This window comes from Hominimerdicola alba, assembly GCF_900112155.1.
In the GTDB taxonomy this organism is placed as follows: domain Bacteria; phylum Bacillota; class Clostridia; order Oscillospirales; family Ruminococcaceae; genus Hominimerdicola; species Hominimerdicola alba_D.
The window spans coordinates 1-55,603 of record NZ_FOKQ01000029.1 but is presented as its reverse complement, the minus strand read 5'-3'; the positions used below and the strand labels follow the sequence as shown (position 1 = coordinate 55,603).

General features: G+C 47.5%; 52 protein-coding genes and 1 pseudogene. 41 read left to right on the top strand and 12 right to left on the bottom strand.

Annotated features, from left to right (window positions below; translation table 11 throughout):
- A partial coding sequence (locus tag BM265_RS14510) for a hypothetical protein (RefSeq protein ID WP_143098738.1) occupies positions 1 to 188 on the bottom strand: 188 nt, incomplete at its 3' end.
- Between the two features lie 170 nt (positions 189 to 358).
- Here BM265_RS14510 and tnpB point away from each other — a divergent pair.
- A pseudogene (gene tnpB / locus BM265_RS21105) lies at positions 359 to 520 on the top strand (IS66 family insertion sequence element accessory protein TnpB); the annotation flags it as partial.
- 336 nt (positions 521 to 856) lie between these two features.
- Here the strand turns inward: tnpB and BM265_RS14500 are convergent.
- On the bottom strand, positions 857 to 2,812 hold the full coding sequence (locus tag BM265_RS14500) for a YgiQ family radical SAM protein (protein ID WP_074962664.1): 1,956 nt from the start codon (positions 2,810 to 2,812) through the stop codon (positions 857 to 859).
- Positions 2,813 to 3,158: 346 nt separating this feature from the next.
- Here BM265_RS14500 and BM265_RS14495 point away from each other — a divergent pair, with 346 nt between their 5' ends.
- From BM265_RS14495 to BM265_RS14480, 4 genes are all read left to right on the top strand, one after another.
- Positions 3,159 to 4,892, top strand: coding sequence for a recombinase family protein (locus BM265_RS14495; protein ID WP_074962662.1), 1,734 nt, complete (start codon positions 3,159 to 3,161; stop codon positions 4,890 to 4,892).
- Positions 4,861 to 5,202, top strand: a complete 342-nt coding sequence (locus BM265_RS14490) for a sigma-70 family RNA polymerase sigma factor (RefSeq protein WP_242940861.1) — start codon at positions 4,861 to 4,863, stop codon at positions 5,200 to 5,202. Before BM265_RS14495 ends, BM265_RS14490 begins: the two co-directional genes overlap by 32 nt.
- Positions 5,203 to 5,305: 103 nt before the next feature.
- A complete protein-coding gene (locus BM265_RS14485; RefSeq protein ID WP_074962658.1) occupies positions 5,306 to 5,530 on the top strand; it encodes a hypothetical protein in 225 nt (74 codons plus the stop codon).
- A gap of 13 nt (positions 5,531 to 5,543) precedes the next feature.
- Positions 5,544 to 6,077, top strand: a complete 534-nt coding sequence (locus BM265_RS14480; RefSeq protein WP_074962656.1) for a hypothetical protein — start codon at positions 5,544 to 5,546, stop codon at positions 6,075 to 6,077.
- 49 nt (positions 6,078 to 6,126) lie between these two features.
- On the opposite strand, the gene BM265_RS14475 is transcribed toward BM265_RS14480, so the two are convergent.
- Entirely contained in the window at positions 6,127 to 7,554 is a 1,428-nt protein-coding gene (locus BM265_RS14475) for an MATE family efflux transporter (protein ID WP_074962654.1), read from the bottom strand.
- A 280-nt stretch (positions 7,555 to 7,834) separates the two neighbouring features.
- Between BM265_RS14475 and BM265_RS14470 the strand changes: the two genes are divergently transcribed.
- From BM265_RS14470 to hypE, 16 genes are all read left to right on the top strand, one after another.
- A complete protein-coding gene (locus BM265_RS14470; protein WP_074962652.1) occupies positions 7,835 to 8,080 on the top strand; it encodes a TM1266 family iron-only hydrogenase system putative regulator in 246 nt (81 codons plus the stop codon).
- Between the two features lie 351 nt (positions 8,081 to 8,431).
- On the top strand, positions 8,432 to 9,622 hold the full coding sequence (hydF, locus tag BM265_RS14465) for a [FeFe] hydrogenase H-cluster maturation GTPase HydF (protein WP_074962650.1): 1,191 nt from the start codon (positions 8,432 to 8,434) through the stop codon (positions 9,620 to 9,622).
- 10 nt (positions 9,623 to 9,632) lie between these two features.
- Positions 9,633 to 10,139 (top strand): hypothetical protein, encoded by a 507-nt coding sequence (locus BM265_RS14460; RefSeq protein ID WP_074962647.1) that lies wholly within the window; start codon positions 9,633 to 9,635, stop codon positions 10,137 to 10,139.
- 25 nt (positions 10,140 to 10,164) lie between these two features.
- The gene (locus tag BM265_RS14455; RefSeq protein ID WP_074962646.1) at positions 10,165 to 10,812 is read left to right on the top strand and encodes a magnesium transporter; all 648 of its coding nucleotides are present in this window, start codon (positions 10,165 to 10,167) and stop codon (positions 10,810 to 10,812) included.
- Positions 10,813 to 10,831: 19 nt separating this feature from the next.
- On the top strand, positions 10,832 to 11,467 hold the full coding sequence (locus BM265_RS14450; RefSeq protein ID WP_074962644.1) for a hypothetical protein: 636 nt from the start codon (positions 10,832 to 10,834) through the stop codon (positions 11,465 to 11,467).
- Positions 11,468 to 11,487: 20 nt separating this feature from the next.
- Positions 11,488 to 12,531, top strand: a complete 1,044-nt coding sequence (gene hydE / locus BM265_RS14445) for a [FeFe] hydrogenase H-cluster radical SAM maturase HydE (RefSeq protein WP_074962643.1) — start codon at positions 11,488 to 11,490, stop codon at positions 12,529 to 12,531.
- A complete protein-coding gene (locus tag BM265_RS14440) occupies positions 12,528 to 13,286 on the top strand; it encodes a nitrogenase iron protein NifH (protein ID WP_074962641.1) in 759 nt (252 codons plus the stop codon). The genes hydE and BM265_RS14440 overlap by 4 nt, the downstream gene beginning before the upstream one ends.
- Position 13,287: 1 nt before the next feature.
- Positions 13,288 to 14,601 carry a nitrogenase component 1 gene (locus BM265_RS14435; RefSeq protein WP_074962639.1) on the top strand — a complete coding sequence of 438 codons (1,314 nt, stop codon included), beginning with the start codon at positions 13,288 to 13,290 and terminating at the stop codon, positions 14,599 to 14,601.
- 21 nt (positions 14,602 to 14,622) lie between these two features.
- On the top strand, positions 14,623 to 15,786 hold the full coding sequence (locus BM265_RS14430; protein ID WP_074962637.1) for a nitrogenase component 1: 1,164 nt from the start codon (positions 14,623 to 14,625) through the stop codon (positions 15,784 to 15,786).
- Positions 15,780 to 16,544 carry a nucleotide-binding protein gene (locus tag BM265_RS14425; RefSeq protein ID WP_074962634.1) on the top strand — a complete coding sequence of 255 codons (765 nt, stop codon included), beginning with the start codon at positions 15,780 to 15,782 and terminating at the stop codon, positions 16,542 to 16,544. Before BM265_RS14430 ends, BM265_RS14425 begins: the two co-directional genes overlap by 7 nt.
- Positions 16,537 to 17,829 (top strand): nitrogenase component 1, encoded by a 1,293-nt coding sequence (locus BM265_RS14420; protein WP_074962632.1) that lies wholly within the window; start codon positions 16,537 to 16,539, stop codon positions 17,827 to 17,829. The genes BM265_RS14425 and BM265_RS14420 overlap by 8 nt, the downstream gene beginning before the upstream one ends.
- Positions 17,826 to 18,857, top strand: coding sequence for a nitrogenase component 1 (locus BM265_RS14415; RefSeq protein ID WP_074962631.1), 1,032 nt, complete (start codon positions 17,826 to 17,828; stop codon positions 18,855 to 18,857). The genes BM265_RS14420 and BM265_RS14415 overlap by 4 nt, the downstream gene beginning before the upstream one ends.
- 12 nt (positions 18,858 to 18,869) lie before the next feature.
- Positions 18,870 to 21,188: a carbamoyltransferase HypF gene (gene hypF / locus BM265_RS14410; RefSeq protein WP_074962629.1), complete on the top strand. Its 2,319-nt coding sequence runs from the start codon at positions 18,870 to 18,872 to the stop codon at positions 21,186 to 21,188.
- Positions 21,189 to 21,248: 60 nt separating this feature from the next.
- The gene (locus tag BM265_RS14405) at positions 21,249 to 21,458 is read left to right on the top strand and encodes a HypC/HybG/HupF family hydrogenase formation chaperone (protein ID WP_074832403.1); all 210 of its coding nucleotides are present in this window, start codon (positions 21,249 to 21,251) and stop codon (positions 21,456 to 21,458) included.
- On the top strand, positions 21,455 to 22,501 hold the full coding sequence (hypD, locus tag BM265_RS14400; RefSeq protein ID WP_074962627.1) for a hydrogenase formation protein HypD: 1,047 nt from the start codon (positions 21,455 to 21,457) through the stop codon (positions 22,499 to 22,501). The genes BM265_RS14405 and hypD overlap by 4 nt, the downstream gene beginning before the upstream one ends.
- A 59-nt stretch (positions 22,502 to 22,560) precedes the next feature.
- Positions 22,561 to 23,568 carry a hydrogenase expression/formation protein HypE gene (gene hypE / locus BM265_RS14395; RefSeq protein WP_074962626.1) on the top strand — a complete coding sequence of 336 codons (1,008 nt, stop codon included), beginning with the start codon at positions 22,561 to 22,563 and terminating at the stop codon, positions 23,566 to 23,568.
- A gap of 246 nt (positions 23,569 to 23,814) precedes the next feature.
- Here the strand turns inward: hypE and dut are convergent, their stop codons facing one another.
- The 4 genes from dut to BM265_RS14375 all read right to left on the bottom strand — a co-directional run bounded on the left by dut (position 23,815) and on the right by BM265_RS14375 (position 29,006).
- Positions 23,815 to 24,255 carry a dUTP diphosphatase gene (dut, locus tag BM265_RS14390; RefSeq protein WP_074962624.1) on the bottom strand — a complete coding sequence of 147 codons (441 nt, stop codon included), beginning with the start codon at positions 24,253 to 24,255 and terminating at the stop codon, positions 23,815 to 23,817.
- A gap of 11 nt (positions 24,256 to 24,266) precedes the next feature.
- Positions 24,267 to 26,318 carry a U32 family peptidase gene (locus BM265_RS14385; protein WP_074962623.1) on the bottom strand — a complete coding sequence of 684 codons (2,052 nt, stop codon included), beginning with the start codon at positions 26,316 to 26,318 and terminating at the stop codon, positions 24,267 to 24,269.
- Complete coding sequence (locus tag BM265_RS14380; protein WP_081358478.1) at positions 26,319 to 26,912, bottom strand: cell division protein ZapA; 594 nt, start codon at positions 26,910 to 26,912, stop codon at positions 26,319 to 26,321.
- Between the two features lie 486 nt (positions 26,913 to 27,398).
- Entirely contained in the window at positions 27,399 to 29,006 is a 1,608-nt protein-coding gene (locus BM265_RS14375; RefSeq protein ID WP_074962621.1) for a cellulase family glycosylhydrolase, read from the bottom strand.
- Positions 29,007 to 29,583: 577 nt separating this feature from the next.
- Between BM265_RS14375 and BM265_RS14370 the strand changes: the two genes are divergently transcribed.
- The 3 genes from BM265_RS14370 to BM265_RS14360 all read left to right on the top strand — a co-directional run bounded on the left by BM265_RS14370 (position 29,584) and on the right by BM265_RS14360 (position 32,494).
- Positions 29,584 to 30,393 carry a TrmH family RNA methyltransferase gene (locus tag BM265_RS14370; RefSeq protein ID WP_074962620.1) on the top strand — a complete coding sequence of 270 codons (810 nt, stop codon included), beginning with the start codon at positions 29,584 to 29,586 and terminating at the stop codon, positions 30,391 to 30,393.
- The gene (locus tag BM265_RS14365; RefSeq protein ID WP_074962618.1) at positions 30,386 to 31,021 is read left to right on the top strand and encodes a methyltransferase type 11; all 636 of its coding nucleotides are present in this window, start codon (positions 30,386 to 30,388) and stop codon (positions 31,019 to 31,021) included. Before BM265_RS14370 ends, BM265_RS14365 begins: the two co-directional genes overlap by 8 nt.
- 126 nt (positions 31,022 to 31,147) lie before the next feature.
- The gene (locus BM265_RS14360) at positions 31,148 to 32,494 is read left to right on the top strand and encodes a citrate/2-methylcitrate synthase (protein WP_074962613.1); all 1,347 of its coding nucleotides are present in this window, start codon (positions 31,148 to 31,150) and stop codon (positions 32,492 to 32,494) included.
- A gap of 80 nt (positions 32,495 to 32,574) precedes the next feature.
- On the opposite strand, the gene BM265_RS14355 is transcribed toward BM265_RS14360, so the two are convergent.
- From BM265_RS14355 to BM265_RS14345, 3 genes are all read right to left on the bottom strand, one after another.
- Complete coding sequence (locus BM265_RS14355) at positions 32,575 to 33,216, bottom strand: vWA domain-containing protein (RefSeq protein WP_074962611.1); 642 nt, start codon at positions 33,214 to 33,216, stop codon at positions 32,575 to 32,577.
- A 209-nt stretch (positions 33,217 to 33,425) separates the two neighbouring features.
- Positions 33,426 to 34,133 (bottom strand): M48 family metallopeptidase, encoded by a 708-nt coding sequence (locus BM265_RS14350; RefSeq protein ID WP_074962609.1) that lies wholly within the window; start codon positions 34,131 to 34,133, stop codon positions 33,426 to 33,428.
- Positions 34,133 to 34,672 carry an SH3 domain-containing protein gene (locus tag BM265_RS14345; RefSeq protein ID WP_074962607.1) on the bottom strand — a complete coding sequence of 180 codons (540 nt, stop codon included), beginning with the start codon at positions 34,670 to 34,672 and terminating at the stop codon, positions 34,133 to 34,135. Before BM265_RS14345 ends, BM265_RS14350 begins: the two co-directional genes overlap by 1 nt.
- Positions 34,673 to 34,868: 196 nt before the next feature.
- Between BM265_RS14345 and secG the strand changes: the two genes are divergently transcribed.
- From secG to BM265_RS14255, 17 genes are all read left to right on the top strand, one after another.
- A complete protein-coding gene (secG, locus tag BM265_RS14340; RefSeq protein ID WP_074832437.1) occupies positions 34,869 to 35,126 on the top strand; it encodes a preprotein translocase subunit SecG in 258 nt (85 codons plus the stop codon).
- A 104-nt stretch (positions 35,127 to 35,230) separates the two neighbouring features.
- Positions 35,231 to 35,992: a GNAT family N-acetyltransferase gene (locus BM265_RS14335; RefSeq protein ID WP_074962605.1), complete on the top strand. Its 762-nt coding sequence runs from the start codon at positions 35,231 to 35,233 to the stop codon at positions 35,990 to 35,992.
- Between the two features lie 22 nt (positions 35,993 to 36,014).
- Complete coding sequence (locus BM265_RS14330) at positions 36,015 to 36,998, top strand: hypothetical protein (protein WP_074962602.1); 984 nt, start codon at positions 36,015 to 36,017, stop codon at positions 36,996 to 36,998.
- Between the two features lie 24 nt (positions 36,999 to 37,022).
- Entirely contained in the window at positions 37,023 to 37,319 is a 297-nt protein-coding gene (locus BM265_RS14325; RefSeq protein WP_074962600.1) for a hypothetical protein, read from the top strand.
- Between the two features lie 11 nt (positions 37,320 to 37,330).
- The gene (gene rnr / locus BM265_RS14320) at positions 37,331 to 39,439 is read left to right on the top strand and encodes a ribonuclease R (RefSeq protein ID WP_074962599.1); all 2,109 of its coding nucleotides are present in this window, start codon (positions 37,331 to 37,333) and stop codon (positions 39,437 to 39,439) included.
- Between the two features lie 7 nt (positions 39,440 to 39,446).
- Positions 39,447 to 40,112 carry a hypothetical protein gene (locus tag BM265_RS14315; RefSeq protein ID WP_074962596.1) on the top strand — a complete coding sequence of 222 codons (666 nt, stop codon included), beginning with the start codon at positions 39,447 to 39,449 and terminating at the stop codon, positions 40,110 to 40,112.
- Complete coding sequence (locus BM265_RS14310) at positions 40,113 to 41,342, top strand: class I SAM-dependent rRNA methyltransferase (protein WP_074962595.1); 1,230 nt, start codon at positions 40,113 to 40,115, stop codon at positions 41,340 to 41,342.
- A 112-nt stretch (positions 41,343 to 41,454) separates the two neighbouring features.
- Complete coding sequence (locus BM265_RS14305) at positions 41,455 to 42,012, top strand: hypothetical protein (protein ID WP_074962593.1); 558 nt, start codon at positions 41,455 to 41,457, stop codon at positions 42,010 to 42,012.
- Positions 42,013 to 42,448: 436 nt separating this feature from the next.
- Positions 42,449 to 43,513 carry a plectin gene (locus tag BM265_RS14300; protein WP_074962592.1) on the top strand — a complete coding sequence of 355 codons (1,065 nt, stop codon included), beginning with the start codon at positions 42,449 to 42,451 and terminating at the stop codon, positions 43,511 to 43,513.
- A 45-nt stretch (positions 43,514 to 43,558) separates the two neighbouring features.
- Positions 43,559 to 45,241: a [Fe-Fe] hydrogenase large subunit C-terminal domain-containing protein gene (locus BM265_RS14295; protein ID WP_074962590.1), complete on the top strand. Its 1,683-nt coding sequence runs from the start codon at positions 43,559 to 43,561 to the stop codon at positions 45,239 to 45,241.
- 43 nt (positions 45,242 to 45,284) lie between these two features.
- On the top strand, positions 45,285 to 45,530 hold the full coding sequence (locus BM265_RS14290) for a TM1266 family iron-only hydrogenase system putative regulator (RefSeq protein ID WP_074962588.1): 246 nt from the start codon (positions 45,285 to 45,287) through the stop codon (positions 45,528 to 45,530).
- A 410-nt stretch (positions 45,531 to 45,940) separates the two neighbouring features.
- Positions 45,941 to 46,996, top strand: coding sequence for a leucine-rich repeat domain-containing protein (locus BM265_RS14280; RefSeq protein WP_074962584.1), 1,056 nt, complete (start codon positions 45,941 to 45,943; stop codon positions 46,994 to 46,996).
- Between the two features lie 24 nt (positions 46,997 to 47,020).
- Positions 47,021 to 48,364 (top strand): serine/threonine protein kinase, encoded by a 1,344-nt coding sequence (locus BM265_RS14275; RefSeq protein ID WP_074962582.1) that lies wholly within the window; start codon positions 47,021 to 47,023, stop codon positions 48,362 to 48,364.
- Between the two features lie 27 nt (positions 48,365 to 48,391).
- The gene (locus BM265_RS14270; protein ID WP_074832466.1) at positions 48,392 to 49,204 is read left to right on the top strand and encodes a vWA domain-containing protein; all 813 of its coding nucleotides are present in this window, start codon (positions 48,392 to 48,394) and stop codon (positions 49,202 to 49,204) included.
- 78 nt (positions 49,205 to 49,282) lie between these two features.
- Positions 49,283 to 50,143 carry a PP2C family serine/threonine-protein phosphatase gene (locus BM265_RS14265; RefSeq protein WP_242940860.1) on the top strand — a complete coding sequence of 287 codons (861 nt, stop codon included), beginning with the start codon at positions 49,283 to 49,285 and terminating at the stop codon, positions 50,141 to 50,143.
- Positions 50,144 to 50,195: 52 nt separating this feature from the next.
- Positions 50,196 to 51,146 carry a GGDEF domain-containing protein gene (locus BM265_RS14260; RefSeq protein ID WP_074962578.1) on the top strand — a complete coding sequence of 317 codons (951 nt, stop codon included), beginning with the start codon at positions 50,196 to 50,198 and terminating at the stop codon, positions 51,144 to 51,146.
- Positions 51,147 to 51,186: 40 nt separating this feature from the next.
- Positions 51,187 to 52,629, top strand: coding sequence for a hypothetical protein (locus BM265_RS14255; RefSeq protein WP_074962577.1), 1,443 nt, complete (start codon positions 51,187 to 51,189; stop codon positions 52,627 to 52,629).
- 121 nt (positions 52,630 to 52,750) lie between these two features.
- On the opposite strand, the gene BM265_RS14250 is transcribed toward BM265_RS14255, so the two are convergent.
- Both BM265_RS14250 and BM265_RS14245 read right to left on the bottom strand, forming a co-directional pair.
- The gene (locus tag BM265_RS14250; protein ID WP_074832478.1) at positions 52,751 to 53,284 is read right to left on the bottom strand and encodes a hypothetical protein; all 534 of its coding nucleotides are present in this window, start codon (positions 53,282 to 53,284) and stop codon (positions 52,751 to 52,753) included.
- A 248-nt stretch (positions 53,285 to 53,532) separates the two neighbouring features.
- Positions 53,533 to 54,999, bottom strand: a complete 1,467-nt coding sequence (locus BM265_RS14245; protein ID WP_074962575.1) for a GDSL-type esterase/lipase family protein — start codon at positions 54,997 to 54,999, stop codon at positions 53,533 to 53,535.
- Positions 55,000 to 55,603: the final 604 nt, after the last annotated feature.

Below are 55,603 nucleotides of genomic sequence, written 5' to 3'. Positions count from 1 at the left end.
CATGCAGGCCCCGGTAATGTGGATAACAGAGCTTTTCCGTATTCTGGTGAATAGGTTATATCCTTAGCCGCAAGATCGTCAGCCAGCAGAGTGTAAAACCGTTCATGATTTTTAACTGTGGATTGCGCATACCCCCTTCCTTTCAGAAAGTTTAAAACAATAGTAACATTTTTGCGATATTCGTTCATTGTGTATCACCTCCTGAGATAATGATACACCCAAATATTGTTATCCGCACATTTTTTTTCGGAATTTATCTTAAACAGCAGGAACACGCCTTATCTCTAATAAATGTTCGGATAACCAAAACCTGCGGATAAGCCCTCTTATCCGAATATTCGGATAAGAGGGCGATGGTTTTCTGCTGCTGTACAAGCGCCTTGACAACGGAAGATTTCAGTGGCCGCGCAGTGAAACAGAAGCTGTAATGCTCACATCTCAGCAAATTCGCTGGCTTGCTTTTATGATGCGGGGGGTTATACGCTTACTCTTAATCATCATTTGTACCATCTTTTTCTGAATCACAAATTATAATCCACTTTACAATGTCGTGCTCTTCCGTTATGTATTACAATCTACACCTCTCCCAAGAACTTGACCCCGGGCAAGACATACAAAGTTGCTGTTGCTGCAAAAGTTAACAGCAGCTGGGATTCCGCAAATGCGATCAAAAATGCTGTGAATGTCACAATAAAGTAAAACTAAAAAATAGTGCCCGCGAGGATACGAAAATGTATCATCGTGGGCATTTCTATCGTCTCATAATGAGATCAATAACCTGTACATATATTTCATGCAAGTGTTGCTTTCTTTACAATATCGCGCGGATCGATATTGTTACCTAAGTCGTTGTCGTTCAACGATCATACCTGCGTCCGCCGTTTCTCTTGTTTCCGTTTCTGTTCTGCGAGGGCTGTGTGTGCCTGCCTTTTTTTCTGCGATCATCAATATGGTCATTTCCCCTTGAGGCTGTTTTTCTCTTTGAAGAACTTCCGACTTTATTCTGTGTGTGTTTCTTCGGATAATCCTCAACAAGGCATTTAGGCGATGAACCTATAAGATCCCTCCTGCCTGCTTTTTTCAGCGCTTCCAGAACTATATCCCTGTTCTCGGGACGGAAATACTGAAGCAGTGCCCTCTGCATTGCTTTTTCTTTTGGCGTTTTCGGAACATATACCTTTTCCATTGTGTAAGGATCAACTTCAGAATAGAACATAGCTGTAGATATAGTTCCGGGAGTGGGATAAAAATCCTGCACCTGTTCGGGACGTATCTTGTTATTCTTCAGGAAAAGTGCAAGTTCGATCGCTTCATTAAGTGTACTTCCGGGATGAGATGACATAAGGTACGGAACAAGATACTGCTCCTTATCCATGCCTTTGGTGATCTCATAAAACCGTTTCTGGAAAGCCTTGTAGGCTTCGATATGCGGTTTTCCCATTTTATCCAGCACAACTGCCGAACAGTGTTCGGGAGCGACCTTCAACTGACCGCTGACGTGATGAAGGATAAGCTCACGTATGAACTCATCATTTTTGTCTTCCATCAGGTAGTCATAGCGTATGCCTGAACGTATGAAAACTTTTTTTATACCTTTTATTTTTCTTATCTTTCTGAGCATTTCCAGATATTCAGTATGGTCTGCTTTAAGTGCGGGACACGGTGTGGGAGCAAGGCATTTTTTACCCATGCACAGACCTTTGCTCAGCTGCTTTTCACATGAAGTGTGGCGGAAATTCGCAGTCGGTCCGCCAACATCGTGGATGTACCCTTTGAAATCAGGCATCTGTGTGATGCGTTCCGCTTCCTTTAAAACCGATTCTTCGCTTCGCACCGTGACCCTACGTCCTTGATGAAGAGCGATGGAACAGAAGTTGCAGTATCCAAAACATCCGCGGTTGTGAGTGATGGAAAAACGAACTTCTTCGATACCCGGAACGCCGCCCCGGGATTCGTAGCTGGGATGTATCGCTCTTTTGTACGGAAGACTGTAAATGTAATCCAGTTCTTCCGTTGTAAGACTATATGCAGGAGGATTCTGTACAAGCATCATATTCCCGTGGCGCTGGATTATAGTTTTTCCGTAGACTTCGTCCTGCCAGTCGTACTGTATCTTTACTGCTTTTGCATATTGAATTTTATTGTCGCGTACCTGTTCAAATGACGGACACTGAGCAGCACCGATGGGAGTGTTTACAGGTTCTGTGAGATAACAGGTACCGCGGACATCATGGATATTGCGTATATCTTCACCCTCGGCAAGACGTGTGCATATCTCTTTTATCTGATGTTCGCCCATACCGTACATGAGTATATCGGCACCGCTGTCAACAAGGATAGAGGCACGAACTGTATCATCCCAGTAATCGTAATGTGCAAAACGGCGCAAAGAGGCTTCAAGCCCTCCAATGGCAATAGGTACGTCCCCGAAGTATTCCCTGAGTTTCTGACAGTATACTATAACGGCACGATCAGGACGCTTTCCTGCTACACCGCCGGGAGAGTATGCATCTTCTGAACGCTTTCTCTTTGCAGCAGTATAATGTGCCACCATTGAATCGATATTTCCCGATGACACAAGAAAAGCGTATTTAGGTTTTCCGAAACGGCTGAAATCCCTGTCAGTTCTCCAGTCAGGCTGAGATATTATACCCACAGTAAAGCCAAGCGCCTCCACAAGACGTGTAACAATTGCCGCACCGAAACTCGGGTGATCAACATAGGCATCTCCGGTTATATAAATGTAATCAAACTGTTCAATGCCCAGTTCTTCCATTTCTTTTTTCGTTGTTGGCAGAAAACCCTCGTACATACCGTCATCTCCTCGAATACGATTTTTACTATCATAACATATTCGGGTGAAATTGTCAATTTGTAAATTACTGCTGAAACTCTGCTCAAAAGGACTTTGATCCTTTAAACAAAGCATGTTTGCAGTATCCCATTTACCGTTTACGAATAAATTTGACCCTGCAGGGATGTTTGATTCCTTGCAGGGTCTTAATTTTTAGGGTGCGGAAAGTTTGACCGGTTACACAAAGACCTCTCCTGACATTCAGAGAGGTCTTTAAATCTGGCACTTGACGCCTGCTAATAATAATGATATAATATCCATAATGATATATAACTATTGAAAATATAACGAGAGGAAGAATAATATGCCTGATAACAGAAAATACGCAATTTACAGCCGCAAATCCAAATTCACCGGCAAAGGTGAGAGCATTGAAAACCAGATTGAGATATGCAGGCGGGCGTTGAAAAGCAAATATGATGTAGTTGATGAGGACATTGTGGAGTTCGAGGATGAGGGCTTTTCGGGTGGCAACACCAAGCGTCCGAAATTTCAGGAGATGATGGAGCGCTGCCGCAATGGTGAGTTTCAGTTAGTTATTTGCTACCGTCTTGACAGGATAAGCCGTAACACATCGGACTTTGTGAACACCTATGAGGAGCTGAAAGAACACAGCGTTTGTTTTCGTTCGGTCAGCGACAACATTGATGATACCTCGCCTATGGGCAGGGCTATGATGATGATAAGCTCGGTTTTTGCACAGCTGGAGCGTGATATTATTGCAGAGAGAATAACCGACAATATGCATGAGCTTGCCAAGTCGGGACGGTGGTTGGGCGGCAATCCGCCAACGGGTTACAGGAGTGCCGAGACCGTAGGCAGTATGACGGCTGAAGGCAAGATACATAAGGCGAGAATGCTGGAGAAAAATCCCGAAGAGGCAGAGCTTGTCGGGCTGGTGTTCACTAAGTTTGTTGAACTGCGTTCTATTACTAAGGTGGAGACCTATCTGCTCAATAATGATTTCAAATCGAAAAAGGGCAACACGCTTTCGAGGTTTGCCATTAAGACCATTCTGCAAAACCCTGTGTATGCCATTGCTGACGAGGATACATGGGTATATTTGAACGAAAAAGATATGCAGTTGTACGGCTCACACGATGACTTTGACGGCATTCACGGTATTATGGCGTACAACAAGACCATACAGAAAAAGGGAAGGTCAATGAAGCAGAAAGCTCCAAGCGAGTGGATAGTGGCTGTTGGCAAGCACGAGGGCATTATCGAGGGCAAGCGCTGGGTAGAGGTACAGCATCTGCTTGAAAAGAACAGGGACAAGGCATACCGAAAGCCCAAGAGCAATACTGCACTTCTGTCGGGACTGCTGTTTTGTGCGTGCTGTGGAAGCTTTATGCGCCCAAAGCTTTCATCAAGGGTCAACAAGCAGGGCGAGAAGGTATATGATTACCTTTGCGAGCTCAAAGAAAGAAGTCACGGTCTCAAGTGTGATAATAAGCGCATTAACGGCAACGAGCTTGACCGTCAGATATGCGATGAGATAAAGCACCTGGGCGAGGACGATTCGGAGTTGATGAAGCTGCTAAGAAATTCACAGAAGAGTTTGAATGAGACATTCGCTGATTCGCAGGCAGAAATCGACAGGCTGACTGAAAAGAAAAAGCAGTATGAAGCCGAGCGCACAAATCTTGTTAAGGCTTTGACTTTGGCAGGCGATACTATGGCTGCTGATGACATCATCTCGCAAATAAACGATCTGCACACTAAGACTTCCGAGCTTGAAAGGCAGATATCCGAGCACCGCAGGCTTATGGAAAACAGCAACATCACCGACGAGCAGTATCAAAGCCTTGCGGATATGCTGTCGTCATTCGCTAAAACTATTGACACATTAGATGTTATGAAAAAGCGTGATGTTATACGCTGCTTCGTGCGTCGTGTTGAGTGGGACGGCGAGAATATCCATCTGTATCTTATGGGTGCAGAAAGCGGTGGTACTGATGTGCTACATTCAGAGCCGGAGTGCGAGTGTAGCAAACGAGATACTTATGCATTTTCGGTCACTGAAAAAGACGGCTAATGATGTTTCCATAGAGGAGCCTGCCAGTTCTGACAAGGACGGTAACAGTCTTTGCCTGATGGATATACTGACGGACAGTGAGGACGTTGCGGAACGTATAGAGCTTATGGTGAGGGCGGAGCAGATGTATATTGATCTGGATAAGTGTCTTGATGATCGTGAGAAGGAGATAATCGTGATGCGGTACGGGCTTTTCGGAAAGCCTGCGCTTACTCAGCGGGAGGCGGCGAAAAAGCTAGGGATTTCCAGATCATATGTATCTCGTATAGAAAAGAGGGCTTTGGAAAAGCTCAGGTTAGAACTGGGGTGAGGTCGGTTCTTGTTGACTTTTACATTGATATGAGGTATAATACTGGATAAAGCAGACATAATGCGTGAGGTTTGTAAAATTACAAGCATCGGAGGAATGGATGATGGAGAAAAAACTCAGAAAAATATGGGCTGTAAGTCTGCTGACCCTCAGCTGTGCATCGCTGGTTGTGGTGATAAGCAATATAGCTTCGTTTGAGCTTCCTGATGCGGTCAAGTGGATAATTCTGGCGGTAGATCTGGTGGCTGTTCCTGTTATGGTATATTCTTCTGTTAAGCTGAAGATATGGAAAAAGAGTGCCGATGGTTCGGCAAATTTGGAAAAATAAAAGGTCGGGGGAAATGTATTTAAATAAGAATGATGTTATAAGGGATCTGATACTTGGTGCGGAATTAGCTGTACTCTACGTATCGGCTATATTTCTGGAAACTATCATAAATGATACTTGCGGATTTGGCGTGACGATAATTTATCTGCTGGGTGTTGCGGCTCTTTATGGTTTTACTTTATTGAGCAAGAACAAAATAGAATGGTTTTTGAAATGGGGAGTGTCTATACTCTTTTCGCCACTTGTGCTTCTGTATTTTTGGGAAACAAACTATGCTATCAGAGCTTTGAACTGGGTCATTCCGGGCTATGGAAGAGAGTCTGCCGGCGGCGGATTTGTGCGTGCGTTCCTTTTGATTATACTTTCTGTATTATGTATTGTCGGCGGTATCTATTCGCTGACTGTAAATACGAAATATTATGACGTCTTGAAAAAAGTTCAGCTTATTGTTTCATCGTTTTTTACTGTTGTGATAATTGTGGCAGTATTGGTGCTGGAAACGGAGTTTCCATCTTACGAACGTATAATGATACGTATGAGTATGTAAAATAAGAATACAAAGCCCCGAAGCACTGTAATGCTTCGGGGCTGTAGTTTTATGTTGATATCTTTGACATCTTTGACATCTTCAGCTCATTCAGGATAGAGGAGACATAGTCCATCTGTTTCATTTCTTGTTTTATAAATACCATAACCACAACGAAGGCTGTGAGGTCGGAGAGGGGAGCGGCTGCCATTATGCCGTTAAGTCCGAAGAAATACGCGAGTATAAGCACCATAGGGATAAGGAACAGCACCTGTCTTGTAAGGGAGAGCACTGCGCCTTTGATGGGCTTGCCGATGGCTGCGAAGAAGTTCGAGGATATCATCTGTATGCCTGTGAGTGGCAGGAGCAGCAGGAAAGTACGCATGAACTTTACTGCGAACTCGAAATACAGTACGGTGTTCTCTTCTTTGGATGAATCGAAAAGTGAGAGCACCTGTTTGGGAAAAACTTGGAAAACAGCAAAGGCTATGATAGTTATGACCAGTTCACACTTTATAGCCAGCTTGTAAACGGCTTTAACGCGGTCGTACTGTCTTGCGCTGTAATTGAAGCCGACGATTGGCTGCATACCCTGCAAAATTCCTATTATTATGGCGAGTACGATGGAGTTGACTTTCATGACTATGGTGCTGGCAGCCAGAGGAATATCCGCACCGTAGGGTGAAAGTTCGCCGTATTTTGTGAGGGAGCGGTTCATCACTATCTGCACCAGGGTGAGGGCTATCTGGGTCAGACCGTTGCTCATGCCCATCATGGCGGTGGTCAGCATCTCTTGGGGGCTCAGCCTGATATGCTCGCGGCGCAGAGTGATGCGCTTCAGCTTTTTAAGGTACATTAGGGCGAATATGCCCGATACTACCTGACCGATGACCGTTGCCCAGGCTGCACCCGATACGCCCCAGTCGAATTTGAAGATGAAAATGGGGTCGAGTATGGTATTTATCACGGCGCCGATTATCATGGTTATCATGGAATAGCGAGGGCTGCCGTCGGCACGGGCGAGGTTGCTCATGCCGTTCATCACAACGATGAAAGGCATACCCAGAGCGGTTATCTTTGTGTAATCATAAGCGTATGGGTAAACGTCCTTGGTTGCGCCGAAAGCCATAAGCATTGGTTTTAGGTTCAGCTCTGTGATGACGGTCAGCAGTATGCCGAATACGAACATCATGCAAAGACCGCAGCCTACTGTTATGGCGGCGTGTTCTTCGTCCCGCTTGCCGAGATACAGCGAATATCTTGAAGCTGTACCTATACCGATGGCGAGAGTTATCGACATACAGATAGTAGTCAGCGGGAAAGCTACGCCTGTGGCGGCGTTGCCCAGCTGTCCCACACCTTTGCCTATGAATATCTGGTCAATAACGTTATACAGCGAACTCACCAGCATGGCGATAACGCTTGGCAGTGCGAATTTGCGCAGCAGCGCGGGTATGCGCTCGTACCCTAAGGGATTTTGTTCTCTTGTTTCAGTCAACTTTCCTTACCTCTTTTTTAAATCTTTTATCAAAACAGATATTATTATACTACTTTGTGGGAGATTTGTCAAATCTTGTATTTTTTTGAAAGGGACGGTGCTGATCGAACTGTGTTAAAGTATACCCAAAAGGTGTTTGTTACACTTGACTAACTAGACTAAGTGTGTTATAATCATAATATATTATAAAGGTATCGGTGCCCTTTGGGACATGGTACCTGAAATTTAAAAAACAGGATATTTTTCACGGTGGCTGACACCGATAGAAAGGAAGATGGCTATGCAAAGCAGAGTAGCGGTTATTTCTATCATTGTTGAAGACGGCAGCGCTGTGGAAAGCATAAACTCCACACTGCATGAATTTGGCGAGTACATTTTCGGCAGAATGGGAGTGCCATACCGTGCTAAGGGTGTGAACATCATTAGCATCGCTATCGATGCACCTCAGGACAAGATAAATACTCTTGCGGGCAAGATAGGCAGGCTCAAAGGTGTTACCGCGAAGACGGTATATTCGACGGTCTGACCCGGGAAAAACGGGAAAGACGCATCAAAAAAACAAAAAAAGTTTCCTCCTGATGCCGAAAATGATTTTGAGGCAGAAGCAGAAAGACACAAGCGACCGCGGAAATACCGGGGCGCGGCAGAATATGGGGTATTATAGTAACCGACACATATTTCAGGGCATTCAGTGCGCACAGAAAAAAAGCTGAATGCAGAAATATATTGCTTACTGTAAATACTTTATGTTTTGCGCGAGCTCACGGAATAAGTGTATCCGCAGGTCTTTATCGGCGTATATGCCCGTGTTCTCTGTACGGAGGATACGGGCTTTATTTATGCTTTTCACAAGTATTCAAAAAGGAGCAGGATCATTATGGGACTTAACGACACACCCTCGGGCGAGAGGGTACACATAGGCTTTTTCGGACGCAGAAATGCGGGCAAATCCAGCGTGGTGAACGCTTTTACAAATCAGGAGCTGGCGATAGTATCGGATACACCCGGTACGACTACCGACCCTGTATACAAGGCGATGGAGCTTCTGCCGATGGGACCCGTAATGATAATAGACACTCCCGGCTACGATGATGAGGGCGCTCTTGGTGAACTTAGAGTGAAAAAGACCTCTGAGGTTCTTAATAAGACGGACTGTGCGGTACTTGTGACCGACTGCACCAGAGAACTGGATGAGAGCGAGAAACAGCTGATAAAGCTTTTTGAGGGCCGTCGCATACCTTATGTTATCGCAAAGAATAAGTCCGATCTATTGGATAGTATTCCGGCTGAGGACAAGAACGAGATATATGTAAGTGCCCTCAACAAGTCCATGATACATGAGCTGAGGGAAAAAGTTGCTCAGCTTACTGATTACAAGGAGCAGAGCGTTCCGCTGGTGGGCGACCTTATCGGCGAGGGTGAACTGGCAGTACTTTGCATACCTATCGACAAGGCGGCGCCCAAGGGCAGGCTGATACTTCCGCAGCAGCAGGTGATACGCGATCTGCTTGAACACGGTTCTGCTGCGCTGACCTGTCGGGAGACTGAGCTGAAAGGCTTTCTTGAAAAGCTGAACCCAAAGCCTGCTGTGGTCATCACTGACAGTCAGGTATTCGCCAAGGCGAATGCTGACACCCCAGAGGATATAAAGCTGACATCATTCTCCATACTCATGGCGAGATACAAGGGATTCCTTGAGCCTGCTGTGCGGGGTGCTAAGGCGATAGACAGTCTTAAAGACGGCGACAGGATACTGATATCCGAGGGCTGCACACATCACCGTCAGTGCGAGGATATCGGTACGGTGAAGCTGCCAAAGCTTTTGAAAAAGTATACGGGCAAGGATTTTAAGCTGGAGTTTTCATCGGGAAGAGAATTCCCCGATGACCTGACGGACTATGCCCTTGTTATACACTGCGGCGGCTGTATGCTGAATGCAAGGGAAATGAGCAGCAGAATGATGACGGTCGAGGAAGCGGGTGTTCCCGTTACGAATTACGGCATCGCCATCGCATACATGAACGGTATACTTAAAAGAAGTCTGGAGATAATCCCCGAAATCAAGTAGAGGTAGTGACATGAGTGATAAATTTGTATTTGACAAAACATCGCCCAATGCCGACAAGTATACAGAGGTTGATAAATTCCTACAGCTGACGGAGCGGTTCTGCAAAAAGGGGATCGGTTCGATAGCTAACAAGGTGGCTTCAAAGTTCAGCCGCAAGAATGCATCGAAGCCAATGTCAGCTTTGAAAAGAACAGTGAATATCATTGGAGCTGACGGCATAGATGCCGTTTATGACGATCTTATGCACTGCTCAAAGCTTGAACGAAGTGATGTATACATCGGTGCAAAATACCTGTTCAGGCAGGGAAATTATATGTGCAGGCTGAAAGACATCAAGAAATGTTATGTATACAATTCTGAGAATGCAGAAGATATAGCTTATTTCTGCTATGTGGATATCAGCGATGAAACAGGTGATGAGACCTTGGAGATAAGGACGCTGAGCGCGCTGAAAGTTCAGAGACAGTTACAGTTCGACGAGATAAATAAGCTGATCGGAAAAGAGGAAGAAGAATAGACCTTTGACAAGGGAGAATAGCAAAATGAGTGACAGAAAAGAAGAGATATCATACTATGACCTTGGCGGCAGGGAAGCAGAGATGTACCGTGCAATAGATGAATTTCTGGCGCTGTCGAAAAGATACAGCCCGCAGGCAGTCAGGCGAAAGCGTATCATAGGTGTTGTGGTGGGTTTTATCGGGGCGATAGCATCATTGATATTTATGCTGGCAACCAGTATGGTGCTGTTATTTCTTATATCGGTGCTGATATCGGGCTGGCTGGTAGTGTATTTTGCGTTCAGTTACGGAAAGACGCCGTTTCCCGATGTGCTGCGTACAAATACCATTATTGAGGCTGACGGACTGGAAAATGTATACAACGACCTCATGCACGTTAACTGCATAAGTAATACTGCTATATACGTCGGCGACGAATATATCTTTAAGAAAAACAGGGTAGTTCTTCGGATAAGGGATATAGAGCGGACTTATATCCGCGTGGAGTCTTCTGACGACGGAACGTCGTATTATGCGGCGGTAGAGGTCTTTGACGATATAGGCAGACTGAGTATCGACATAAAGCCTTTGAGCGGGATAACAAGGAACAAACGTCAGCAGATGTTCGAGGAACTGGTACAGCCAATCGAAGAAAAGAGATACAGGCTGAAAAAACTGGAAGACAGGATCTGAAACAGTCACGGTGAACGTAATGAAAGACAAAGTAAATTTTTATGACGGGCTGAACGAGGCGGAGTGCCGTATGTATGAGAGCATAGATGATTTTCTGAGCCTTTCGCGGAGATTCAGCAGGAAAGCAGTAAACGACAAGAGAAATATGGCGGTGATATTCTGCCTGCTTCTGGCTGTACTGATATTGGTTTTGTGCGTTGTTTTAGGCGGTAGATCGCACGTGATCCTCGGAGCCGTAAATTCCGCGCTGCTAATAGGCGGGGCGGCAGTGGCATGGTACAGAAGACGTAACAACTATTTCCCCGAGGTCGAGCGTGTGAACAATATAATCAGGAACGACGGACTGGAAGCGGTCTATAACGACCTTATGAGGGCGACACCTGTTGTGGGCACGGATACGGTCAGCGGAGGAAGATATCTTTTCACCGCGGGCAGGGCGATGTGCCGTCTGGAGAATATCAGCAGAGTATACGCGAAATATGTTTCATACGGAAGGCACGGCTCTTACTATGCCTGTGCGGAAGTCGCTGACGAAACGGGGATATATCAGCACTATATGGCAAAGCTGCCGATGTTCAGGAGAGATCAGCAGCTAGAAAAAATAAGTGAGGAACTTTTCCGCCTGAAGCTGAGTGCTTCGGTGCAGGATAAATAATACAAAGACAGGGTGAGATCATGAGCATAGTTAAGGCTCTTATAGATAAGCTGAACAGTGAAAAGCATCTTGAAAAAGATGAGTGGGTGCGCGTGTTATCGGAGTTTGACGATGACGACAGGGCTTATGCGGCGGATATCGCCAGGGAGATAAGCACTTCGCGGTTCGGAAACAAGATATTCATTCGAGGTATAGTTGAATTCTCGAACGTATGCAAAAATGACTGCTATTACTGCGGCATAAGGCGTTCAAACACCAATGTTCAGCGGTATCGGCTGACGGCTGACGAGATACTCGAATGCTGTGACGAGGGCTACGGACTGGGTTTCCGTACCTTTGTTTTGCAGAGCGGCGAGGACAAGAGCTATACCAACGATGTGCTGTGCGATATTGTACGCAGGATAAAGGCGGCTCACCCCGATTGTGCGGTTACCCTTTCTCTGGGAGAATTGAGTTTTGAAGAATACAAGGCGCTGAGAGAGGCGGGTGCAGACAGATATCTGCTGAGGCATGAAACGGCTGACAAGTCGCATTATGAGAAACTCCACCCTGCGGAAATGTCATGGGATAACCGCATGGAATGTCTTAAATATCTGAAAGAATTGGGATATCAGACAGGTGCGGGCATAATGGTGGGTTCGCCCTATCAGACGGCTGAATGTATCGCTGAGGATATGCTTTTCTTTGAAAACTTCAAGCCCGAAATGATAGGCATAGGACCATTCCTGCCCCACAAGGATACACCCTTTAAGGACGAGCCCAAGGGCAGTTACGAACTGACTCTTTTCCTGCTTAGTCTGTGCAGGATACTTCTGCCCGATGTACTTCTGCCTGCCACTACGGCGCTGGGTACGATACGTCCCAACGGCAGGGAAGAGGGTGTAAAGGCGGGCGCAAATGTTATAATGCCCAATCTTTCACCCACTGCGGTGAGAAAGAAATATATGCTGTATGACAACAAGATATGCACAGGGGATGAAAGTGCCCAGTGCAGAGGTTGTCTTGAAGCGAGAATGAAGACCATCGGTTATGAGGTGGCTGTAACAAGAGGTGACCACGTATGATAAAATTTGCTGTATACGGTAAGGGCGGTATAGGAAAATCTACGATCGCCTGTAATATCTCTGCGGCGCTGGCGGCTAAGGGGCTGACGGTGATGCAGATAGGCTGTGACCCTAAGGCGGATTCCACTTCGCTTCTCCATGGCGGCGACAGGATACCCACGGTGCTTGATATGACACGAAAGACCAACGGCAAATTTACCCTTGATGAAGTGGTCTTTAGAACAGAGAGTGGCGTGCTTTGTGTTGAAGCGGGAGGCCCTATCCCAGGACTGGGCTGTGCGGGACGCGGTATAATCAACGCGCTGGAAAGCCTTGAAAAACTGGGTGCTTACGAGGTATACAAGCCCGATGTGGTGATATATGACGTTCTCGGCGATGTGGTATGCGGAGGATTTTCCATGCCCATGCGCAAGGGCTATGCTGATAAGATATTCGTTGTCTGTTCGGGCGAGAAGATGTCCAGATATGCGGCGGCAAATATCTGCATGGCTGTGGAGAATTTCAAAGGCAGGGGATATGCTTCTCTTGGGGGAATAATCCTCAACCGCAGGGGCGTGCCCGATGAAGACGAGGCGGCAGATGAGCTGGCGGCTGATTTCAACACTTATGTGATAGGTACTCTTGACCGAAGTGAGGATATACCTCTTGCAGAGGAAGCGGGAAAAGCGATAGTGGCTTCTGCCCCCGAAAGCGACACCGCAAAACAGCTTAAAGCAATAGCGGACAGCGTATACGCTATTTGCGGAGGTGAGTGATATGCTTAAAAAGACAGGGTTAGACCGTCCGCCTGTGGTAAGGCTGGGGGATGCGCCTCGTGGCGATTTCTTTACGAGTGGACTGGAGTACAATCCGCCTGCCAGAGGTGTGTGGAATATCGTTCACACAGGTATGCTGATACCTGAGACACACGAGATATTCGCCTGTGCACAGGGCTGTCTGAGGGGCGTTATACTAACAGCGGCGGAGATGAACGCACTGGACCGCATGAGCTGGATATCGGTATCGGAGCAGGATATGTTCGACGGCACGCTGGAAAGCGATGTGGTGGACGGAGTAAGCGAAATAATCGAAGGACTGCCTTACAGACCTCGTGCTGTGCTTTTGTATCTCAGCTGTATACACCTTTTTGCAGGGTGTGATTTTGATATCATAATACAAGAACTGTCCGATAAATTTCCCGATATAGATTTCTCGGACTGCTATATGACACCAACCATGCGCAAGACCGTATCTCCTGATGCTAAGATGAGGGCTCAGCTTTATAACGCGCTGAAACCTTTGCCTGTTGACGAACGTTCGGTGAATATCATCGGCAATGACAGAGCAACTGATGAGAACAGCGAGCTTGTGCGCATAATAAAGGATAACGGATTCACCCTGAGGGATATAACCTCATGTAAGACCTATGACGAATACCTTGAAATGGCTAAGTCGGCGGTGAATATAGCATACCTGCCTACGGCGGCGATGGGATGTAATGAGCTTTCGGAGCGGCTGGGTACTAAGGCACTTTATCTGCCAAACAGTTTTGATGCTGTTAGGATAAGGGAAAATATTACGAAGCTTTGCGATGCTCTTGGAGTGGAATGTCCCGACCTTGCGGCTGAGGAGGAGAAGGCTGAAGCGGCTCTTAGGTCTGCAAAAGCGGCGGTGGGTGATACTCCCATAGCTATTGATTTTACAGCGGTGACACAGCCTTTCTCGCTGGCGAAACTTCTGGTTGAGAACGGCTTCAATGTGAAGTATATCATAAATGATGTTCTCGGCGAGGACGGGGAAGATTTTGATGCGCTGAAAGAGATATCGCCCGATATTGAGATATACTCGGCGGTGAATGTGAATATGCTTCATTTTCCCGAAGAGGAGCATGAGCGGGTGATAGCTGTGGGTCAGAAAGCGGCGCACTATTTCAGCACGGACTATTTTGTGAACATAGTGCAGAACGGCGGATATTACGGATTTACAGGCATAGCTGAGATAGCACGTCTTATGGAAGAGGCGGCGGCTGAACCTAAGGACAGGCAGACACTGATATCTCACAAGGGTATCGGCTGTGAAAGCTGTATTTGACGTAGAAAGAGGTATGGTTATATGAAAAATGTTAGTAAGATAATACCATGCTATGCGGCTGATACCTCAGGTGTATGTTCGGCGCTGTATGAATTCGGCGGCATGACGGTGGTACATGACGCTTCGGGCTGTAATTCGACTTATTCCACCCATGATGAGCCAAGATGGTACGATATGCGTTCGGATATCTATATCTCAGCGCTGACAGAGACCGATGCGATAATGGGCAACGACGAAAAGCTGATACAGGATATAGTATCGGCGGCAAAGGACAGGAAACCTGCCTTTATCGCGCTGTGCGGTTCGCCTATGCCCATGATGACAGGTTTCGACTACGAAGCTGTGGCACGGGATATTCAGGGACGGACAGGTATACCAACTTTTGGGCTGGAAACCAATGGTACCCACTCGTATATCAGCGGTGCGGGTATGGCGCTTGAAGCTATCGTCCGTGAGTTCGTACATGATATGCCAAAGGACGATGACGGCATTGGGATAAATATCATAGGTGCGACCCCGCTTGACTTCGGTGTGACGAGCGCTGCCGAAAGCTTGAAGAAGTTTTTCAACAGGGGTAAGATGAAAGTCATATCCTCCATAGGTATGGGCGGTACTCTTGATGAGATACGCAGAGCGGCTTCTGCTAAAGTAAACCTTGTGGTATCCTACTGCGGGCTTCCTGCGGCAAGGTATATGGAAAAGGAGTTCGGAATACCATATTTTTGCGGTGTGCCTGTGGGCAGTCTCCAGTCGGGTGCCTTCAGTTTTATGTATGAAACTATCCATGACGGCATAAGCAGAACAATGGCAGCCATGTGCCGCGGCAAACACACGGACGAAAAAGCAGAACGTCTTGTAATAGGTGAGGCTGTGCTTGCAGGGTCGATAGCCTTTGAATGGGAGGCACTGACACGCCATGCGGTAGATGTTATATGTCCTCCCGATGTCGATGCGGAGCTTAGTCCCGATAAAAAGGATCTGCCGCTGTATGCGGAGGAAGATATCAGGGCATACATCAAAGATAACGGCATAAAAACAGTTGTGGCAGACCCGTTATACAAGTACATTCTGCCCGAGGGGTGCAGGCTGATAGAGATGCCTCATTTTGCATTTTCGGGCAGGTGCTTCGCGAAGGATATGCGCGACCCCATCAACAATGTCAATAAGGAGATATATAAATGGTAAAACTGGCAATATACGGCAAGGGCGGCATAGGAAAATCTACCTGCACCGCTAATCTCGCGGCAGCGTTCGCATCTCTGGGCAAGAGGGTGATACAGATAGGCTGTGACCCCAAGGCGGATTCTACGATAAATCTTCTGGGCGGAACACCTGTTACCCCTGTTATGGATTATATGCGCGACCGTGACGAAGAACCGACTTCCATCGAGGAGATATCTCAGGTCGGCTTCGGCGGGATACTCTGCATAGAAACAGGCGGCCCTACTCCGGGTCTGGGCTGTGCGGGAAGAGGTATAATCACTACTTTTTCTCTGCTGGAAGAACTGGAGCTTTTTGAGAAGTTCAAGCCCGATGTGGTGCTTTACGATGTTCTGGGTGACGTAGTATGCGGCGGTTTTGCCGCGCCTATCAGAGAGGGCTATGCAGACAAGGTGCTTATCGTTACCTCGGGTGAGAAGATGGCGCTGTATGCGGCAAACAATATCAACAAGGCTGTGAAAAACTTCGAGGACAGGAGCTATGCTAAGGTTCGCGGAATAATCATGAACCGCCGTGCAGTTGAGAATGAGGAAGAAAAGGTCAGAGCCTTTGCGGAGAGCGCAGGGCTTGATATCGCGGCGGATATACCGCGTTCGGCGGATATAATAAAGTACGAGGATATGGGTAAGACCGTCATCGAGGGCGACCCCGAATGTGAGACTGCACAGCGTTTTCTGGAGCTGGCTAAGAAACTGATAGCGGAGGACGAGGCAAATGACTGAGGCTTTCTATATAACAGCCGCTGATCTCGCCGAGAGGGGTTTTGAGAACACTCCCGACGAGCTGATGAGCCACAAGCATATGATATACTCATCTCCTGCAACACTGGACTTCAATTCTCCCGGTGCTAAGGGCTTTGGCGTAAAGAGAGCGGGTCTTGCCATACCGGGCTCGGTGATGCTTCTGGTGGCTCCCGGGTGCTGTGGAAGAAACACGGCTCTTCTGAATGAGCTGGGATACAACGAGAGATTTTTCTATCTTCTGCTGGACGATACTGATATCGTTACGGGCAGACATTTAACAAAGATACCAAAGGCTTGCAAAGAAGTTTGTGAGAGCCTTGACTATACACCCACAGCGGTGATGATATGTATCACCTGTGTTGATGCACTTCTTGGTACTGATATGGAGCGAGTATGCCGAAAGTGCGAGGACGAAACAGGTGTGGCGACTGTTCCCGCTTATATGTATGCGCTGACGAGAGAGAAGCGTCTGCCGCCGATGGCAGGTGTGAGAAAGTCGGTATACTCACTGCTGAAGCCTCAGAAGAGGATATCCAACGAATGTAATATACTTGGTTATTTCAGCCATGTCCACGATGACAGCGAGCTTTATGACCTTCTGCACAGTGCGGGCATAAAGAAAGTCAGGGAGCTGGCAAGGTGCAGTACTATTGAGGAATATCACGAGCTTTCGCGGGCGAATTTCAACCTTGTGATAAATGCCGAAGCGAGGTATGCGGCGCAGGATATGGAAAAGCGTCTGGGGATACCTTTCATTGAGCTGACAAGAATGTACAGGCTTGACAAGATACGCAATCAGTACCGTCTGCTGGGACAGGCACTGGGTGCGGAATTTGACGATGAAAAGTACTATGACAGTGCTAAGGTGGCGGTTGAGAAGTTCATTGCGGAGCATGGTAATATCTCTGCGGCAGTGGGCGAGTGCGTTAATGCAGACAGCTTTGAACTTGCGCTGGCACTGACGGAGTACGGCATAAAGGTCAGTGAGATATACGGCACGGTGGGCGAGAGGAACTTCGTGTTTATAAAGAAGCTTGCTCAGATATCGCCCGATACTCGCATATTCTCCAACCTTTCACCTACGATGCTGAATTACGAGAGAAAGACGGATATCGATATTGCCATAGGTGTTGACGCGGGTTACTATCACCCCGACCTGCCCTGCGCACAGTTCAACACCGAGGAACAGCCGTTCGGCTACGAGGGCGTTGAGCGCCTTATGGCAGAACTTGACGAGGCACTGAAAAAGGAGGGGACGAAATGAAAAAGTTTTTGAGATATATCTCTCCTCTTGCGCCAGATGATTCGGGTGCCTGCTCGGTGCTTTACGAGCTTGGCGGGATAACCGTTATATGCGATGCGGGCGGCTGTGCAGGTAATGTATGCGGATTTGATGAGCCAAGATGGTTCACTAAAAAGTCTGCGCTGTTCAGTGCGGGACTTCGTGATATGGACGCTATACTCGGCCGTGATGACAGGCTTGTGGCTAAGCTGGCACTGGCTCAGGAACAGCTTGAAAGAGATTTCACTGCGATAGTCGGCACACCTGTTCCCGCAGTTATTGCCACGGATTACAAGGCACTGGAACGCATGGCGGAGAAAAAGACGGGAGTTCCCTGCATAACGGTGGCTACCGACGGAACGAAGCTTTATGACAGGGGCGAGGAAGAAGCCTATCTGAGGCTTTTCAAGAAGTTCGCCGAGGAAAAGCTGCCAACGGAGAAAGGCACTGCGGCGGTGATAGGCGCTACTCCTCTCGATACAGGCTTTATCACGGCGGAGAGGATAGTTTCCACTATAAAGGCTGAGGGCTTTGACGAGGTAAAGTGCATCGGCTTTGACAGCGGGCTTGATGAAGTAAAAAGGATATCGAGGTTCGAGAAGATATTCGTGATATCACCTGCGGGTATAAGAGCAGGAAAATATCTGGAAGAGAAGTTCTCACTTGATGTTGAGGTACACGGATGCCCTCTGCCCGAGGAATATATAGAGAAGCTGAAAGCTCTTAAATCTACAGGACGGACGCTTATCGTACATCAGCAGATGGCGGCTAACGCTGTCAGAGACATCATCGGCGGTGATGCTGTTTGCGGAACGTTCTTCATGCTTGACAGCAAAGCCGCGCGTGAGGGAGATCTCCATATCGCGGACGAAGAGGACTTTGCTGAAAAGGCTAAGGGATTCGATCTTATCATAGGTGATATAAGTCTTAAACGTGCACTGCCCGAACACAAGGGAGAATGGTTCGACCTGCCGCATTTTGCGGTGTCGGGAAGGACTTTTACAAAATAGAGATGTAAGAAGGTGAACAACATAAAAACAGTCAATATACGCGCTTTTGGCATAGTGCAGGGAGTGGGTTTCAGACCCTTTACAGCTGTTGCCGCCGAGGAACTGGGCATAACGGGAACGGTGGCAAACAAGGGCTCTTATGTGGATATATTTGCTACCGGCGAAGATGAAGCTCTTGCCGCCTTTGCTGACAGGATAAAGAATTCTCCGCCTGAACGCGCTATGGTGCTGGAAGTAGAGGTCACTGATGCGGAATACACCGAATTTTCGGGCTTTGAGATAATCGAGAGCGAAAAGGAACTTGGAGATATATTCGTTTCTCCCGATATAGCTACCTGCCCGAAGTGCCGTGCTGAACTGTTCGATAAAACGGACAGGAGATATCTTCACCCCTTTATAAACTGTACTCAGTGCGGACCAAGGCTGACTATCCTTGAGACAATGCCTTATGACCGCGAGCGCACCACGATGAAAGAGCACCCCATGTGCGAAAAGTGTGCGGCAGAATATCACGACCCTGCTACACGCCGCTATGATGCTCAGCCTGTATGCTGCAACGACTGCGGACCCGAGGTCTACATCGTGGGAACGGACATAAAGGGCGGCGAGGCTATAACTTTCCTCAGACGGGCTATAATGGACGGCAAGATCGCGGCGGTTAAGGGCATAGGCGGTTTTCACCTGTGCTGTGATGCCAGGAATGAAGAAGCTGTTGCGCGTCTGCGTGAACTGAAAAGCCGTCCCGCAAAGCCTTTTGCAGTAATGATGAGGGACATGGACGCAGTGCGCAGGCAGTGCCATATCAGGGACGGTCAGGAAGAGTACCTGACAGGCTGGCAGAAGCCCATAATGCTTCTGAAAAAGCGCAGCTGCTGCACTCTCAGCGAGAAGATAGCGCCCGACAACACCACTGTCGGGGTTATGCTGCCATATGCCCCTGTGCAGATGCTTTTGTTTGACTATCCCGACGGTATCGAGATGACGGATTGTCTTGTGATGACCAGCGGAAACGTCCGCGGCGCACCGATATGCCGATGTGACGAGGATGCACTTAAAGAGATTGGTGGCTTCTGCGACCTTATGCTTTCCCACAACAGGAAGATACTTCTGCGTGCGGACGACAGCGTATGCGACTGGCTTTTCGACAAGCCTTACATGATAAGGCGTTCAAGAGGTTTTGCGCCTTTGCCTGTTATGCTGAAAAACAAGTCCGGCAGACAGGTACTGGCTATCGGCGGCGAACTGAAAAACAGCTTTTGCATAGCAAGGGGCGACCTGCTCTATCCATCACCCTATGTGGGGGATATGGCGGATATACGCACCGTCAAGGCGCTTGAAGAAAGCACCGAGAGAATGTGCGGACTTCTTGAAGCAGAGCCGCAGATGGTGGTATGTGATACTCACCCGAAGTACAACACTGTGCGTGTGGCTGAGGATATCGCGAAAAAGCGGGGCATACCGCTGATAAAGGTACAGCATCACTATGCGCATATCCTTTCCTGCATGGCTGAAAACGGCTTTGACGGAAAGGTGATAGGCGTGAGCTTTGATGGCACGGGCTACGGTGACGATGGCACTATCTGGGGCGGCGAGCTGATGGTCTGCGACTATCACGGTTATGAGAGAGTCGGCAGTATACGTCCCTTTATGCAGACAGGTGGCGACCTGTCATCAAAAGAGGGCTGGAGAATCGCTTCGGCACTCATAAGAGATGCTTTTGGTGATGGGGGCGAGGTGCTGTGTCAGCGGCTGGGCATATGCGACAGCATAGAGTATAAGCTTCAGAAAGCGATGGCTGAAAAGGAGCTGAACTCCGTGAAGTCCACAAGCTGCGGAAGGCTGTTTGACGCGGTGTCAGCTATACTGGGCATAAAGAAAGTATCCACCTTTGAGGGTGAAGCATCTGTCGCACTGATGTGCGAAGCGGAGAGATGTCTGGCGAAGCACCATGAGATATCGGAGAACTACCGAACACCCGAGAAGCTGATAAAATATCAGGACGGATTTGTTACACTGTGTACAATGGCGCTGGCGGCGGATATCGCTGAACGAAAGCTTGCCTGCTGTCAGACAGATGTGCTGGCGTATACCTTCCATGCGGTGCTTGCCGACATGGTAACGGAAGCCTGCAAAAAGATCGGTGAGGATAATGGGCTTGATACAGTCGCACTCAGCGGCGGAGTTTTCCAGAACAGACTGCTGACTAAACTGTGTTATGAAAGACTGACCGCAAATGGTTTCAAAGTTCTTCTGCACAGCCTGATACCGCCCAACGACGGCGGCATCGCGCTGGGACAGGCGGCTTACGGTATACATTATAAGGAAAACTAATTAAGTCAATATTTTATAGATGGGGGATATCCCCCACGGTAAGAACAGGAGGATAAGAATATGTGTGTTGGATTATCTGCAAAGGTAGTAAACGTTAAGGACGGCACTGCACTCATCGACGCCAACGGCGCCAAGCGTGAGGTAAGCGCTGATCTGCTGGAAGACCTTGAGCCCGGCGATTATGTGATGGTACACGCAGGTGTGGCTATCGCGAAGATAACCGAAAGCGACGAGGAAGAGGCTTTTGATGTAATGGAGGGTCTGCTGTGAACGAACAGGCTAAAAAAGCGCGTGATATAATAACTAACTACAATGGCAGACCTCTGCGCATAATGGAAGTCTGCGGAACACACACCCACGAGATATTCAGGATAGGTCTGCGCAAGCTGCTGCCCGATAATGTTGAGCTTATATCAGGTCCGGGATGTCCCGTGTGCGTAACGCCTGTGGGCTTTATTGATGAAGCTATCTGGCTGGCGCTGGAAAAAGGCTGTGTTATAACTACTTTCGGCGACCTGATACGCGTTCCCGGAACGGAGATGTCTCTTGCGGGTGCAAGAGCTAAGGGTGCTGTGGTGCGCCCTGTATATTCGCCACTTGATGCTGTTGAGATGGCAAGGCAGAATCCCGATGAACAGATAGTATTTCTGGCGGTGGGATTTGAAACCACTACTCCCTCTGCCTGTCTTGCGGCAGAAACAGCAAAGAAAGAGGGACTCAAAAACTTCTCTCTGCTGACTGCAAACAAGACCATGCCTAATGCTTATGCGGCATTAGTGGGCAGTGCGGATGCATTCCTGTATCCGGGTCACGTAAATGCCATAACCGGTACGGCTATATGCGAGGACCTTAAAGAAAAGGGTGTATCGGGCGTAATTGCGGGCTTTACGGCAAGCGAACTTCTGACAGCCCTTGCGGTGATACTTAAAAATGCCGAAAAGGACGAGCCTTTCTTTGTTAACTGCTATCCCCGCGTTGTAAAGCCCGAGGGTAATCCCCCTGCACAGAAGCTGATAGAAAAGGTCATGGAGCCCTGTGATACCGAGTGGCGAGGTCTGGGAGTTATACCAATGTCGGGCATGAAACTGCGTGATGAGTATGCAGATTTCGATGCCAGAAAGAAGTACGATATGCCGGAGATAAAGGGCAGACCGAATCCTGCCTGCCGCTGCGGAGATGTTCTTCAGGGCAAGTGCAAGCCCTGCGACTGCAAGGTATTCGGTAAGGTATGCACCCCCGAACACCCCGTGGGTGCCTGCATGGTATCCGATGAGGGCGCCTGTGCGGCTTACTATCAGTACGGCGGAGTTTGATACCCGAGAAAGATTCGATAAATTCAGCGCTGAAAAGCGCACAAAGGAGTAATACTAATATGTCAGATAAAACAGTAACACTTGCCCACGGTGCGGGCGGAAAGCAGACCTCGGAGCTTATCGACAGAGTTTTCAAGGCGCATTTTTCAAATCCTCAATTCACAGCTGATGATGCGGCTGTGCTCAACATAGGTGACGGCAGACTTGCTATGTCTACCGACGGTTTTATAGTTTCGCCTTTTGAATTCAACGGCGGAAATATCGGCAAGCTGAGCATATGCGGAACTGTAAACGACCTTTCCTGCATGGGCGCAAAGCCTCTGTACCTCACCTGTGCTTTCGTCATCGAGGAAGGTTTCCCCCTTGATAAGCTGGAAGAAATAGCGGCTTCAATGGAGAAAACTGCGGCAGAAGCAGGTGTTAAGATAGTTGCAGGCGATACCAAGGTTGCAGGCAAGGGTCAGGTGGATAAGATATTCATCACAACCACAGGCATCGGCAAAATCATGGATAACGCTGATACCTCGGGCACATACGCAAAGCCCGGCGATGCAGTTATCGTTACGGGCGATGTGGGCAGACACGGCTGTACCATACTGCTTGCTCGTGATGAATACGGCATCGATGCAGATGTGGACAGCGACTGCGCACCTCTCTGGGGCACGGTTGAAAGCCTGTATACCGTTACCAACGATATCCACACCATACGTGATGCTACCCGCGGAGGCGTTGGCACTGTGCTGTACGAGATTGCAGAGCAGAGTAACGTAGGCGTGCGCCTGAATGCGGCTGATATACCTGTTGACCCCGCTGTTAAGGGCGTTTGCGGTATGCTGGGTCTTGAACCCTTGTACCTCGCTTGTGAAGGCAGACTTGTGATAATCGCGCCCAAGGACAAGGCTCCTGCACTGGTTGAAAAGCTACGTGAGGGCAAGTATTCCAAGAATGCGGCTATCATCGGCGAGATAACTGCCGAAAACGCAGGCAGAGTAGTAATGGAGACCGAGATAGGTGCCCAGACAATGCTCCCTCAGCCCGGCGGCGAACTCCTGCCACGCATTTGCTAATTCATAATTCATAATTCACAATTCATAATTGTTGGCATTGGAACGAGTGTGTTTTGCTGATGTTAGTTTGCATTACACGCAAGTTTCCAGCCCTGACAATTTGAGAACACAAAAAGTGCGCTTACCGCAAAATCTGCGATAAGCGCATTATTATTTTTCAGAATATCAAACTCACACATTCGCAATTCTTCAGAAAGAACATGAAACTCGCGCCCCTGTCAACAATTATGAATTATGAATTGTGAATTATTTACCCGTTGATCCGAACCCTCCTGCACCTCTTGCGGTGTCGGAAAGCTCTTCGGCTTCGCATATCTCGGGGCGGAAGATTGGGGTTATCACCAGCTGTGCTATGCGGTCGCCGTTGTTTATGATGCAGTCCTCAGTGGAATGATTGTGCAGTGCGACTATCAGCTCGCCGCGGTAGTCCCAGTCAACTACGCCCACGCAGTTTGCGGGGGCAAGTCCCAGCTTTGTGGCGAGGGAACTTCTGGCATATATAAGCAGTACAGCGTTTTTCTCGTTTTCAAGCTCTGCCGCAAGACCTGTCGGCACTTTTACGGTAGCACCCGCTGGAACATTTATCTTGCCGTCAACACAGGCGCAAAGATCAAGCCCTGCGCTGTACTCTGTCTGGTATTTGGGTATGACTGCGCCCTCGCGCAGTTTTTTGAACAAAAGTTTCATAACTGTCTCCTTTATTGTACACCACGGTAATACAGACCGCGGGTTATCTTATCGGGTCTGCCGTTCAGACCGCCGTTTTCGTATTCCTCGATGATATGTCTTACCTGTGCGGGAGTTTCATCGGTAAAATCCAGCATGAGTATATCAGCACAGCGGAGATCGCCAAGCTTGTCAGCCATGTAAAGCAACTCGCTGTTGAGTATCTCCACATATCCCTCGCGCTTTGAGCATTTAACAGGGAAGTCGCGCCCTGTGCGGTCGGTGATGTGATGTGTGCAGTTTTTACAGCCCACCGCCGCTGATATTGGGCAGTTTACTGTCATCATCAAGGGAAGTCTGCCATAGGCGTAAACACCGATGAGCATGGGCTTTTTCAGCTTTGCTATCTGCGAAGCTTTCAGCTCAAAGCTTACTATCGCGTCAGCCGCACCCAGTTCTTTCGCTACATTCAGCGCACAGGAGTTTGTAAGATTGAAGCCGAAGCCCGCATGAAGCATCATGCCAAACTCTTTTGCGATCTCGGTATGTGCGAGGTTAGTGCCGTAGAGATGGGTTATCCCAACACGCTTTGCTTCCGCAAGGCGGTTAAGCTGTTTTTCCTCGTCAAATGTGAATCGCGGCATCATCACTGCAAGTTTTTCGACAGGGAAGACCTCAGCCGCACGTACTGCAAATTCGAGGGGTATACAGCACATCTCAACTTTTTCGGGAGATACCGCCCCCAGCTGCTCAAGGTTCGTCACGCTTACTCGGATAGTCTGTCCGCTGCCCTTATATTCGGGAAAATCGGTGATATCGGAATTTGTAAATGGCACAACAGCGGAGTTTTTCAGCATACGTGCACTGTCCATCTCCATGCAGACCTTGCGCCTGAGTTCGTTCAGCACGCCGGGGCTCACGAAAAGTCCCTCATCTATGTCACATTCAGCACCACCGAAGCTGTATATCGTGTCGCCGAGTTTTGAAAGCTGCTTTATCACGGCGGCTTCATCTATCGCTCTGCTCAGCGCTTGTTGAGGATAGTCGCCCTCGATGCTGACTTCGCTGCCGAGACTGTCACGGGCAGTAATTCTGACCGGCTCGTCCGCTTTGATAGTTACTTTAAAGCGGAGGGTATCACGCTTGTCCTCATAGCGATAAAGCTCATGAATTTTAGGCATGGCTTTAGCGCCCGCAGCAGCGTCCTCACCTGTGCGCATACCGAACATATCCGCGCCCAGTTTGTGTCGCAGATAACCGTTTGTAAATCCGTTGCGGGAAAATACAGCTTCGAGAGTATTCCTGTCGTAATCTTCGCCTGCCAGAGCTTTTTTGCAGCTGTCCACAGCCATAGCCACGTATTCAGGACGTTTCATGCGCCCCTCTATCTTCAGCGAGCTGACACCTGCGTTTACTATCTCGCCCAGTTCATCGCAGTAAGAAAGATCTTTCAGAGAAAGGTCATATCTGTCCTTGCCTCTGCCCCCTGCATTACAGGGAAGTCTGCAAGCCTGTGCACAGAGACCTCTGTTAGCACTGCGAGAGCCTACTACCGCGCTCATGTAGCACTGTCCCGATACTGACATACACAGCGCACCATGTACGAAAACCTCGGTCTCGATGCCCAGCGCTGAAAGTTCCTTGATTATATCAAGCGGCAGTTCGCGGGAAATTACGGTGCGGCTGAAACCCAGCTTTTTGGTGACTTCCATGCCCCTGCGGGTGTGTATGGTCATCTGAGTTGAAGCGTGGATATGCATATCTGGACAGCATTTGCGGACTATCTCGACCAGTGCAAGATCCTGGGTGATGATGCCGTCAACACCTGCTCTTGCGCAGTGTTCCACCGCTTTTATGCACTTATCCATCTGTTCATCGAATATCACCGTGTTTATGGTGCGGTAGACTTTCACACCGCGCTTGTGACATTCGTAGACCGCATTGACGATGTCCTCATTGCAGAAATTAGCGGCGTTCTGTCTGGCAGAAAATTCCTCGCCGCCAAGATACACTGCATCACAGCCCGCTCTCAGGGCTGCTTTCAATACTTCGGGGGAGCCGCAGGGTGCAAGTATCTCAGCCATTTACTTGTTGTTTCCCTGATCGTTTCCGTTGAATCTTGCGCCGCCTGCTGCGCCGTCAACGGGTCGTCTGTTCATAGCCTGTTCGTAGCTGCGCATATAGGGGCTGTCCTGTATCGATTTTTTCTGTGCGGTATTATCAGCAGGGGCTTCTTCGGGCTCGGAGGTCTCGCCTATAGCCGCCTTGATATCGCCTCTGAGGATATCCTCAGCACTGACAGCTTCGCCCACATTATCCATAGCACTGAAATTTGTTCGTTCAGCCAGTTCTTTTTCAAGCTGCTCAACTCTTTCCCTGAGCATCTTGATCTCACGCTGTGCTGCTGTAGCCTGATTTCTAGCTCTGCCTGCATCGTCAACATAATCCTTTATCTGTGTGCGGATATTGTCGATGTTTCTGTTAGACTGTCCCAGTTCGTCCATGCAGTCAAGGGCGGTGAGTACTGCGCAGTCAGTGATTGAAAGGCTGGAAAAACGCGCTCTCATGTCTTTTATGCGCTTATCCAGTGCTGCTGCCAGTCTTTCGGTGTAGTCCTTGTTTTCCTCGCTTGTGAGGACATACTCCTTACCCATTATTATTACCTTGTAGGTTGCCATATTGTTTTCCTCCTTGTGAAAAAGAATCAAAATAGTTCACTTTACATTATACAACATTTTTCACAAAAAATAAAGACCTTTTACAGAAAAAGTTTTGATTTTTTATCCGTCTGCGAGGTGCATATCCGTGTGAGATGATCTGTGCGGGTGTGTATGAATATTATCGTGGGAAGTCTTCGCTGTGTTTGAAATATCCTCTCTGCCGAAAACGCCTTTCATCGCGGAAAATATGCAAAAAACGACCCGGCGTTCTGCTGCGCCGGGTCGTTCTCTAGTTTTACGATAGGGGGTTAATAGCGGAATCTTCTTTTGTTCTTCCGAGTTTTTTTGCAAATCTTCCACTATACTGATTATACCATTTCCGTGATGGTGTCGCATCACCCTAAATGATGAGCCATAATGTAGAATATATCGCCCAAAATTTATGAGAATTATACAATTTTATCAAAAATCAACTGCGGATGAATTTTTTCGCGGGTGAAAATATCACGCTACGCTTTCATTGGGAAGAAGCTTTTTGCCCTTTACATGAGCTGCTATTCTGGTGATATCGGTTACGTTTACCTTGCCGTCGCGGTTGATGTCAGCAGCCTTTACACGGCTTGCGGACATTATATTCTTGCCCTTTACATGGGCAGATGTCAGGGTGATATCGGTGATGTTTATCGAGTTGTCAAAGTTTACATCGCCCAGCTTGTAGCCCGAGAGGTTAGCGGGATCGATAGAGAACTTTACGGTCGAAGAGCCCTTGAAATCGCCGATACCCGTAACTGTAACGGAAGCATCGCCTATGTTTTTGCCGCCCTTGTATGTGAGGGAGTAATCCTTGCCCTCGGTGAGATTTTTGCCGTCGAAAGAAACGGTTACGGAAGGCTTGTGCTCATTGCCGTCATAGGTGTAGGATTTCTGCGAAAGAGTTATCTTACAGTTGCTGATGGTCTTTTCCTTGGAAGCCTTAACGTGGCCGTAGCTCTTTATCAGCGCATTTACAACAGGCTCGGCAGTGTCGTACCACTGGAGTGTCTTTCTGTTGATGTAGCCGTGACCCTCACCATTGTTGTAGTTGTCAACAGGGGCGTTGTTATCCCAGAGAACTATCGGTATGCCCTTGTTCTTAGCCAGGGTAGCATAGCTGTTAGCCCACTTTACACGCTCGCTGGTGTTGTTCTTGTTTGAAGAACTGAACTCACCGATAACGACAGCATGACCCTTTGAAAGGTAGATATTGTTGATATTGTTGAACAGCTGCTTCAGCTCATTTTCCTGAGTGCTGTCGAACACGCTGGTGGCGCCGTTACCTGTATTCATGGTGAAGTTGTAAGGGTTATAAGCGTGGATGGATACCAGTATATTAGAGTCATTGGGGATACTCAGCGCACGCATTGCAGCAGTAGTCGAGCTTGCAGCGTATGTGGGTATCATCAGGCATCTGGTCTTGTTTTTGCCGCCTGTTGCTCTTACGGTATCAACAAAATCCTTATCCAGCTTGTTTACGACTTCTCTCATTTCTGTGGTACCGCCGTCCCATTCATGAGTACCGCCGTAATTTCTGGGCTCGTTCATGCCCTCGAATATGAGGTGACGGTCATAGTTCTGGAACTCGGTAGCTATCTGCTTCCAGAAAGCTTTCAGCTCCTTGGAGGCCGCAGAATAGTTGTCGTTGGTAGGTCTGTTCCATTCCTCATGGTGGATATTGAGTATAACGTAGGTGTCATCGGCTATTGCCCAGTCTACCACCTGCTTAACTCTGCTCATCCAGGCACTGTCTATCTTGTAGTTGGCGTCCGCATGGGGATACCAGGTCACAGGGATACGGATAGTATTGAAGCCCTTGGCTTTCACCGCATCGATGAGCTCCTTTGTCGCCTTGGGGTTGCCCCAGTAGGTCTCTGATTCGAGCCCCATCTTTCTGTGACTGCCGCCGTCGTGGGCGTCAAGGGTATTGCCGAGGTTCCAGCCCACACCCATATCTGCTGCTATCTGCGCAGGTGTCATTTTGGATACGTCCTGAGCCTGAGCACTTATGAATGGCAGGGATGAGAGAGACATAGCACCTGCAGTCATAAGACCCAGAAATTTTTTGATTACTTTCATAAAAAACTCCTTTCATTTCATCTAATAAAATTATCAGATAATTATATATTCACATTATAACACATATTGCAGACTTTTTCAAGAAGCAGTATGACTATTTTGTGGATATCCGTTGTGCCGTTTTTACAAGTATCTATTTATTAAAATATTTAAAACCACAGAATTTGATGATTCACCATTATACAGTATGACACGCCGCCTGGTATGCCGTAGTCATAGTCGGCGGCTGCCTGCCATCGTGCGCATAAGTGGGATGATCTTTTGTGTGGGGACGGCGCAGGCATCTGCAGTTTGAACAGATGTCTTTTCACTATCAGTGATTTTAGGTGAAAAGTTGTACGTTTTTGTACAACTCTTGCAGAAATATGTCCGAGTTAAAATATAAAACATATGTTTGCACAATATTACAGGTGTATGGCCGGGCAGTTCGACGAAAAAACGGCAAGTAATGTCAAGAAAAATCACTTGACGATCAGGTCCTTTTTGGGCGGCAAATTTTATCCCTTTTGTGGGTGGGGTGTTGAAAAAAATATGCAGGTATGGTATGATGATATAAGTTTGAAAAGGGGGCATATAAATGGGCAGGATAGTTCGCATAAATGATCTTGATACCGAGGGGCTGGCACCTTACAGGGATACCGCCGAGCTCTCGCTGAAAGCGCAGGGTATCTTCGTGGCAGAAAGCCCGAAGGTAATACGTACCGCCCTTGATGCGGGATATGAAGCTGTTTCTCTGCTTTCGGATGAAAAGTACATCACGGGGCAGGCGGCTGATATCGTTGAAAGGGTCGGTGACGTTCCTGTTTTCTCGGCTGACAAGAAACTTCTTGAAGAGATAACAGGCTTCAAACTTACACAGGGCGTGCTGTGTGCCATGAAGCGTAAGACTGAAGACAGTGAGCTTCCCGCGCAGATACACAGGGTGGCGGTGCTGGAGGATATCATGAACCAGACCAATATCGGGGCGGTTTTCCGCTCTGCGGCGGCGCTGGGCATTGATGCAGTCCTGCTGACAGACGGATGCAGCGACCCGTTTTTCAGGCGTACTATCCGCGTAAGCATGGGTACGGTGTTTCAGGTGCCCTGGAAGTTCATCGGGCGCTCAGAAAGCGGATATATCGATAAACTTCGCGATATGGGATTCGTCACAGCGGCTATGGCGCTCAGGTCGGATACTGTCAGCATTGAGGACGAGCGCCTTAAAAGCGCCGATAAGCTGGCGATAGTCCTTGGCACTGAGGGTGACGGACTGAAAACTTCCACCATCGATGAATGTGACATGACCGTAAAAATACCCATGGCTCACGGCGTTGATTCCCTGAATGTTGCTGCCGCAGGTGCTGTGGCTTTCTGGGAAATGAGATACAGAGGTGACACAAATGCCTGAACCCTGGGAAGAAATAAGCCTTGCCGACTATGAGAACCATATGAGTCTGGAATCTGTCGGGCAGCTGCAGGCGCTTGACAGAATCATGAAAGAGCAGTTTACCGCATATCCCGCTAAAACCGTGATGATACTGGGTATCGCAGGGGGCAACGGACTTCGGCATATCACTGAGAAAGACTTCGATAAGGTATACGGCATTGATATCAACCGCGATTATCTCAAAGTGGTATCCGAAAGATATCCACAGCTTTCGGAGGTGCTTGAATGTATACGCGCCGATCTTGTGACCGAATCGCACATACTGCCCCACAGCGAACTTCTTATCGCCGATCTGCTGATAGAATATATCGGCTTTGATGCTTTTATTAAAGCTGTGAAGCAGGTGTCCCCCGATCATGTATCCTGCGTAATACAGATAAATACCGATACCGCAGGCTGGGTTTCGGATTCTCCCTATCTTCACGCCTTTGACAGGCTTGACGAAGTCCATCACGAGATAGATACCCCATCGCTGATATCTGCTATGGAAAATGCAGGATATTCCCCTGTTTTCAGGTCTCTCGAACCTCTGCCCAACGGCAAAGCCCTTGAACGGACAGATTTCACCCGTAAAGATATAAGCATATAACTCCCCTTACAGCAGTTGTATCTGTTTTTCGTGGTTAATTATGTCATTCGTTAACATTATCACAGTTGACAAAAATGGCGGGATGTGGTATAATTACAGAATATCCAAGGAAAGTGAGTGGAAGGAATGGTAAATGATACAGCAAGAAAACTGCTCTGTCAGCAGTTTGTGAAAAACAACACTATCGACCCCGGTTACTATGACAGGTACAGAGTCAAGAGAGGTCTGAGAAATGCCGATGGCACTGGTGTTACTGCGGGTCTTACCAATATTTGCAATGTTCACGGATATGTGGTGAATGAAGGAGAAAAAATGCCGATCGAGGGTCAGCTGATCTATCGCGGCTACAATATAAACGATCTGGTGGGAAATGCCGTTAAGGAGAACCGCTTCGGTTTTGAGGAGATAGTATATCTCCTTCTGCTGGGCGAACTGCCTAAAAAGGACGAACTGGCTGCTTTCAGACACATGATAGCAGAGAACCGTCCCCTGCCTGCGGATTTCTTCTCGGATATGATACTCAAAGCACCCTCTAAGGATATCATGAACAAGATGTCCCGTTCGATACTGGCGCTTTATTCCTATGACGACAACCCAGAGAACCGTGCGCCTGAGTACGAGATGGCAACGGCTATATCCATAATCTCGAAGCTGCCGTACATAATGACACTGGCTTACCAGGTAAAGAAGAGAACATTCGATAACCAGACAATGTTCCTGCACCCGCTGGATCCCAATCACAGCACTGCTGAGATGATCCTTGCGGCTATACGTCCTGACAGAAAGTTCACAGATGATGAAGCAAAGCTTCTCGACCTGCTGATGATGCTGCACGCTGAACACGGCGGCGGAAACAACTCCACCTTTGCTTGCCGCGTGCTGACTTCTTCGGGCACCGACCCCTACTCTGCATATTCCGCAGCTATCGGTTCACTGAAAGGACCTAAGCACGGCGGTGCGAATATCAAGGTATCCGCTATGCAGGACTGCGTAAAGCAGAACGTTTCCAACTGGGACGACGAGGGCGAAGTAGCTGATTTCCTCACCAAGATACTCAAAAAGGAAGCTTTCGACAAGTCGGGACTTATCTACGGCATGGGCCATGCTGTTTATACCCTTTCCGACCCGAGAGCGGTAATACTCAAAGCAAATGCAAAGCGCATGGCTGAGGGTACCGAGTTTGAAAGAGAGTACAGACTTCTTGAGACCATAGAGCGCCTGACCCCGGAGCTGTTCCTGAAAATAAAGGGCAGCGACAAGGCTATGTGCGCAAATGTCGATATGTATTCGGGCTTTGTTTACAGAATGCTTGGCGTTCCCCAGGATCTGTTCACACCTATGTTTGCAGTATCGAGAATGCCCGGCTGGTGCGCTCACCGTTTCGAGGAACTGGTAACAGGCAAGAGGATAATCCGTCCCGCTTACAAGGCAGTGGCTAAGGAAAGACCTTATATTGCAATAAATGACAGATAAAATAAATCCCCGAAGTGTTGATATGCACTTCGGGGATTTCTATTGTTTGGTACACTGCATTGTTTCCGCGAGTTTGCTTTTTATCTCGCCGCATCCTCTTCCATATCTGCATTCCAATCCGCCGCAAGAGGTGCTGATTCACGCATACATTTAACAGCCCTGCCGACAGCGCCGTACATCAGTCTTGTGCCTTTACCATCGGCTTTATAGTTTGAAGCATTCGCTATGCCCATCGAACCTGCTGTAGCTGCCGCATCGATATTCGCACCGAGGAATATGAACTCCCAGCCGTATTTTTTCTGCTCCTTTTCAATGAGCTTTTTAACGGTGTCATACCTGAATTCACGGCTTGCATTTTCCATACCGTCGGTGGTTATCACGAATATGGTTTTCGATGGCACGTCCTCGGGACGGGCGTACTTATGTATCCCTGCGATATGCTGTATAGTCATGCCAACAGCGTCCAGAAGTGCGGTACAGCCACGGGGAACATAGTCCTTCTCAGTGAGGGGCTTAACTTTCGAGATATCTGCGCGGTCATGTACGTAGATAAACTCGGTATCAAAAAGCACTGTCGTCACGAATGCCTTGCCCTCGGAATTTTTCTGGTCTTTGATAAGCGAGTTGAATCCGCCTACGGTGTCGGATTCAAGCCCTGCCATTGAACCGCTTCTGTCAAGTACGAATACCAGTTCGGTGATGTTGTTATTATTCTTTTTCATAGTCGTTCCTCCTTATGTGTTTCAGGTTCACGGTTTTCTTACTGTGACTATATGATAACACATATTGAGGAGGATATGGTCGCTTTTGAAGCGACATTTTACCGACAACGGAAAATCCCAATAAATCGAGATATACGATCTACCCAACAATAGAAATCCCCGAAGTGTCTGTAAACACATCGGGGAAAATAATCTATATAGAGAATGGTTCAATCTTCACCGTCGTCCGAACGCATACTCCCTCGGAGCTTTTTCCAGTCGGGACAGTAGCGCCCAACAAGCTCCCAGAAATCAGCGCTGTGATCCATGTGTACTAGGTGTGCGAGTTCGTGTATGCATACATAATCGATGTGAGCCTTTGAGTAGGCTGCCACCTTGTAGTTTATGGATATGCTGCCGTTTGAACTGCACCTGCCCCAGCTGGCACTGAGATCCTTTACGGTTATCTTTTTCGGGAAAAGCCCCATCTGTGCGGTAAGGCGCTGCATACTCTCGGTTATCTCGCGGTTTGCTAACTCGACTATGAAAGTCTGTACCTGCCTGACCATATATTCGCGGTCAACACTGCCGCATACGGCTATCAGAAGTTTTTCGCCCTCGATGCGGGGCTTGAAATATCTGTCGGACTTAACAGTAGTTATAACCGTCTTCTGCCCCAGCAGACGTATCTCTTCGCCGTCCTCGAAAGTACGCGGAAGACCCGAGTGCTTTGCGCTTTTTTCGAGATTCAGGTCTATCCATTCGATGTGCTGTTGGATGAAACTACGTATCTGCGATACATCAAAACGCTCAGGCACACGGACTGTCAGCCTGCCCTCGTTTATTGCGAGAACTGCATTACGCCGCCTGCCCCTGTCAAGGATGAAATCTATCCGTCTGCCATCGGATAGGGTGGTATAGGTGAATATCTTCGCCATTACTGTTCCCAGGGCGGGAGGACTGTCTGATAATCGGAGAGATAGTCCTGATAGATATATCCTGTCAGCTGACCGTCATTTCCTGTAAAAGTTATCTTGACATAGCCGTTATCTTCATAACCCAGCACAGTGACGGATACGCCGGGGGTCATGCAGACGATATTCTCGGCATCATTGGAGGGCTGTGTGTGGAGATATGCATACTCGGTGATATACTTTATGCCATGTTCTTCCGAAGCTGAGGATGAAGTATCTTCAGCCGCTGACGATGCAGCTTCAGCCGAACTTTCACCCGAAACTGCGGGTGCGCCGCTTTCGGTAGTATCAGCGGGGGCTGCGGTTGCCGGTTTATTGTTTTTAGTCACCTTGGGCTCGGTGACATTTGTGTTTATAGTAGCAGTGTTCAGCCCTGCAGGCGGTTCAGTCGAATTGCTTGCGAAGACCACTTTGCCGATGATGAAGACCATGCATACCACAAATATCCCCGCAACAACGACGGAAGCCACTCCTACAGAACGGACCTTCTTTTCGTTATCCATCAAAATTCTCCTTTGCTTGACTGATGTCTTCATTATTATAATCTATTTAGCGAAGATTGTCAACACGGCAGAGGATATTCGCCGTAAATAGGGCGTAAATTTGCTATCGTAAAAAAATTGTGAAAACCCCTTGCTTTTTTCTGAAAAGTATGCTATAATGACATAAATAATGTTATCAGTTACGGAGGAGAGTATTATGAGCCCTATCGAGATAGGTGCAGGTGTTGTGCTTGCATTATGCAGCGTTGTTATCGTATTGGTAGTTCTTATCCAGGAATCCAAGGACGATGGTCTGACTTCCGCTATCGGCGGCGGCTACAATGATTCGTTCTATGGCAAGAATACAGGCAATACACGCGATGCCAAGCTTAACAGACTGACCAGAAACGCAGCGATCGTTATGTTCATACTGACCATCGCAGTAAGCGTTATCCACAAGTATCTCAGCAAGTAAGCTGTGTATGAAACGGCGGCGGTACGCTGTCGGTGGAAATTCAGTGGAGAAAATATCAGCCCTGCCGCAGCGGGGCTTTTTTTCATGTGGAGGAAATTAAAAATATGGTAAAAACGGATAACAGAAAGGCGCTTATGCCGCTGTTTGAGGGCTTTGAAGACTCGGTGCTGATAAGCTGCGCAGAGGGCAGGGTGGGGATATGCCACTGTGATGACCCCGATAAACCTACTGCGGGTGTCATCGAAGCGGGTGATTTTTATTTCACGGCGGGAGACCATGCTTTTGCGCGGGAAGCTTTTGAGATAGCGAAAGGCAACTCTGAGGCTGTGTTCATGCCTGCATCCAAAGACTGGATAAAGGCGCTGACAGGGCTCGGCGAGGGAATTATCACTACCACCAGATACCGCACTTCTCCGCCTGAAAAGTTTGATATTGATAATATTGCAAAACTTGCAGATATATCCAAATTTGCGGACTATAAGCTTGAGATGATAAATGAAAAGTATTATGCTCAGGCACTTAAAAAAGAATGGTCATGGGCTTTTGTGGGAAATTTTTCGGACTATAAGGATTTCTCGGAGAATGCCTTCGGCTGCTGTATAACCCACGAAGGACGGCTCATCTGTGCGGCTTCGTGCTATTCGGTATACAGCAGGGGAGTTGAGGTCGAGATAGCAACTCACCCCGACTACCGCAGGAAAGGTCTTGCGACTATCGCAGGCGCGGCATTCATTTCGGAGTGCGTTCGCAGGGGGCTGAGACCTCACTGGGACGCGGCTAATACCATGTCATTGAAGATAGCTTCAAAATTCGGGTATACTTTGAAAGAGGAGTATACGGCGCTCAGTTTTGATAAGGAAGAATAAACGATTGTAATGGTACAACAAAATGGACTATAAGGAAACTTTTACCGAGATGCTCGAAGAATTCGGGACGGAGATAGGCAGATACAGGTCGGGCGAAAAAGCCCAATATTTCTATAAATGCAAGCATACCGAGAACTATGGCGATGTTGACGAGAACTACGGCAGGAGAGGTCGGGTGCTGTATGGGCTGAGACTCGGTGCGGCACAGATAGACGAGCCCGAGCGTGAACAGATGGTGCGTGAACTTTTTGTGCAGGAAATAATTGCCCGCGAAAAGTCGAGTTTTCAGGGCATTGGCGCAAATCTTGAACTGATCGCCCTGCTTATGGAGCAGTACCGCAAACCCGAGGACGAAGCGCTTTATCAGCGGGCAAAAAATGCGAATTATGACTGCTACTGCGGTTTCATGACAGATGGCAGTTATGCCGATCAGTACCCTGCGGATATCTTTGAGTACAGCCTTGAAGAGGGCATTTCCATTGCTAACGACCTTGGCATGAAAGATAAAGTCCTCAGACTGGTGGATGTTTTTAAGGCAGAGGGGCTTGATGGTGAACGCATATTCAGGTTCAAATACTTCGCAGAAATGACAGGCAGACCCGAGGACAGGGAGATAGCTGTCAAAGGGTGCTACAAGCACGCTTTTGATGGCGATGCTTCGGATATGAAAATAAAGATGCACCGTCTTACTGCGGCTAAGGGCTTGATAAAATGGCTTTGTGAGAACGGCGGTGCGAATGAAGCTTTCGGACTTTTGAAGAAGCATACCGACGTACTCAGGAGCGCCAACGGAAAGGCTTTTTTTGAAGCGGCTCAAGATATCATGACGGCGGATAATGGGTTGATACGTGACGTATGGGGACATATCTCGATGTACCTTGCAAAGGATATCACCGATGGAAAGCTCTATCCGGTATGCTTAGTGGAAGCTAAAAACTGCGCTGAAATGGCGGGCGCGAAACTTACTGTCAGACAGATAGATAAAATGCATAAAAAGGACAACTGAGACCTTGCTGGACGGAGGTGCGGCATGAGCAGGAGTTATAAGAAATTTGCAGCATTTATGATAACCGACACCAAATGCCGTCGGAGATACAGGGGCAAGACACTTGCTAACAGAGCGGTCCGCCGAAATGAGATAAGCGGCGGAAAGAGCGCATATAAGCGCTTGTATGACAGCTGGGATATCTGCGATGTGCGCATACCGATGGAAGATCTGACTAGGCTGAGAGTTGCATGGATAAGGGGCGACAGATGGCTGCACAGGACATTCGATACCCTGCATGAAGCCGAGGTATACTACAAGAGGAAATATTACAGGAAGTAAAAGGAGAATATATGAAACAGGATTACAGAAAACTGATATACAACAAGCTCAAAGCATCGGGCAAAAAGCCTGTGACTTTCAAGGAGCTTGTTAAAAGTTTCAGAAAGGGAAACTTTGATTTTGATAAATTTGCCAAGACTGTTGACAAGATGAAGAAAAAGGGCGAGATAATCGAGGGCAAGATGGGCTTTACGCTGGGTAAGGGCGGCAAGCTGAAACGCTGCAAGGTGGTTCGTCTGCACAAGAGTTTCGGCTTTGTTAAGAACGTTGACACCGGCGAGGAAGTATTTATACCCGGAAAGCATTTGCTGGGTGCTATGCCGGGGGATATCGTAATGGTACAGCTGAGGGAGAGCCGCGGGGACAGTCCCGAGGGAGAAGTTGTATCCATCGAGGAGGAGAATTTCAGCCGATTCAGCGGCGAGATAGTTGACGAATTCGGCAAGCTGAAAATAATGCCCGATGTGATATCCAAGTACGCTCTGGATTTTGTAAATCCTTTCGGCCTGGAGCTGCACGAGGGCGATAAAGCCATAGCTGTGATAACAAGGCGTGGAGAGAAGCACAGCGAGCACCGCTGTGAGATAGTTTCATGTCTTGGAAGTTCGCTGAAAGCCGCTGTGTGCGCTCTTGGTATTGTTGAAGCCGCGGGACTGACACCAGTTTTTCCTGCTGAGGTCATCGACGAAGCAAGGCGGGTATCCTCGGAGGGTATATCCGAGGAGGAAAAGGATGGCAGGCTTGATCTGCGTGATCTGCCTATATTCACCATTGACGGCGCTGACACCAAGGATATCGATGATGCGATATCGGTGCAGAAGACGGAAAACGGCTATATACTTGGCGTTCATATCGCTGACGTTTCCCATTATGTCACACCCAGGTCGGCACTGGATAACGAAGCTTTTCAGAGGGGCACCAGCGTATACTACGCAAACAGGGTGATACCCATGCTGCCTGCTGAACTTTCAAACGGAATATGCTCACTGAATCCGCAGGAGGACAGGCTGGCTTTCACCTGCCTGACAGAGCTTGACAATGGGGGAAATATCCTCAGCTACAAGTTTGCGAAATCGGTGATAAGGTCAAGAGTTAAGGGCGTATATTCGGAGATAAACGATATATTTGACGGTTATGTGAGCCGCGAGCTTTCGGAGAAATACGCCGAGGTGATGGAGCAGCTGCCGCTGATGAAAGAGCTTGCGGAGATACTCTGCAAAAAGCGTATAGCCCGCGGTGCGCCCCAGATAGAGACCAGCGAGAGCGCCCTGATGATAAACGAGGATAACGTCTGTGTTGGTGTGGGCGAGTACACCCGCGGTTTTGCACAGGAAATGATAGAAGATTTCATGCTGACTGCCAACGAATGCGCGGCAAGATTCGGCAAGGACAACGAGCTGCCTTTTGTTTACCGCGTGCATGAGCCGCCCTCTGCGGAAAAGATAGAGGGGTTGAAAGAACTGCTGGCGGGACTGGATATCATGTATGTTATGGGTGATGATCCAAAGACCAAGCAGCTGGCTGAGATACTTGAACTATCCAAAAATACGGACGCTGAAAAGATAGTCAACAATGCGGTGCTGAGAAGTATGTCAAAGGCGAAATACGATACCGAGCCCATCGGTCACTACGGACTGGTGCTGGAGGATTATGCGCATTTTACCTCGCCCATACGCCGTTACCCCGATCTTTCGATACACAGGATAATGTCCGCTTTTCTGGACGGTATGCCTGCGGAGGACTGCCGCAGCAGGTTCAATAAGTTCGTATATGCGGCGGCTGACCGTTCTACGGAAACAGAGCTCACGGCTATGCAGACCGAGCGTGCCTGCGATGACTGCTACAAGGCTGAGTATATGACAGGTCACATCGGCGAGGAATACGAGGGCGTGATAGTATCGGTGACGGATTTCGGTATGTTCATCGAGCTTGACAACACCTGTGAGGGTCTTCTGCACCTTGATAATATGCCCGAGGGCTACTATGAGTGCGACGGCATGATGAAGCTGAAAAATTTCTCTACAGGTGAGGAATACCGCGTGGGCGAGAGGTTCAGGGTCAAAGTGCTTGGGGCGAATGTCAACTCGGGCAAGGTGGACTTCGTTCCTGCGGATATGTGAGGAAACAATGACTGATGAGAAAAAACGTAAGCTGAAAAAACTGCTTACAGGCAAAGGCTCACACGGGATTATTATAGGAAAGATCATGCACTGCGACGGTGATGATAAAACGGTGATCGGGCATACAGCCATTAACCATATCATTTTCAGGGCGCTGAGCTGGTTAATATTCGATATCAGCTTATTGAGAATGCTGTTTGTGTATCATAAGTTCCCGAGTGAGACAGGCGTGCATTTTAAATCGGTGCATGAAATGACGGCGGGAATGTCCGTGGCTGAAAGACTGCATGAGATATTTCACGCCTATCAGCCCTACGATGTGACGGGGAAGAAAATTCTTGTATTCTATCCGTTTTTCGTATCAGCGGCGGCACTTCTGCTGGGCGGGTGGACGATAATTCTTCTGCGCAGGATAGTTACCCGCAGGGGATCTGAGCGCAGTGCTGAAACGCTGAGGATCATATCGGGACTTCAGATCGCTTTTGATATCTCGGCTTTTATAGTAACGCTGTATTTCTGCGGTATATGGGCTGACCGTGTGATAAAACTGCTTCCCATGAAGATGATGTTCACGCAGTTATACGCTTGGGGAATATTACTGGTATTTTTTGATCTGATAATATTCGCCATCGATATGAAGATGACATACAGGAAAAAAGAGGAGGAAAAATAAATGAAGCAGCAGAGGAGCTTTCCTGCTTTCAAAGTCAGTAAAAGGTGTGAAAACAGGCTGAAAGGCGGACACCCCTGGGTGTATGACAACGAGATAGAGGTATCTCCCGAGGGGGTGGAGAACGGCAGTATCGCCGATGTTCTTTCACCTAAGGGAAGCTATCTGGGTTCGGGACTTGTGAGCCTTAACAGCAAGATCAGGGTGAGGATACTTTCGGACAATGCCAATGAAACCTTCGGCGAGAGCTTTTTCCGCCGCAGGATAAGATACGCTCTCGACCACCGCAAGACCGTCATGGGTGATGATATCTCTGCCTGCCGACTGGTTCACGGTGAATCCGACGGACTTCCCGGGCTGACTGTAGACCGCTATAACGATATACTTTCGGTGCAGGTGCTGAGCTACGGCATGGAGCAGAGAAAGGATATGCTGTACCGTCTGCTGACCGAGGAACTTGCCGCTGACGGTGTAGCTCTGCGGGGAATTATGGAGAGAAATGATGTAGCTATCCGTGAGCTGGAAGGTCTTGGTACCGGCAAGGGCTGGTACAGGGTTGATTTTCTGCCTACACCTCCCGAGTCACCTGTTACCGAGATATGCGAGAACGGCATAATCTACAAGGTGGACGTAGAGAACGGTCAGAAGACTGGATTTTTCCTTGATCAGAAGTATAACCGTCTGGCGGCGGCTAAGCTGGCAAAGGGCAAAAAGGTGCTGGACTGCTTCACACATACAGGCTCTTTTGCGCTTAATGCGGCTTTCGGCGGCGCGGCGCACGTTACGGCTGTTGATGTTTCGCAGTTCGCAGTGGATACTGCAAAGGCTAATGCGGAGAGGAATGGACTGTCCGATAAAATGGACTTTATCTGTGCCGATGTGTTTGACCTTCTGCCGAAACTGACAGAGGAAAAGGCGGGATATGACTTCGTTATCCTAGATCCTCCCGCATTCACCAAAAGCCGCAAGACCGTGAATTCAGCGGAAAGAGGCTACAAGGAGATAAACTATCGTGCAATGAAGATGCTGCCCCGCGGCGGATATCTTGCGACCTGCTCCTGTTCACATTTTATGACCAATGAGCTTTTCGTTAAGATGCTGATGAGCGCCGCACAGGATGCAGGCGTAAGGCTGAAACTGGTTGAAGCCCGTCAGCAGGCACCTGACCACCCTATACTCATGAATGTTCCCGAAACGGATTACCTTAAATTCTACCTGTTCCAGGTAGTGTGACGCATATTGCCTGTAAAAATAGATATATACAATTTTAGCTATTGACAAATAAGGCAGAAATGTGATAAAATATTTAATGAATGTATAGTTCGTGGAGAGGGGGGTGAACGCTGTGAAGAAATATGCTGTGTATAGGTCGCCGACAGGGCTGTACTGCAATGAGTACCATGATACACTGGAATCTCTTAAAGGCACACTCTTCGAGAAAGTTGTGAAGAAAGAGCAGCTTCCCGTAGTTCTTGACGGCAGCGGCGGTTATTACTCCTTCAAAGAAGACGACTATCATTTTGTAAAGATAATAGAATCGGATAAGAAACACCCTCTTCCGCTGGAGAAGATGTTTTTCAAGAACGATGATAATTTCAAGCTTGGCTGGATGTCGCCGCAGGGGGATACCTATTCCTGCGATTATACAAATCATAACAGGTGCGCGATAATGCTGGCTGAGAAATTCATACCCGGCGCAAAATTCCCTGAAAGGGCATTGGGAAAAGCGGGCTGGATAAAGGTGATAGACTCATGGGACGGCACACAGCGCCAGCACGGACAGTTCGTGTATTCCCTTTCGGGCAAGATAACCAAACAGCAGGCTGACAAACTGTTCGATGTAGGGCTTTATTTCAATGAAGAGGTACAGCGTCTTATTAAGGACTGTGAAAATGATTGGTAAATACCATAAAATGGTCAAGCGCTCATCGGGGAACGGTGAGTGCTTTTGTTTCGCGGACCACAGCAACTATACTATATATTTATATATATTAATATACTTGTGCTTTGTAAAAACTGCACAAATTACAGTTAATAATTTCTGCATTCAATAAATCTGAACTGTTTTGTACAGTTTAAATAAATTGTTAACTCTAAAACTGGTTGAATGGCGCAAATTTTGGGCTGTTTCACAAGTCCGAACTAAACTAACTTAACTGTTTTGAATAAAACGTAGAAAAACTTTCTTTGTTTATGAAAAAATCTATTGACAATTATGAAAAAAAGTTTTATACTATTATTGTAATTATTAATGAACTGAGCAAAGAGCACAGCTTTCGTTTAATTGATTAGCTTGCCTACGCCTTTTTAGGACAGTTTGGCATCAGGAGGATGATATAATGGCGGATACTAGATTTATCAGAACGGTCGAATTCGGCGGCTATGACAGAAGTGATGTCATAAAGAGATTTGAATTTCTGAACACTCAGCTTTTCGACCTTAAGAATGAACTTCGTGAGACCAAGATGCTCATCGAGGAATATAAGAAAGGATCTTCCGAGGAAAAGGCGCATGAAGCAGTGCTCACCCAGGAGAAAGTCAAGCTGACAAGTCTTCAGGTGCAGAATGAGACTGCTTCCACCAAGCTGAAAGCTGCTGAGGAGGATAAAGCAAAGCTTGCCGAGGAGCTGGCAGCTCTGAAGGCAACTCATGCAGATACACTGAAAGAGCTTGAAGATGCAAAGTCAAAGCTTAACGCATACGAATCTGATAACGAGGCTAATGCACTTAGCCAGGTGTTCATAGCAGCACAGGCTTCCGCAACAGCTGTCGTTGCCAATGCAAATAAAGAAGCTGAAGAAAAGAAGGCACAGACAGAGGAGCTCATCAAGGAGATGATCGATGATGCTAACCACACTGCTGCCGAGATAGTATATGAGGCTGAAAAGAAAGCAGCCGAGACCGATGCAGAATCCAAGAATGCAGCTGAGAAGATGAAGGTGGCTTCCAATAACCTGAGAGCCGCTATGCTCCAGGACGTTGAAGCGCTGGGTAAGCATCTTACCGAGCTGAATGATGTATTCGCGGTTATCAAGGATAAGAGCGCAGAAGCTGAAAAGCTGCTCAAAACTACCGAGAATAAACTTACCGAGGGCGGAGTTCCCGAGTTCAAGATGCCTGAGACTTTCGAGGCTGAGCTTCCCGATGCGCCCGAGCCCAGAAAGCCTTCCGAGCAGTCTAAGAAGTCCAATGCAAGACTTGATGAGCTGGCTAAGATGGCTGCTGCCATCGGCGGTGACAAGAACAAGGGCGATAACGGTGAGGATAAAGGCGAGGAGAAGGCTGAAAGCAAGGACGAGAAGAAGTCCGGAGATGCTCCTGCCGAGAAATCAGCCGATGAGAAAAAATCAGGCGGCGTAGATCTGGCAGAGCTTATGAAGAAAGCTAATTCGCTGAAAAAATAAGATCCCCGTCTGATCGGAATATAATGGTAAGGAGTGCATAATCTTATGAGTGAATTAATTATAGTAAAGCCCGAAAAATGTGTGGGCTGTAACGCCTGTGTGAGGGCTTGTCCCGCACCTGAGGCTAATATAACGAAGATGATCGAAGGCGGCAAGTTCATAACTTCGATCAATCCTGACCGCTGCATAGGCTGTGGTGCCTGCGTAGTTAGCTGTAATCACGGTGCGAGAGATTTTATCGATGATACCGATGAGTGCATGAACAAGATGAAGCGCGATAAGATGATAATACTTGTTTCACCTTCTATAAAGTCTGTATTCCCCACAAAGTGGAAAGGCATACTCGACTGGTTCCGCAAGCAGGGATGTATCATATACGATGTATCCTTCGGCGCGGATATCTGCACATGGGCTCATCTGAGAGCTATAGAGCAGAAGAAGGTCGGAAATATCATCACACAGCCATGTTCTGCAATAGTAAAGTATGTTGAAACTTACCAGCCTAAGCTGCTGGCTAACCTTTCACCTATACACAGCCCTGTTTCGTGCTGCGCTATTTATGTCAGAAAGTACCTGAACAGGAACAATCCCATAGCGATGCTGTCGCCTTGTGTTGCCAAGAAGTATGAATTTGAGGAGACAGGTCTTGTGGATTTCAACGTTACTTTCAGAAAGCTGAATGAGTATTTCGAGAAGAACGGTATATCCATACCTGTTTCAAGTGCAGAGGATTATGAGTACAAATTCGATGACCAGCAGGGTCAGGTTGGTGCTATATATCCCCGTCCGGGCGGACTGAGAGACAATCTCTGGCTCCATAATCCCGATATAAATGTAACAACATCAGAGGGTGTCAACAAGGTATATCCCGAGCTGGATATGTATGCCGAGATGCCTGATTTCAAGCACCCCGAGGTGTTCGATGTTCTGTCATGTGAATTCGGCTGCAACGTAGGTCCCGGTACTGATACCAACCAGACCATGTTCGACGTTATGCTGACCATGAAGGAAGTCGAGAAGGAAGCTAAGAGCCGCCGTAAGGGTGGATTCATGGGCAGAGGCGAAGATAAGCTGCTGAAGAAGTTCGACGATGAGCTGAAGCTAAATGACTTCCTGAGAAACTACAAGCCTGTTACTCCTACTCCCGTTCCTACCGAGAGACAGCTTGATCCCATCTACGAGAGCATGGGTCAGCATACTGAGGACGAGAAGCACTACGATTGCCGTGCCTGCGGTTACAGATCCTGCCGTGAAATGGCTATCGCTATTTACAGAGGTCTGAATACACCCGATAACTGCGTTATCCACGCTAAATCCGTTATGGTGGCAAGACACAGCGAGCTGGCTGAACAGCACGAGAAGCTGGCTGAAATCACCTACGAATGTCTTGAACTTTCGGATAAGCTGAAAGAGGGTGTTGATAACATACTCAAGAATATGGAAACTATCGGCGAATCCACTACCAAGACCAGTGAGAGAGCAGCTGTCGTAAAGGATCTGCTCACTAATGTCGTTGCATTCTGCCACGATAACTCTACTATGGACGCAGGCAGTGTAAGTCAGCTGATATCCATACTTGAAACTACCATCGATGCTTTCAGCGCCCTTGATGACAACGTTAATGTCACCAACGAGAGCTCCGGTATCATAGATACTTCTATCGGCGAGATCAACAAGCTCGTTGAGGAGATCAACGATACTCTTCATAAAGCAAACGAAAAGAAATAATCAAAGTCGTCCGTGAATACGATCAGAAAGGTAGGGCAGACCAATGGCTTCAAAGATAGCGATAGTAGCGATAATAGTCGAAAAAGGCGCTTCTGTGGAGGGAGTAAATGCTCTTCTTCATGAGTACAGCGAGTTTGTTGTCGGAAGAATGGGTGTGCCTTACAGGGAGAGAGGCATCAACATAATCAGTGTTGCTGTCGATGCTCCCGAGGAGACAATTGAAAAGCTTGCAGAACAGGTCAATGCTCTGGAAGGCGTTTCCTCAAATACAGTTTATTCTGTTGGATGATACTGATATCGGGCGGCGAGGACCTGCTTTACTGCGGGACTTGCCGCCCTTTTTGCCGAAAACGTTCCAGATACATGCTTCGAAAACGTTCTATTTGTGTATCTTCGGTAAATTTCAACTTAAGGATATCATTTTTACTTGACAATTTTATCAAAAAGTGGTATACTGAAATAAATGTATCAGAGTATTTTTTCGATGTAAAATTTACCTTTTCAGACCGTCTTTAATAAGGAATCGATACATCAATGCCGTCTGTGGCGGCACCGTCTTGAAAACGTGAGTTAGTGCAGAACTTACGGGCATTAAAGGGATATGCCCGTGCTGCGGAAAACTATGAACGAAAATTGCGGTCATTTACCTGAAATATCAAAGTCGGTCAACTAAATTTTTTATGTCAGGAGAGAAGAAAAATGCAATGTGAAAGATGTAATGCCGAACTGCCTCCGAACGCTATAGAGTGTCCTGAATGCGGAGCTCCTGCACCTCAGAATATCGAAGGATTTGACAACACAATTGAGATACAGCATATCCTTAAAACAATAATGGAAAAGCACGGCAGTATTCTCATCAATGATCCTACTCAATTTGTGTCTACCCTGAATGATTACCTTAACGGATATGAAAAGGAACGCAGACTTCTGGTAAATGCCATGAGGGCAGGCGTTCTGAAAAATATGGTAAAAGAAGAAAAGACTAACAGGGAATACGCTTTGCTGAGCGCGAAGAGCTATATGATAAATGAGCTTTTCGTTTCTGAGAATGCAGCTGAATTTGTTCTTGCCTGCTTCACCTATACTCTCGGCTGGCCTTATCAGTCCTCTATGACCAAGAAAGAGGAAGAAAAGAAGGAAGAACCCGAAGAAAAGGAAGAAGATAACGGTCCTAAGCTGAAGATCGATACCAAGATCTTCAAGACCTCTGACGCAGGCAGACACAGACTTGCAAGAAATATCGTGATACCTGAGGGATTCACCAAGATAGACAGCTTCTGTTTTGACAGATTCACATTTATGAGATCTATCAGCCTTCCCTCCACGATGATGGCGATAGGCGACTATGCGTTCTCCGAGTGCAAGAACCTCAAGGGAATCGAGCTTCCCGAAGGACTGAGAGTCATCGAACAGGGTGCATTCAGCCAGTGCGGAAAGCTTGCAATGATAAAGATACCCAAGGGTATCCTTGAAATACCCGATAATACATTTGAGTTCTGCTCAAATCTGACCGTCGTTGATGTGCCGAATACCGTAAGCAGTATCGGCGTTGAAGCGTTCTCGGGCTGTGAAAAGCTTGAAAAGCTGTTCCTTCCCGACAGCGTAAAATTCATTGATAAGAATGCTTTCTCTTATTGTCCGTCGCTTACGATCCGCTGCTATGTCAATTCTTATGTTCATAAGTATTGCCTGACTTATAATATCGATTATGAGACAGTGGCAGTCGGTGTTGGACTGAAGCAGAAGCCAATATAAGGATGAAAACGGAGGAAATATCTGATGGTTGAATTGAAGATCGGCCAGGAGGTCGAGATGGAATTCGGAGGAAGAGCGAAAGTCCTCAAGGTCATCGGCAGCGGTGGTCAGGGTATCGTTTACCTCGTAGAGTTCAACTCCCAGAAATGGGCGCTTAAATGGTATGATGTTGATAAGATAAAGCGTCCCAAGGAGTTCAGACAGAATATCAAGAACAATATCCAGGACGGTGCTCCCAGCAACAAGTTCCTGTGGCCCAAGTATCTGACCAAGGAGAACGACCAGGGAACATTCGGCTATATCATGGAGCTGAAGCCCGAGAGCTTCGATTCCTTCGTGGATATACTCAACACCTACAAGCTGGTCATCGACCCGCTGACAGGCAGAGCTACCAAGCAGCCCGTAAGATTCACGAGCCTTTATGCTATGGTGACCGCTGTTATTAATATCGCTAATGCTTTCAGACAGCTCCACCGTGTGGGCAAGAGCTATCAGGACCTTAACGACGGCGGTTTCTTTATCAACGTTAATACAGGTGCCGTTCTCGTCTGCGACTGCGATAACATCGCACCGGACGGAAGCAACTTCGGTATCGGCGGTAAGCCCGGATATATGGCTCCCGAGGTCGTAAGGGGTATCGCTAAGCCTGATGTTCAGACGGATAAGTATTCGCTGGCAGTCGTGCTCTTCAAACTGCTGTTCAGGGGTGACCCCATGGAGGGCGAGAAGGTGGTCAAGGACGTTTGCCTGACTGAGTCTTCCGAACTCAGACATTACGGACAGGACGCTGTGTTCGTATATGACCCCGATAATGCTACTAACAGACCTGTAAGAGGTATACATGATAATGTTATCAAGTTCTGGAGGATATATCCCAAGTACATAAGAGACGCTTTCATACTCTCTTTCACACAGGGTATTACCGACCCGAACAAGCGTATAATCGAGAATGAATGGCAGAAGCTGTTCATTCGCCTGAGAAGTGAGATCATCATGTGCGTATGCGGCAGAACGAACTTTACTTCAATGTTCGCAAGGGTCGATGAAAAGACCTTCCGCTGCCCCAAGTGCGGTGCTGAATTCGCTACTCTGGGCTTTGATAACAGGGATAACAGGATGCCGCTTTATGTGGGATGCAGATTCTACAAATGCGAGATCGACCCTGAGTGTGATGATTTCTTGACTGTTGCGGGCGAACTTGTTGAGAACAAGCTGAAGCCCGGCGTGCTCGGTATCAAGAACTGTACCGAGGATACATGGCAGGCAAAACTCCCCGACGGAAAATATTATCCTATACAGCCGGGTAAGGGCTTCCCCATCTGGAAAGATCTTGAAGTCGACTTCGGCAAGGTCAAGGCTAGTATGTAAATTTTAAGGAAAGGGCGTAATAGATCTATGAATAATATGAATTCTGATGTTAAGGAAAACACCACGGTCGACGATCTGCTGGATTTCGACGACGATGATCCCCTGGGTGCGACTGCGGTATCCAAAAAGAGCCTCGTAATATTCTTCCTGATCGATACTTCAGGAAGCATGAAGGGCAAGAAGATGGGTCAGCTCAATACCGTTATGGAAGAGCTCATACCCGAAATAAGAAAAGTTGGTGAGGCTGATACCGATGTTAAGGTAGCTGTACTGACTTTCGATACAGATGTAAGGTGGATGTACTCCGCTCCTATCTCCATTGAGGAGTTTGAGTGGGCAAGACTGGGCGCACAGGGCGTTACCAGCATGGGCGCTGCATTTACAGAGCTGGCTGCAAGAATGTCCAGAAACAGCTTCCTGAACTCGCCTTCACTGTCATTCGCACCTGTAATGTTCCTGATGACTGACGGTTATCCTTCCGATGACTATAAGTCAGGTCTGAAGGCACTCCAGACAAACAGCTGGTATAAGTTCGGTCTGAAGGCTGCACTGGGTATCGGTGATGAGGCGAACGATGAGATGCTCGCTGAGTTCACAGGTTCCAAGGACACTGTTGTTCACGCTTACACAGGCGGACAGCTTGCTTCGATGATCAAGATCATCGCAGTAACAGCTTCCCAGATAGGAAGTAAGTCTATGACACTCTCCGACGAGACCAACGAGGAGCTTAATGAAGAGGATGTATACGCTGCTAAGCAGAGAATGCTCGGTCAGCAGATCCAGGAACTGGTTGGAGATCAGACAGATGGCGGCGATGTTCCTTACGATACGGGCTGGTAAAGCGCAAGTTGTCGGAAGGAGTGTAGTTTAGAAATGTCTTTTAGTGGCTTTAGCCAATCAGTTATGGGTGCCAGCCATGTGGCAAAGGGTATAGTTTGCCAGGATAGCTCGGCACACAAGATAACTGACCGTTACGCTATAGCTGTGGTGGCAGACGGTCACGGAAGTAAGAAACACTTTCGCAGCAATATAGGCTCGCAGTGCGCCGTTGAGGCGACTATCGAGACTATCGACAGGTTCTATGAGGACGCAGAAGCGTTTGAAGCTAACCTGCCGAAAAATCACAAAATGATAATAAGAAATATCGAGAGACAGATCATTGCAGCGTGGAATACCAAGGTATTGAAACATCTTGAAGAACACCCCGTTACAGCTGTTGAGAAAAAGCCTTTTACTCCTGAGGAGTTTGAAAATATAAACCCGGAGCAGTACTACGGTACTACGCTTATAGCTGCAGTTGCCGGCAACGGATTCACCTTCGGTGTCCAGATCGGTGACGGAAGCTTCGTGGCTATATTTGAAGACGGAGAGGCAATAATGCCCATGGAGTATGAGGAAGCAAATCCCGCGAATATCACATCTTCGATGTGCAATGCCAATGCAGCATCCATGTTTGAAAGCTTCTACATCGATGATAAGCGTCTCATAGCGCTGTTCTCATCTACCGACGGACTTTATACCTCCTTCGGCAGTGAGTACGATTTCAGGGATTATCATGTAATACTCGCATCACAGGTGAATTCACCTGCGATAGAGGCATCGGTCGTTAAAAACATAACCAAGAGATCGCATTTCGGAACTGAGGACGATATATCGCTCGCTTGTGTTTATGACGCAGAATTTGCAGCAGAAAAAGAGGGTCTGCTCAAAGAGATGATCGACCGAAACAAGAGGCTCGCAGCTGAAAGAAAAGCTAAGCTTCACACCGCAAACTTCTAGGGTGGGAGTTTGCCGGCATCAAATCTATTTGTGGATAGGGGAATTATTTAAGATGGAAAAGAAAAAAGAAAACCGAACATGGATCATTATTATTGCAGGTATATTAGTATACCTGATATGCAGTCTGGTTCAGTCCAAACTGGCACGTCCTGCAAGCGCCGGCGGCGGAGCACCCAAAACGGGTAACAATCCTATGGCGGGCGTTATCTCTCAGATACAGGTCGTTGTAACAGTTGTTCTTGTACTGTTTGCGCAGAAGAAGGGTTATATCACTGCTTTGATACTTAATGGTTTCAATACACTGTTTACTCTGATCGTGCAGATGATCATACCTCACAGTACAAAAGCAATACCCGGTCTTGTAGTTACACTGATCTCTATGGGTATCGCAACAGTTATCTATTTCTACACAAGCAAGACAGAGAGAATGAACGAAGAACTCGAGAAGAGCTACCATGAAGCTATCGAGAAGAACCGTATCATCGAACAGCAGGGCGAAGCCATGAAGTTTCTTGCTTATAACGATAAGCTGACAGGTATGCCTAACAGAGAGAGCTTCATGAATAATCTTGAAAAGCAGATCAAAGAGAGCGGCGACTGCGTAATGATCTATATCGATCTCGATGATTTCAGACGTATAAACGATAACTTCGGCCATGTAATAGGCGATGAACTGCTGAAGCAGTATTCAGATAAGATCCAGAATTACTGCGGCGATAAGGCATACGCAGCAAAGATCGGCGGTGACGAGTTCGGTATCGTTCTCGGCAGCGGTATGACTAATGAAGCGATCTTCAAGTATGCAGCAGGCATAAGCGGAATATTCAGCGAGCCTATCAATATTGGCGGCAACATCTATACTGTAGCAGCAAGCTACGGCGCAGCAAGCTTCCCGGAGAACGCAATGACAGCAGATGACCTGTTCAGAAATGCGGAAACTGCGATGTTCAATGCAAAGGAAAGCGGTAAGAACCAGCTTTGCTTCTTCACACAGCAGGGCTGATCTATAAGCAAGTTCACAGGAAAGGCAGTTGATAAGGATTATGGAGATCAAGGAGCTTTACGATCTGGCAAAACAGTATGCAGAGATAATCAAAAATAATAAACCCGAATATGTTTCCGAAAATGAATCAGCAATATGCGTAATAGTTGACAGCAATGACCAGCCTTATACCGGTATCACAAGTGTTACTGTAAGGGGCGGCATGGTAGAGATACTTCCCGCAGAAACAGTTGCAGTTAAGAGATTCATCGATTACTGCGACGGCAGGTCTGCAAAGGGCATCATTACTATGCAGTTCAAGGATTCCAAAGTGGTTGAGACCGGTAAGGTAAGTCTGGCAATGCTCGGTCAGACCAACGCAGCAAACGGTGAGTGCGCTGTTGTTACCTCTGAAGAGGAAAGCAAGGCACTGAAGGATATCGTTCCTGTTGCAGAAGAAGCACCCGTTGCCGAAGCTGCTCTTGCTGAAGCAGATATACCTGTAGCAGCAGAAGCACCCGCAGAAGAGACTCCCGCAGCTGAACCCAGCATGGAGGATCTTATGAACGGCTTTGATGTTGACGTTGCTCCCGAAGCTGATACCGCAGTTGCAGCTACTGAGAGCGTTGGCGCTCCCGCAGAGTTTGCAGACGGATTCAGCGTTGATTCCAGCAATCCCTTCTTTGAAGAAGCTGCAGCAGCACCTGATTCTGAAGTCAAGACTATCGACAGCGGCGTTAAGTCTATGTTCGATCAGCCCGATGACGCTACCAGACAGGGCGCGGCAGGCTTCAATATACCCCAGGGCGGCTACCCTCAGCAGGGTATGCAGCAGGGTTATCCTCAGCAGGGTATGGGCTACCCTCAGCAGGGCGGCGTAGGTTATCCCCAGCAGGGAAGACAGAGTGGCTATCCTCAGCAGGGTATGGGTTATCCTCAGCAGGGTATGCAGGGCGGTTATCCCCAGCAGGGAATGGGTTACCCCCAGCAGGGTATGCAGGGCGGTTATCCGCAGCAAGGTATGGGCTATCCTCAGCAGGGAATGCAGCAGGGTTATCCCCAGCAGGGCAGACAGGCAGGATATCCTCAGCAGGGAATGGGCTATCCCCAGCAGGGAATGCAGGGAACCTATCCTCAGCAGGGTATGCAGCAGCAGCCGATGCAGGGTGTATATCCCCAGGGCACATATCCCCAGGCTCAGAACGTTGGCGGCATGACTTCGTTAACAATGCCCGGTGTTGGTCAGACATCTGTACAGGTCAATGAAATACCTTCATCGACAGTTACAAGTACGTCTGTCAGCCAGAACGCAAGATCAAAAAGCATAGATGACCTCATCAAAGCAGCGGAAGCAGTGACCAAAAATCCCGTGTCTGCCGACGATGACGATGATGATGATGCTGAGATGAGCAGAGAAGATATGCTCAAGGCAGCTAAGCAGAAAAAGAAGAATGCAAAGATGAATGCAAACTTCAAGAAGAAGATGAGAGATTCAGGCTTCTGATCAAAAAATATCACCGCCGTACCGATTTGGTGCGGCGGTTTTTTATGCCCTGAAATGTCAGTATATAAGAAACTATGATGAAACAAAAAAGCCATGCAGAAAATTCTGCATGGCTTTGATCTTACTTGAATTGTACGCCCCAGTCGGAACTTATCTTACTGTAAAGATTCAGCTTAACACGGCTCTTCTGCCAACGGAAGAACCAGGAAACACCACCGAATACTATAAGTGTGCCAACCGCAGCAATGATGATGCCTACGATGCCCTTGATAACGAACAGACCCAGTGCAAAGAGTGCGATAGCAAGAACTGCAATTATCGGCAGAGCAGAAGTTACAAAGCTTCTGTCAGTTACCTTGATGTAATTCTGTATCTCCTTGAGGTCAAATGCCTCATAATGTCTTGCTATGAAATTGTCAGGTCTTGCCCAGTTGCAGAAATCCTTGACATTGTTGAACTTTGCAGCGTAATCTCTGAAAGAGTAGCCCTTACCAACGTCGGTCACACGGTATTCAACCAGATAACCGTCCTTTTTACGGTCCTTAACATCAAGAACGTGTATTATACTACCAGGCTCAGCCTGAGCTTTCATTGGCTTAGTCACCAGAAACTTTCTGTCAACAGCTTCATCCAGATTGTTGAGCATATATGTCATAACTATCTTCCTTCCCTGATCATATACTTACTATAATTCACATGGTCTGAGCCACGAAAAAAACTATATAATTATCCACAAATATATTATAGCACATTATTTTCAAAATTGCAAGTAATTTTGAAAATTTTTCACAATAATTATTAAACAAAGACTATAATAAAATAAACTGTGCGCCGCGCGTCATCAAGTGTAAAATACGCCTGAAACAGACGCGGAATAGGGTTTTATCCTTTGGATGATATTAATCATTTTTTTCGCTTGGAGATGATCACAGCGCCGCCCATAAGAGCGATCATTGCCATGCCACCTGCCAGACCCGTAGTAGGATTCTGATTTGAATTGTTGGGATTTGTAGTAGATCTGCTGCTTGATGCAGCACTTCCCTGATTTGAAGAATTATTGCTGTCGGAAGAAGCACTCTCGCTTCCCGAAGATGCGTCCGAACTGTCAGCAGCGGAAGATTCTTCTGTCGCCGAGCTTTCAGCGTCTTCACGCTGTTCGTGATACTCACCTACAACAAGATCATCGGGAGTATGTGTCAGCGTACCGTCATCAGGCATCGAACCAAGCTTCCAGTCCATCACCTCAGCTATGTACGGTCCCAGCTCATCAGACGCCACTCTTGTATTTGTGGCTGCCATGGGGTGATAATCAACGCCGTAACCCTCGGAATCCTTGTCTATCGTTTCCAGTTCCAGTGTGTATACTTCTTTATCACCTGTATCAGCCTTATAGGAATCAACAGCGGTCTCAATATTGCCGAAGAGATCAGCTCCCATCATGCCCAGTGTGCAGATGATCTTAGCATCGGGATTATTCTCCCTGACCATTTTCAGGAAATCAATGTAGCTCTCCTCAAAATTGTCAGTCTCCTCGATATGACTGCCGAAATAGGACCAGTCATTCGTACCGAGATTTATCACGATACAATCGGGCTGATACTGTGCAAAATCCCAGTCAAAGGACTGTATCAACGTATATCCGGTAGATGATATGCTGTTCCAGGTGTTCAGACTTGATTTTGTGTAATACTTCTCCATTGTGTGATCTCTGTTGCCGCCGTAGTTGCACCAGATACCGCAGCCGCTCATGGAGAAGAAATTCGCATCAGCGTCTAGCATCTCAGCGATCTGATAAGCATAGGTCTTTGAAGCATCCTCGCTTACGGTAGAGAATTTGTTTGTCTTGCCTGTCTCGGGATCTTTCAGCGGAAGGTCTATACCATAGCCGCAGGTTATGGAATCTCCGATGAACTCCAGCTTTCTTTCCTTAGCCGCAGTAGGCTTTACAGAAGCCCCCTTGTCGGTCTCGATGCTGTCAATGCCAAGCTCTGACTGCATAGATTCCGAAAGCTTGATCAGCTTGACGGTGTTCTCACCATCAGTCAGCGGTATAGTTACGCTACCCTTTTTAGAGGATATAAGACCTCTCTGATAAAGCTGACCATTGAGGTATACCCCGATACGTGTCGGGTCGCCTGATACTTTCAGATTGAATGTGACCTGTGAGCCTGTAACGGTGAATTCAACACCCGAAACGGAGTTCGCAAGCCACAGTGAATCATCGTTATATACCGTTCTGCCGAGTATCCTGACATTCTCGGGCACTGCCTCACAGAACGCCGTATCACTTCCCTCAGCAGATACAGGGATGATACTCGCCGTCAAAGCCGCTGAGCACAGTCCCGCAATAATGCTTTTTTTCAATTTCATATTCTTTTTTTCCTTTCCATAAACGCACCAAGATCAAGGTGCGATCACCATATCTCCTTCCTAAAAGCATCCCTATAAAAGGGGATACTTCTCTATTTCATATTATACCATATTCAGCAGATTTTTCAAGTGCTTTTCAACGATTTTGGTTAATATCACATTATTTTTGTGCACATCATACAAATTTTTCGCATAACTTTTATCGATCAAAATGATAATTATCAAATGTCCTGCTTTACATTCATATTAATATTCTAAAACTTTAAGCTCATTTTACTCAAATCCAAAAGCCGAAAAAGAATCGGGCTGTTGCAGCCCCAACAAAGAAAAAGAGCCTGGCACAGTGCCAAGCTCTTCTTTTTGTGGTATAATATAATTGCAAAAACCATTAAACCAACGAAAGGATTGTACCACAAAAATGAGAAATTGTCAAGTGCGTCTTAACATGAATTATGAGATCTACATCGAAGAAAGCTCAACTGTCAGAGTATTGAGCAATGTTATAGATGAGATCTATCAAAAAGAAGAATACACGATAGTAAGCAAGTGGAATGGCGCCATACCCGAGGATATCATGATGAAGATACTCATCTACGGGTACATG

Coding starts and splice junctions, on each gene's coding strand:
- BM265_RS14295 (WP_074962590.1), top strand. CDS start 43,559: ATGAGTGAATTAATTATAGTAAAGCCCGAAAAATGTGTGGGCTGTAAC.
- BM265_RS14485 (WP_074962658.1), top strand. CDS start 5,306: ATGGAGAAAAAACTCAGAAAAATATGGGCTGTAAGTCTGCTGACCCTC.
- BM265_RS14490 (WP_242940861.1), top strand. CDS start 4,861: ATGCATTTTCGGTCACTGAAAAAGACGGCTAATGATGTTTCCATAGAG.
- BM265_RS14255 (WP_074962577.1), top strand. CDS start 51,187: ATGGAGATCAAGGAGCTTTACGATCTGGCAAAACAGTATGCAGAGATA.
- BM265_RS14430 (WP_074962637.1), top strand. CDS start 14,623: ATGAAAAATGTTAGTAAGATAATACCATGCTATGCGGCTGATACCTCA.
- BM265_RS14275 (WP_074962582.1), top strand. CDS start 47,021: ATGGTTGAATTGAAGATCGGCCAGGAGGTCGAGATGGAATTCGGAGGA.
- BM265_RS14365 (WP_074962618.1), top strand. CDS start 30,386: ATGCCTGAACCCTGGGAAGAAATAAGCCTTGCCGACTATGAGAACCAT.
- BM265_RS14440 (WP_074962641.1), top strand. CDS start 12,528: ATGATAAAATTTGCTGTATACGGTAAGGGCGGTATAGGAAAATCTACG.
- BM265_RS14310 (WP_074962595.1), top strand. CDS start 40,113: ATGAAGCAGCAGAGGAGCTTTCCTGCTTTCAAAGTCAGTAAAAGGTGT.
- BM265_RS14385 (WP_074962623.1), bottom strand. CDS start 26,318: ATGGCTGAGATACTTGCACCCTGCGGCTCCCCCGAAGTATTGAAAGCA.
- BM265_RS14500 (WP_074962664.1), bottom strand. CDS start 2,812: ATGTACGAGGGTTTTCTGCCAACAACGAAAAAAGAAATGGAAGAACTG.
- secG (WP_074832437.1), top strand. CDS start 34,869: ATGAGCCCTATCGAGATAGGTGCAGGTGTTGTGCTTGCATTATGCAGC.
- BM265_RS14425 (WP_074962634.1), top strand. CDS start 15,780: ATGGTAAAACTGGCAATATACGGCAAGGGCGGCATAGGAAAATCTACC.
- hydF (WP_074962650.1), top strand. CDS start 8,432: ATGGGACTTAACGACACACCCTCGGGCGAGAGGGTACACATAGGCTTT.
- BM265_RS14270 (WP_074832466.1), top strand. CDS start 48,392: ATGAATAATATGAATTCTGATGTTAAGGAAAACACCACGGTCGACGAT.
- BM265_RS14405 (WP_074832403.1), top strand. CDS start 21,249: ATGTGTGTTGGATTATCTGCAAAGGTAGTAAACGTTAAGGACGGCACT.
- BM265_RS14480 (WP_074962656.1), top strand. CDS start 5,544: ATGTATTTAAATAAGAATGATGTTATAAGGGATCTGATACTTGGTGCG.
- BM265_RS14350 (WP_074962609.1), bottom strand. CDS start 34,133: ATGGCGAAGATATTCACCTATACCACCCTATCCGATGGCAGACGGATA.
- dut (WP_074962624.1), bottom strand. CDS start 24,255: ATGAAACTTTTGTTCAAAAAACTGCGCGAGGGCGCAGTCATACCCAAA.
- BM265_RS14375 (WP_074962621.1), bottom strand. CDS start 29,006: ATGAAAGTAATCAAAAAATTTCTGGGTCTTATGACTGCAGGTGCTATG.
- BM265_RS14315 (WP_074962596.1), top strand. CDS start 39,447: ATGACTGATGAGAAAAAACGTAAGCTGAAAAAACTGCTTACAGGCAAA.
- BM265_RS14290 (WP_074962588.1), top strand. CDS start 45,285: ATGGCTTCAAAGATAGCGATAGTAGCGATAATAGTCGAAAAAGGCGCT.
- BM265_RS14335 (WP_074962605.1), top strand. CDS start 35,231: ATGGTAAAAACGGATAACAGAAAGGCGCTTATGCCGCTGTTTGAGGGC.
- BM265_RS14360 (WP_074962613.1), top strand. CDS start 31,148: ATGGTAAATGATACAGCAAGAAAACTGCTCTGTCAGCAGTTTGTGAAA.
- hydE (WP_074962643.1), top strand. CDS start 11,488: ATGAGCATAGTTAAGGCTCTTATAGATAAGCTGAACAGTGAAAAGCAT.
- BM265_RS14370 (WP_074962620.1), top strand. CDS start 29,584: ATGGGCAGGATAGTTCGCATAAATGATCTTGATACCGAGGGGCTGGCA.
- BM265_RS14415 (WP_074962631.1), top strand. CDS start 17,826: ATGAAAAAGTTTTTGAGATATATCTCTCCTCTTGCGCCAGATGATTCG.
- BM265_RS14260 (WP_074962578.1), top strand. CDS start 50,196: ATGGAAAAGAAAAAAGAAAACCGAACATGGATCATTATTATTGCAGGT.
- BM265_RS14470 (WP_074962652.1), top strand. CDS start 7,835: ATGCAAAGCAGAGTAGCGGTTATTTCTATCATTGTTGAAGACGGCAGC.
- BM265_RS14455 (WP_074962646.1), top strand. CDS start 10,165: ATGAGTGACAGAAAAGAAGAGATATCATACTATGACCTTGGCGGCAGG.
- BM265_RS14250 (WP_074832478.1), bottom strand. CDS start 53,284: ATGACATATATGCTCAACAATCTGGATGAAGCTGTTGACAGAAAGTTT.
- BM265_RS14330 (WP_074962602.1), top strand. CDS start 36,015: ATGGACTATAAGGAAACTTTTACCGAGATGCTCGAAGAATTCGGGACG.
- BM265_RS14495 (WP_074962662.1), top strand. CDS start 3,159: ATGCCTGATAACAGAAAATACGCAATTTACAGCCGCAAATCCAAATTC.
- BM265_RS14325 (WP_074962600.1), top strand. CDS start 37,023: ATGAGCAGGAGTTATAAGAAATTTGCAGCATTTATGATAACCGACACC.
- BM265_RS14345 (WP_074962607.1), bottom strand. CDS start 34,672: ATGGATAACGAAAAGAAGGTCCGTTCTGTAGGAGTGGCTTCCGTCGTT.
- BM265_RS14460 (WP_074962647.1), top strand. CDS start 9,633: ATGAGTGATAAATTTGTATTTGACAAAACATCGCCCAATGCCGACAAG.
- BM265_RS14280 (WP_074962584.1), top strand. CDS start 45,941: ATGCAATGTGAAAGATGTAATGCCGAACTGCCTCCGAACGCTATAGAG.
- BM265_RS14245 (WP_074962575.1), bottom strand. CDS start 54,999: ATGAAATTGAAAAAAAGCATTATTGCGGGACTGTGCTCAGCGGCTTTG.
- BM265_RS14450 (WP_074962644.1), top strand. CDS start 10,832: ATGAAAGACAAAGTAAATTTTTATGACGGGCTGAACGAGGCGGAGTGC.
- BM265_RS14300 (WP_074962592.1), top strand. CDS start 42,449: ATGGCGGATACTAGATTTATCAGAACGGTCGAATTCGGCGGCTATGAC.
- rnr (WP_074962599.1), top strand. CDS start 37,331: ATGAAACAGGATTACAGAAAACTGATATACAACAAGCTCAAAGCATCG.
- BM265_RS14380 (WP_081358478.1), bottom strand. CDS start 26,912: ATGGCAACCTACAAGGTAATAATAATGGGTAAGGAGTATGTCCTCACA.
- BM265_RS14420 (WP_074962632.1), top strand. CDS start 16,537: ATGACTGAGGCTTTCTATATAACAGCCGCTGATCTCGCCGAGAGGGGT.
- BM265_RS14435 (WP_074962639.1), top strand. CDS start 13,288: ATGCTTAAAAAGACAGGGTTAGACCGTCCGCCTGTGGTAAGGCTGGGG.
- BM265_RS14355 (WP_074962611.1), bottom strand. CDS start 33,216: ATGAAAAAGAATAATAACAACATCACCGAACTGGTATTCGTACTTGAC.
- hypE (WP_074962626.1), top strand. CDS start 22,561: ATGTCAGATAAAACAGTAACACTTGCCCACGGTGCGGGCGGAAAGCAG.